Here is a 51,665-nt window from a genome sequence, read left to right on the forward strand (position 1 = left end):
CCCGTCGGCGCCGACGGCAAGGTCACCTTGTTCAACCGCTCCTCCGGCACCACCCATCTCATTGCCGACGTCTCCGGCTACTACCTCCCCGGGGCATCCAAAAACTCGGCTCTCACCTGGGGCGAAAACCGCTTCAGCCAGCTCGGCAACGGCACCACGCCCTACCGTTCCACCCCGGCTGCCGTGAGCGGACTGAGGGGAGTCAAAGCCCTGGCCGGCACCGGCGGTACGAGTTACGCGCTGTTATCCGACGGGACCCTGCGTGCGTGGGGCTCGAACGAGCAGGGCCAGCTTGGCAACGGCACCAGCATCAGCAGCAGCACAACGCCTGTCCAGGTCAGCGGCCTCACAGGTGTAACGTCCATTGCCGCCGACTGGTCCACGGCCTATGCGCTTCTGAAGGACGGGACCGTTCGATCCTGGGGTTCCAACACGAGTGGCCAGCTCGGCAACGGCTCGGTCTACGGGAGCAGCAGTCCCGTCCAGGTCAGGGGCCTCACCGGCGTTACCGCCCTCACTGCAGGCTCCGGCGCCGCCTACGCGCTGCTGAAAGACGGGACCGTCCGGTCGTGGGGCTACAACTGGGGCGGCCAGCTCGGCGACGGCACCACCAGGAACAGCAACGTGCCCGTCCAGGTCAAAGGGCTCACCGGTGCAAGGTCCATCGCGGTCGGGTCGTCCGCGGCCTACGCGCTGCTGAACGACGGAACCGTTCGCGCCTGGGGGTTCAGCATGGGGGGCCGGCTCGGCAACGGCGGAGGCGTCAGCGACGGCCTCACCCCGGTCCGGGTCCAGGGCCTCACCGGGGTCACGGCGCTCACGACTGGCGGAGGAGGCACTGCCTACGCGCTGCTGACGGACGGTACGGTCCGTGCCTGGGGCGGCAACTCGAATGGCGAGCTCGGCAACGGCACCACCGGCGACAGCAACATGCCCGTCCAGGTCAAAGGGCTCAGCGCGGTCTCTTCCATCACGGCCGGAGGAGGCACTGCCTACGCGCGGCTGTTGGACGGGACGGTCCGTGCCTGGGGCGGCAACTCGTACGGCGAGCTCGGCAACGGCACCACCGGCGACAGCAACGTGCCCGTCCAGGTCAACGGACTCACCGGCGTTACCGCCGTCACGGCTGCCTACGGCACGGCATACGCTCTGCTGAACGACGGGTCAATCCGTGCCTGGGGCGGTAACCGAGTCGGCCAGCTCGGCAACGGAACCAACGCTGACCGCAGCATTCCCGGCCCGGTCCGCGGGCTCTCCGACGCCACTTCCATCACCGCCACCGGGGCCTCGGCCTTTACCCTGCTTGCAGACGGGACAGTCCGTGCCTGGGGCGACAACTACGAGCAGCAGCTCGGCGTCAGTGGCACAGTGCCGTTTAGCAGCTTGCCTGTGGGCATCTCCGGGTTGTCGGGTGTTGCCATGGCCGCACAGGGCACCGCCACCAAATATGCACTGCTGGCTGACGGGACAGTCTGGGCGTGGGGCAACAACTTTATGGGCCAGCTCGGCAGCGGTATGCCCGTCCACGACTCGAGTGTTCCGGTCCGGGTCCGGGGCATCACCGGCGCCGTGTCGATCACGGCCGACGGCGACACTGCCTACGCGCTGTTGGCGGACGGGACGATCTTGGCGTGGGGAGACAACTACATGGGCCAGCTCGGCAACGGCAACAACGACAACAGCAGCACCCCCGTCCAGGTTCAGGGCCTTGCCGCGGTCAGCTCCATCACGGCGAGAAACGGCAGCGCCTTCGCCCTGCTGAAGGACGGAACCGTCCGCGCCTGGGGCGGCAATCAATTCGGCCAGCTCGGCGACGGCACTACGGAGCGCCGCAACATCCCGGTCCAGGCCAAGGGCCTCAGCGGTGTGACATCGTTGAAGCTCAGCCTGTCAGACTATGTGGTGATCTATGCGGTGCTGGGCGACGGCACCGTCCGTGCCTGGGGGAGCGGCGCTTCCGGCCTGCTCGGCATCGGCACGAGGACCGACAGCGCAGTGCCGGTCCAGGTCACCGGCCTCGCCGGCGTGTCCTCCATCGCGACGGGCAGAGGCACTGCCTACGCCCTGCTGAAGGACGGAACGGTCCGCGCCTGGGGCAACGGCGGGTACGGCCAGCTCGGCAACGGCACCAACGACGACGCCAGCACGCCTATCCCGGTTAAGGGCATCATTGGAGCCACCTCCATCGCGGCAGGAGAGTCAGCAGCCTACGCGCTGCTGCGCGACGGCACCGTCCGCGCCTGGGGCAACAATAAGCACGGCGAGCTCGGCAACGGCAGCACCAGCTACGCCGGTGCCCCCGTCCAGGTCACAGGACTTACGGGCGTCACATCCATCACGGTCAACGGGCGCGCAATATTCGCGCTGATGAGCGACAATTCCGTCCGCGCCTGGGGTGCCAGCCCCCATGGCCAGCTCGGCAACGGCACCACCGCCGACACGAGCACCCCCGCCGAAGTCCCCGGCCTCAGTGGCGTCACGAGCCTCTGGCCCTAGGTGAAGCCCCCCTCGGACGTCGAGAACAGCCGGGCGCCGCGGGCGGTCTGGTCGCCGATTCGCGCAGAGCCTAGAATCGGGCTGGGCGCACCGGCCAAGGCACCGCCGGACACGCCTACCCGCAGAACCAAGGCCATGTTCCAGCGGTGCCAGTAGAGGAGGCCCGCCATGACGGTCATCAACAGGCCCACGAGTTCGTTGCCGCGCGAACGCGCGTCCCGTGGGGAGTCCTGACCGCCATGGACACCCCGGGAAAACTTGAAACGGAACAAAAATACGACGCCGGGACCTCCGCGGCGCTGCCGGAGCTGCAGGAAATCGAGGGTGTGGACCACGTCGCCGAGCCTGTGACGGATCAGCTTGAGGCTGTGTACTTCGATACGCCGGCCCTGGCCCTCGCGGCACGGCGCATGACCCTGCGGCGCCGCACGGGCGGAGCCGATGAGGGCTGGCACCTCAAGCTTCCCGCCGGAACGGACCAGCGGGAGGAGATCCATGCGCCGCTGGGCCAGCCGGAGACCGTTCCGGAAGAACTGTCCGACCATCTGCAGGTCTTCATCCGCGGCGACGCACTCGTGCCCGTCGCCCGGCTGAGCACGCGGCGCACCACCTACCGGCTCTATGGGCATGGCGGTGAGCACCTGGCCGACTTCGCCGACGACCACGTTCATGCCGAGGCCCTGCGGCCGCCGGGACCCGCCGTCGATTGGCGTGAATGGGAGCTCGAACTCGTCCACGGCACAGCAGAGCTCTTCGAGGCTGCCGCCGCAACCCTGGCATCTACCGGAGCCAGCCACTCCGCGTATCCTTCCAAAGTCGCCCGCGCCCTGGGCGATGCCTGGCCGGCCGAGTTCAGTCCCCGGACTCCGACGCCCAGGAAGAAGGGGCCGGCAGTCGACGTCGTGACCGCCTACTTGGATGCGCGGATCGGCGACTTCATCGCCAACGATCCGGGCGTGCGGATGGGGACACCGGATTCCGTCCACAAGATGCGGTCCGCGACCCGCCGGGCGCGGTCCGCCCTGGCCACCTATCGCAAACTCTTCAACCGGTCAGCGGTGCGGGAACTCCAGGCCGAACTGAAGTGGCTGGGCCAGGTCCTGGGTCCGGCCCGCGATGCCGAAGTCATGCTGGAGCGGCTTCGCCAGCACACCCTGGAACTCCCCGAAGAACAGAGGTCCGGCCTGTTGACCCAGATGATCGAACAGGAGCTGGTCGCCGTCCATGACGCAGGCTACAGAAACGTCCTGAAGACCCTCCGGACCGGCCGCTATTTCCGTCTCCTGGGCGCCCTGGAGGACTTCCGGGACCACCCCCCTGCCAACCCACGCGCCTTCCGGCCCGCGCGGAAGGTGACGGCCAAGCTGGTGAACAAGACCGCGCAGCGGGTGGAGCGTGCCCGGAAGGCCGTCAAAGGCTCCGCCGACACGGCTGCACGCGACACGGCGCTGCATGAGGTCCGAAAAGACGCCAAACGCCTGCGCCACGCGGGCGAATCGGTCACGGAGATCCACGGCAAACGCGCCGCCAAACTCACCAAAGCGGCCGGACGGCTCCAGACAGTACTCGGCGACCATCAGGACAGCGTCATGGCGACCGACCTCCTGCACAGGCTCGCGGCCACCCCGGACCGGGCCGTCGATACTGACCTCGGCTTCGAGAGTTTGCTGGAGATGGAAGAACGCCTTGCCCGCAAGACGGAGACCAAAGCCCGCAAGGCAGGGAAAAAGCTTCGCGGCCTGCGGCTGCGGCCCTGATCCGGGACGCATCGAGTTACCGGACGGACAGCCCGCGGGCCATCGCGGACACTCTGCCGCGATCCCTGCGGTACATGGCGGAGTGATCGAGAAAATCCTCCCGTCCGGTAGCCGCAGCGCGGCCGTCCGTCAGTTCCGCCAGTTCGTCCAGCCTCGCCGCCAGGGTTTGGAACACTTGCCCGTGTCCGAAGCGGACACCGTACGCGTCAATGAGGGCATTCAGACGGGACAGCCGGTGCTGCTCGTCCGGGGCCCCGGGCCCGCCGTTCTCGCCCAGCGGCACGAGCCGGTAGGCCAGGTAGGCAAAGTCCCAGATCCGTGGCCCCGGCGAGGCCGTGTCGAAGTCGATGAGCCCGGTCAGCCGTCCGCCGGCAAACACCATGTTGTACGGCGCGGCGTCGTTGTGGCACACGACTTCTGCGGGCTGGTGCGTGGGCAGTTGCCACGTGAGATCCGTCCGGGCCAGTCCGACGCTGGCGTGATGGATGCGGCGGAGTAGGGCCCCGGCGTCACGCAGAATGCGAGGCTCCCAAATCCAGTCCGGCAACGGGTAATGTGCTGCATCGCCGTCGACGAAGCTGAGTACCTCCCGGCCATGTTCGTCCATGCCCAGTGCCTGGGGGACCTCAGTGATGCCAGCATGCCGAAGCGTTTCGAGGAGCGAATGGACTGCCGGCGTCCACGGTCCTGCGGTCCGGCGCACCGTGTCACCGACCCGCGTGACGAGCGTCGAATTGCCTCCGGCCAGAACCTCTTCTCCATCCATCCGCCCAATCTACCCGCGTCGACTGCGTCACTTTGTGCCCGTTCCGAAGATGGAACCGTGACGGTCCGCCGCCAGCGGGCGCATCCGTGTCAGGATCAGTCATGACCGACCGCCTGATGCTCCTCGACACCGCGTCGCTGTACTTTCGTGCGTTCTACGGTGTACCCGACACGATCCGCCGCGGCGACGGAACCCCGGTGAACGCCGTTCGCGGGCTGCTCGACATGATCGCACGGCTCACCACCGACTACGGGGCGACGCATCTCGTCGCGTGCTGGGATGATGATTGGCGCCCGCAGTGGCGGGTGGACCTCATCCCGAGCTACAAGTCGCATCGGGTCGCCGAGGCAGTGGCGGGCGCCCCCGATGTGGAGGTGGTGCCGGACGCGCTCGAGGCGCAGATTCCGATGATCCGCCGGGTGCTCGAGCTCGCCGGCATCGCCGTCGTCGGGGCTGCCGACCACGAGGCCGACGACGTCATCGGCACCTATGCCAGCCACGCCGAGCTTCCGGTCGATGTGGTGACAGGCGACCGCGACCTCTTCCAGATCGTCGACGACGCCCGTCAGGTGCGGGTGATCTACACCGCGCGCGGCATGAAGAACCTTGAAGTCCTGACCGACGCCGTCGTCGTCGGCAAGTACAGCGTGTTGCCCGCGCAGTATGCCGACTACGCGACCCTGCGCGGTGACACTTCCGACGGGTTGCCGGGCGTTGCCGGCATCGGCGAGAAGACCGCCGCGTCGCTGCTCGGCGAGTACGGCACGCTCGACGGGCTGCTCGCGGCTGCCGCTGATGCAGGGAGCGGGCTGTCCACCGCCGTGCGGTCGAAACTCGCCGCGGCGGCGGACTACCTCGCGGTTGCGCCGGCCGTCGTGAAGATTGTGCGGAACCTGGAACTGCCGACGCTCGAGGAGGCAGGCGCGCAGCTGCACCCTGTCCCCGGCGGTTCGCGCGCCGAGCTTGAGCGTCTCGCCACTGAGTGGAACCTCGGCGGTTCGGTCGCGCGGCTCTTTGAGGCCCTCGACCTGCGCCGTTAGGGGTTCCCTTGATTGTGGGGGCAAATGCCGGGGCGGAAGTGCGATCCGGACCGCACCTCCGCCCTCCGGCAGCCTGTTGTTAGTGTTTCTTGAAGGCGTCCTTGACCTTTTCGCCGGCCTGCTTCAGGTCTGCTTTGACTTGATGGCTTTTGCCCTCGGCCCTCATCTTGTCGTCGCCGGTGGCTTTGCCGGCGGCCTCTTTGCCTTTGCCGTGGAGTTTCTCGGCGGCATTGTGGATCTTGTCACCCAGGCCCATGATGAACCTCCTTATTGATGTCATTGATGTCGCCCCCGCGATGTGAATGCCATGGAGGCCACACTTAATTGTAGGGACTGAACCGTGGAAAGCGGGGGCCATTTGGGGCGGTCCGGGCCATCCTCGGTTCCGGGACAACAATCGAAATCAGGCGATCACGGGGCCGGAATGCAATTCCCGCCAGGCCGAGTTATTCGGGCGGGGACCATTGGCAGGGATGGCCGCGCGCCAGCTGAAGCGGCGGTGTTAGTCAGCAAGGATGCGGTAGAGCGCTCGGCGGGTGTCATCGATTACCGTCATTGCGGCATTGCGTTGTTCCTCGGTTGCCGAGAAGCGGAATTGGTGGATGACTCCCATGAGTTTTCCGACGCTTTGGTGGAACGCCGGTCCGGATCCCTCGGGGTCGGTGTTCCAGGCGTTCCCCAGCTCCTCGGCATGATCGGCCACGTAGGCCTTGCCCGCATCGGTGAGGGTGAATTCGGTGCGCCGGCCATCACCTACGGGCGCAATGAGCTCTTCATCAACGAGCTGCTGGAGCGTCGGGTAGACGGACCCGGGGCTCGGCCGCCAGGCTCCCGACGTCTTTTCCGCAATGGTCTTGATCAGCCCGTAGCCGTTGGACGGTGATTCGGCCAAGAGGGACAGAATCGCCGAACGAACGTCGCCCCTGCTGGCCCGCCGCGACCCGCCGGGGCCAAAGCCCGGTCCGAAACCTGGTCCGAAACCCGGTCCGAAGCCGGGCCCGAACCCGCGCCCCGGGCCGAAGCCGCCGTGTCCGTGGGGTCCGCGGCGGCTCCTGCCGCGCCCGAAGCGTCCGTGGGTGGGTCCGGCGTCCGTGAATTTGTCGTCATGCATGCTTTTCATAGCGGCATCGACCTTCCAAATCAGGTGAATCCTTTGATGGTCGCCGATCGTTCAGCGATAATTAACGATATATCGGTGAATATCATCGGTCAAGGGTCGATCCACGTCGGTGTCCGTTGACTCAGCGAGGTCGCCGGCCGCCGGCGGGCACGTCCCGGAGGCAGCAGGGCCCCCGGGGCGGCCGCCGCTATCCGTGGCCCGGGGGAGGCGGTGGTCCGGCCGGCGCTGCCCGGTCGAACGTGGGCACCGTTGTCACCGATCCCACGTTCGGGAGTGCGTGCCGGGTGGCGTGGTCGATTTCGCCGTGGATGGTTGCGAGTTCCCCCAAGGCGGTGATCGCGGCCAGGGGGATGGAGACCTCGACGTGAAGCCGGTGGCCGGACCAGCGCAGCCGGGATGTTGCGCCCGCGGGGGCGTGGGCGGTGACAACTGCTGCCAGGCGTTCCGTCAGGTTCGGGTCGACGCCGTCCATGAGCCTGCGCCCGATGTCTCGGATGGTTCCCCAGAGGAGCACGGCGATGGCTGCGGAGATGAGCAGGCCCACGATCGGATCCGCAAGCGGAAATCCGAGCCAGATGCCGATGACGCCGGCGACGACGGCCAGCGACGTGAAGCCGTCGGTGCGGGCATGAATGCCATCAGCCACGAGCGCGGCGGAACCGATCCGCCGCCCCACGCGGATCCTGTAGATCGCGACAAGTTCGTTGCCGGCAAAGCCCACGAGCCCGGCGGCGAGCACCCAGCCCAGGTTCTGGACGGGCTGGGGTTCAAAGAAGCGCCGAATGGATTCGACGGCGGCCACCACGGCGGAGAGCGCGATCATCGCCACGATGAACAGTCCGGCGAGGTCCTCGGCACGGCCGAAGCCGTAGGTGTACGTCCGGGTCGCGCGGCGGCGTCCGAGCAGAAAGGCGATCCACAGCGGAACGGCGGTCAGGGCATCGGAAAAATTGTGGACCGTGTCCGCCAGTAGCGCCACGGAGCCGCTGATGAGGACGATGACCAGCTGGAACAGCGACGTGGCCCCCAGTCCGAGCAGGGAGACCTTGACGGCGCGAATGCCCTGGGAGCTGGTCTCCAGGACGGAGTCGATCGAGTCGGCTGAGTCATGGGAGTGGGGCACGAAGAGCTCCTGCAGCCACCCTTTGAACCCGGTCGCGTGGACATGGCCGTGCGGGCCGTGGTCGTGGTGATGGCCGTCGTCGTGGGCGTGCTCGTGCGGGTGGACATCGTGGCCGGGATGCGCGGGCCGGTTCATGCGCCGGCCTCCCTTGTGGGGCTGTGCGCGGCTGTGTTGTGATGCGGGGCTGTGCCGAGCGTGTGTTCGGCCTGGTGAATGGCGTCGGCCACGAGCTGCCAGGCGTGCCCGTCCTGCAGGCGGTAGTAGACCTTGGTGCCTTCCTGGCGGGTGGCGACCATGCGCGCCAGCCGCATTTTGGCCAGATGCTGGGAAACCGCAGCCGCCGATTTCCCGGCCTTTTCGGCCAGCACGTTGACGGGCAGTTCGCCGTGGCGCAGGGCCAGGATGAGCCTGACCCGGGTGGCGTCGGCCAGCATGGCAAAAACCTCCACGGCCAGCTCGACGTACTGGCTGTCCGCGGTGAGGGTACAAGCCTTGTTATCTGCATTCATACGCAGATACTTACATATAAAGTGGCTTCGCTCAAGACGGCCGGATCAGCGTGATACCGATAATGGTCGTCAGGACGATTCCGGTGCGTCCGGTGGTGGAAGGCTCAGCTGCTTGGCGTGAAAGTCGAAATGCAGCGTGGGGTAGGCGTACACATCGTTGAGTGTCATCAGGGGCGTGAAGAAGGGGTCCCACCTGCCGGGGAACGGCATCGACCGGGCGAGCGACTGCGGGTTCTCGCGTTCGAGCCGGCGGGAGAGTGCTGCGATGGTCGTTTCCAGTTTCCTGCTCATCCTGCGCCTGTTGTAGACGCGGGAGGCGGCCCGGGATCCCCAGTAGTTCACAACATCAAACGGACCGGTGCCCGCGTTGAGGACGGCGGCGAATGCCCGGCCCACCGGGCGGGGGAGCCGGCTGACGACGTGGACGAGCGGAAGCAGGGCACGGACCACCATGTAGCCGAAGACCATGTGGAAGAGCAGCTCCTCATTGGTCCAGCGGGTCCCGTCGCTTCTGCGGTGGAGATCTGCGGGCGCGGCGTCCTGCAGCAAGGCCTTGAGGTGGCGGCGGGCGCGGCTGTACCCGGCGAGGATCTCGTCTCTCTTCGGCTCCACGAGGTGCGCTCCGCTGTCTCAGTTCCGTCAGTTTCCGGTGAGCTCCGCATACAGCTTCCGGACCCGGGCCTGGATGTCGTCCCGGATCAGGCCCATGCGTTCCATCCCTTCGATGCCGCGTTCGGAGGGCTCGTCCGTGTCCCAGAACTCGATCCTCGTGCCGTCGCGGGGTTCGAGCTTTGCTTCGTTGCCCAGCACGATGACGACGTCGGCCGTGTCCAGCGCTTCGGCGGTGACGGGTTTGGGGTGTTCGCCGCTGATGTCGATGCCGAGCTCTGCCAGGGAGTCCACGGACTGGGGGTTCAGCGCGTCGGCGGGCCTGGTCCCGGCGGAGTGCACCGTGACGGTCCCGTTGGCGAGCTGGTTCATCAGTCCGGCGGCGAGCTGGGATTTTCCGCCGTTCCGGCTGCAGACGAACAGGACGCTGGGCGTTTGCGTGGTCTCGGTCATGCGTTCGATTCTTCCCTATTGAGCCCGGAGGTGTTGAGCCGGGATGCCGTCAGTTTGTCTTCGCCGGAGCGGCCGTGGGACAGCCCCGTGGGAAATCCGATGAGCACCGGTTCGGGAGCAGCGCAGCACGAGGACCCGGACGAGGCGGCCGCGGCCGGAATCTCGCAGCTGGTGCCTGCGTCGGAGGAGCAGACGCCGGTTTCGGGGAGTTCGAGCTGGACAGTGTCCGCGGCTTCGCGGTCCCCGGCCAAGGCTGCGGCAACGGAGCGGACCTGTTCGTAGCCGGTGGCGAGCAGGAAGGTCGGCGCCCGGCCGTAGGACTTCATGCCGACGATGTAGAAGTCCTTGTCCGGGTGCGCAAGCAGCGCTGCGCCGTGCGGGGGAACGGTGCCGCACGAGTGGAATTCAGGGTCGATCAGCGGGCCGAGCCGCACGGGCGCTTCGACGGCCGGGTCCAGGTTCAGCCGGAGTTCACGGAGAATGTTCAGGTCCGGGCGGAAGCCGGTGCACGGCACGACGACGTCGGCCTCCAGCGTCCGCCCGTCAAGCGAAGCTGCGGTGACGGCGTCGCCGGTTGGCGTGAAGGAAGCGATGCCGAAGCCGGTGTGCAGCTCGATGGTGCCGGCCTCTACCAGGCGGCGGAGCCGTGCGCCGAGCTGGCCCCGGGCAGGCAGGCCGTCGAGATCCCCGCCGCCATAGACCTTCGCAGCCGAGGCGCCGCGGATGGCCCAGAGGATCCGGGTGTCGGGTGCGTCCTTGGCGAGGTCGGCCAGGTTGATCAGGGTGTTGGCGGCGGAATGGCCCGCGCCGACCACGAGGGCGCGGCGGCCGGCAAAGGATCGCCGGTCCCGGCCGGTGACGTCGGGCAGGGGCGAGGAAATCCTGGAGGCAACGGCGGCTTCACCGACGGCGGGCAGCCCGGACGTGCCCAGCGGGTTGCGGGTGGCCCAGGTGCCGGAGGCGTCAATGACACCGGCGGCCGGGTAGTCGCGGATGTCGCCGCCGTCGTGCTCGACGCGGACCACGAAGGGTGTGGTGTCGCGGTCGCGGGAGTGGGTCTTGTCCCCGCCCTGGCGCGTGACCGCGAGGACGCGGGCGCCGGTCTGCAGGCGCGAGGCGATCGCCGGAAGGGCTGCCAGCGGGGCGAGGTACAGGTCGACGAGTTCCCCGCCATAGGGCAGGGCCGTGGGGCGGGGTGATTCCCAGCCGGAGGCTTCGAGCAGGCGGACGGCGGCGGCGTCGAGGTTGAACCGCCACGGGGAGAACAGCCGAATGTGGCGCCACTGCTCGATCGCGGCTCCCGCGGACGGGCCCGCTTCGAAGATCAGCGGCTCCAGTCCGCGTTCGAGCAGATGGGCCGCGGCGGCCAGGCCCACAGGACCGGCACCGATCACTGCAACGGGAAGGTTCTTCATTGAATCCATGTTTGTCCTCTTTCTCTACAGTTTTCTCTACAGTGAGTCGGTTCGGGCAGGTCCGCCCCCGGCCAGACGAGTGGTGACTGTTAGTCCGCGGCTGGGGTCAGGGACGCGATCAGCGCCTCGATCCGGGCCTTGATCTCGTCGCGGATCGGGCGGACGGACTCGACGCCCTGGCCGGCCGGGTCCTCGAGTTCCCAGTCCTCGTAGCGCTTGCCCGGGAAGATCGGGCAGGTGTCGCCGCAGCCCATGGTGATCACGACGTCGGATTCCTTCACGGCCGCGGTGGTGAGGATCTTGGGGATCTCCGCGGACATGTCGATGCCGAGCTCGGCCATGGCCTCGACGGCGGCCGGGTTGACCTTGTCCGCCGGCGCGGAACCGGCCGACCGGACTTCGATGCGGCCTTCGCCGAGCGTGCTGAGGAAGGCTGCGGCCATCTGGGAGCGGCCGGCGTTGTGGACGCAGACGAACAGGACGGACGGCTTCTTGGCGGGTTCGGTGCTCATGGTTAAGTTTCTCCAGCGGGTGTGTGAGTGGTTAGAGGGAGGCAGCGGCGGCGGGGTCGAAGAACCGTTGCCGGGCCCAGAGGGCGGCGTAGACGAGAGCCACGAGTGCGGGGACCTCGATGAGGGGGCCGACGACGCCGGCCAGCGCCTGCCCGGAGGTCACCCCGAAGGCGCCGATCGCCACGGCGATGGCGAGCTCGAAGTTGTTGCCGGCGGCGGTGAACGCAAGCGTGGTGGTTTTGGCGTAGCCGAGGTCCAGCCGTTTTCCGATCAGCATGCCGGCGCCGAAGACCACGAGGAAGTAGACCAGCAGGGGCAGGGCGATCCGGGCAACATCCAGGGGGCGTGAGGTGATGGTGCCGCCCTGGAGGGCGAACAGCACCGTGATGGTGAAGAGCAGGCCGTAGAGCGCCCACGGCCCCAGTTTCGGCAGGAAGGTGGTTTCGTACCAGTTCCTGCCCCTGGCACGTTCACCCAGGGTGCGGGTGAGGAATCCGGCGAGCAGCGGCACCCCCAGGAAAACCAGGACGGACGCCGTGATGGCCCAGAAGGAGAACTCCGCGCCGGTGGTCGGCAGGCCAAGCCATGCGGGCAGGAGCTGGAGGTAGAACCAGCCCAGGGCGCCGAACGCGACAACCTGGAACACCGAATTGATGGCCACCAGCACGGCGGCGGCCTCCCGGTCGCCGCAGGCGAGCTCGTTCCAGATCATCACCATGGCGATGCAGCGGGCCAGCCCCACGATGATCAGGCCCGTGCGGTACTCGGGAAGGTCGGCGAGGAAGACCCAGGCGAGGGCGAACATGAAGGCCGGTGCCAGCACCCAGTTGATGACCAGGGAGGCGAACATCAGTTTGCGGTCGGCAATGACGCGGTGCGCCTGGTCGTAGCGGACCTTGGCCAGCACCGGGTACATCATCACCAGCAGGCCGACGGCGATGGGCAGGGACACGTCGCCGATCTTGACGGCTTCCAGGGCAGTGTTCAGGCCGGGGACCAAGCGGCCCAGCACCAGGCCCAGCAGCATGGCCGCCACGATCCAGGCCGGCAGGAACCGGTCCAGGACGGAAAGGCCGCCGATGACGGGGTCCCCTCCGGTGCGGTGCGGCGGCGATTGGATCTGGATGCTCACGGTGCTCCTGTGCTGCTCGGAAAGATTGATGGATGTCGATATGTGCAGTATCCCCACCTATATCGATGAATGTCAATCTATGTGCATAATGGGTTCATGAATTCTCTGCAAACTCTCGAACCCGCGGTCGATGCCACGTGCTGCGTGCCGTCGGCGGAGCCGGCGCTGAGCGCCGAGGAAGCCCAGCAGAGGGCTCAGGTTTTCAAGGCCCTGGCCGACCCCAGCCGGCTCCGGCTGCTCTCCATCGTCAAAGCCGGCGAGTCCGGGGAGGCGTGCGTCTGCGACCTCACCGAACCCCTGGGCCTGGGCCAGCCGACGGTTTCCCACCACCTGAAGATCCTCGTCGAGGCCGGACTGCTGCACCGCGAAAAGCGCGGCACCTGGGCCTACTACTCGCTGGTACCCGGTGCGCTCGAACAGGCGGCCGGGCTCCTGGCGACCCTGTGACCGCGCCAGAACGGTCTGCGGTCATGATCCGCTCCATTGCCGAGGACGACCTCCCGGCCGTCCAGCGGGGTTCGTCCGGAAACTATTCCGTGCCGGACTGCCGGGAGGTCTCGGTCCCGCCAAACCGCTGGAAGGATGCGCTTTGCTGGGCAAGCCGGCGCATGGCCAGGAGCACCGGTTCCATCAGGAGGGTCCCGAGGACCACGTGCCGCATCGCGGCCTCGGCCGAATCCGTGGGGACACTTTCGACGTCGGCCTCCGCGATGTCCTGCATTGCCGTGGCATAGCGGTCCAAGAGCGCCGCTGGCGCCTCGAATCCCGCCTCCGAGAGCCCGTGCAGGGCCTTTACCAGGGCCGCCTGGGTGTCGCGATCGCAAGCCCCAGCGCCCCAGCCCCAACGGTCCAGGAGCGTTTGTGCCGAGGAAAGGTCGACGTCGTCCGGTGCGGTCCGGGAGACCGCATGGTGCGCGATTCCGAGCAGGTCGTGGCCCGACTCCGGCGGGTTTTCCAGGCCAAGCAGTACCTCGCGGGTGGCGCTGACGCTGAGCCCGGCCGTGCCAATGAGTGCCCGGATCAGCTTCAGCCGCCGTACGTGCGAGTCGTCGTAGCGAGCCTGGGTCGCGGAGGTCAGCACGCCGTCGTGAAGCAGTTTCTCCCGGAGGTAGTACTTGATGGTGGCCACAGGAACCTCTGTGGCCGCGGCCAGCTGTGAGATGCGCAAAGTTTCTCCTTGACTTAGATAGTAGCACTCCCCAATATTGGAGAGTATCAGTATCTAGTTAGGGGAAAAGCATGGCACGCATCAATGCTGGACGTTTCACGCACCGCCATTCCGGTGACTTGGTGGTCTTCCTCATCGGCATGCGCATCAACAGTCCCTGGCGACCGGATCTGTGGCTGCCGGTCTTCTTTGCGATGCCCCGAATGCTGACCGAGCTCTTGAAGGAGCCGGGTTCCGGCCTTCTAGGCTTTCGATTTGCCCTCGGAGCCGGCGGGCCGGTCATCGTGCAGTACTGGGACTCGCTGGACAAGCTGTATGCCTACGCCAGTGCGCCCGAATCCGAGCACAGGCCGGCCTGGACTGCCTTTAACCGCCAGGCCAGGAAGGCCCCCAGGGCCGTCGGCATCTGGCATGAGACATTCCAGGTGAGCCGGGCAGAGAGCATGTACGTCTCGATGCCTACCGAAGGTCTCGCGCAAGCCACGGAGCTGGTGCCTGTCGGGCCCGGAAGCCATCACGCGAAGGATCGGCTCTCTAAGCCCCGCTGATGCGGCGCCTGCTTTCCTAACGCAGGAGCGTGTTTTTCTGCCGCGGCTTGACGATCGATTTCTGACCGCAGCTGGTGCAGGTGATGTCGTAGGCCCTGGAAGTCGTGAAGACGGGGATGAGAAACACGGTGAATTTGGTGGCGCGTTCCTGCAGTTGATGCTGCCCGAATTGGTGGCAGTGCTGGCACGTTGCCATCCGTTCGGGATGGCCATGCAGCACGGTCTTGAGGCCGAGGAGGACAAACATGGCGCATCCTTTCAAAGGGAGTTCCGGATCAGGGTTTGGCCGGGGCCTCCGGCAGCGGGAGGCGGGCCGCGAGCCCCGAGAGCAGGATGGTGATTCCCTCATCCAGCTCGGCCATCCCGTCGTAGTCGGCGAGAACCGGGGCGAGGGCGCGGAGGCGGGGGAATTCCTTCGGCGGCAGGCGGTGCAGGCCCAGGCGGAGAAGGGCCTCATTTTCCTCGGGGTCGACGACGAATTCCTGCAGTTCGTTGAGGATGTGCCCGTAGAGGTACCCGTAGTAGGCGCGGTAGACGTGCAGGGCGTCAACGGGGGCGAATCCGGCGTCGATCAGCAGCGACAGGATCTGCTCCAGCGGACGCAATGTTCCCAGCGGCCGCAGTCCCAGGGGCGTTGACAGGGGGCGGGTCACGAGGAGGGGCACGACGTTGGGGTGCCGGAGCGCCAGGAGCCGCAGGTCGTGGGCAATGCGCCGGAGCTGCGACTGCCAGTCGGGATCATCGGGAATGATGGCCAGTTCATTCAGCACGAGTTCTGAGACGCCGTCCAGCAGGGCCGCGCGGTTGGCGGCGTAGCGGTACAGGCTCATGGGGTCCCGCCCGAGTTCCTGCCCGAGCCTGCGCATGGTGAGGGCGTCGAGTCCTTCGGCGTCCACCAGTGTCAGTGCCGTCGACAGGACAATCTCCCGGCTGAGGCGAGCCTTCTTGCCGGGAGCCGCAGGGGGCGCCGGATGCTCTTCGGGCGACATGGTTATCCGTTCGGGTCAATACAGAGTGGTGGCATTTGCGGGATGAAAAGCCGGTTGCTTAATGTGTAGTCTACGCCTACAGTCTACATCGTAGAGAAGTTGCATTGGCTGGTTTCCGCAGGATGTGGACCCCAGCCCAGTAACGCTTTATCCCCGGATCTGCTGTGACGCAGCAGTGCGGGAACTTGCTTCATCGCCCCGTGCATGGCCTTGACGCTCAGCTGCTGTAGCCACACGGCGGCACACAATGCACCGCGAAGAAACGAGCCACTCATGGCAACTTCCCAGTACGACCAATTCCTGCAGGAAGCCACCACCCGGGACCCTGCATCCGACCACGCCCTGGGCAGGGACTGCCTTTACGGGCTCTACACCAGCTGGTGTTTCCTGAGCCAGACCACGCCCCGCTCCGAAGATGCCTTCTGGGCGGCCATGAAAGAGAAGCAGGTCCATCCCAAGCGCAACGGCCTCCGCATGAAAGGACCGGCCGCGGCGGACTACATCCTGGCCAGCTACCCGGGCCTGGTCTGACCCGGATGACCATCACGTCAAGCACGTACTTGCCCCGGGACGCCCACCAGCCCCGGGGGCGCCGGCCTTGGTGTGCGACCTGTGAGACCGACCGGCACCTCCTCCTGGACTCTGTCGCCACCATGAATCCGCAGCAGGAAACCCTTGCGGCCGCCATCAGCTGCACCAACTGCGGCAGCTCGCACGTGGTGGCTACGACTGCGGCGTTTCTCGCAACCATCCCGGCGCGGACCGGGAACAGCGGCGGCGCCGTGCACCGGGAGGACGCCTACCGCCACTGCCAGGAGCCGATGTCCGCAGTGGACCCCGAGCGGCGAAGTCCGCACCGGGCGGTTTCCACTCACGCCGGGAGTCCGGATTTTCTGGGCGAATATCTCCGGACGCGTGTTCTCCGGTGCCGGTGCGGGTTCCAGATGGAAATACCCCGCCCGTGACAGGCAGCACCCTCCAGGGTCTGTATCCAACAAAGTATTAGGGGCACACCGTTTCCAACCACAGCACTGCCACCACCGGACCCCCCGCGGCCCACAACCACCGACCCGGGCTTATGGACATGGATCTTTCCCCGCAGGGACTCGCGGACGCCCCGGCGAGCGAAGTCGACCCGGACAGCCTGGTCTACACCGGCAACAGCTAAGGGGCTGCACCCTGGGCCCCTCCGGCCGGTACCCCGGGCCGGGCCCGCATCGACGCACTTTTCACCGGCCGCAGCCAGTATCGCTGGGGCCCACGTAGGAGAAAAACATGAAGATCCCTGACGCGCGCGGACCCATCAGCGGTGGCTTATTCCGGCTTCTGGCCGACGGGACCGGAGATGATTCCGCAGCCCAGGGCGCGCTGCACCGTCTCATAGAAGGGCAGCTGGCACTCACCGATGACGTCATCGACGACGGCGATGTGCAATTGGCCCTGTTCTGCCTGTACGAGCTGCATTACGGCGGCCTGGATGGGGTGGACAACCGCTGGGAATGGAACCCCGGGCTGATCACGCTCCGGCAGCTGCTGGAGGAACCCTTCGAACTCGCGCTGCGGTCGGCGGCCCGCTCGTCCGCCGGATCAGTCCAGCCTGCCCCGGCCGCCGGCCTGGACAGCGATGCGGTGGCGGACCTTCTCTTCGGGCTCGCGGGCCAGGACGGTGGACCGGGCATGTCCCGCCATGTGGCGAAGAAGGCAACCCTCGGGCAGCTCCGTGAATTCCTGGTCCACAAATCGATCTATCAGCTCAAGGAAGCCGATCCGCACACCTGGGCGATCCCGAGGCTGACCGGGCGGGCCAAGGCTGCGCTGGTGGAGATCCAGGCTGACGAGTACGGCGGAGGCCGTCCGGACCGCATGCACAGCACACTGTTCGCCCGGACCATGCAGGGGCTGGGGCTGGACGATGTCTACGGCGGCTACGTGGACGCCGTCCCGGCCGTCGCTCTCGCCGCGGTCAACATGATGTCCCTCTTCGGCCTGAACCGCAGGCTACGGGGAGCCATCGCAGGGCATCTGGCGATTTATGAGATGACGTCCTCCCGGCCGAACCAGCTCTACGGCAACGGTTTCCGGCGTCTCGGGTTCGGGGCCGATGTGACCGCGTACTTCGATGAGCACGTCGAAGCGGACGCCGTCCACGAACAGATCGCGGGCCGGGACCTCGCCGGAGGGCTCGTGGAGGCAGAACCGGACCTTCTTCCGGACGTCCTGTTCGGCGCGACGGCGGCGCTTGCCATCGACGCCCGGCTCGCCGCGCACATCATGGGGGCATGGGAAACCGGCACGTCCTCGCTGCAGCCGCCTGTCCCCGCCGGGGTCTGACCCGGGCACTAACCCCAGACAGGGAGCACGAATGAACCAGAAACCGCAGGAATCCTCCAATGACGGCGCCATTGTTATTTGTCCCGACGGGCCGATCCTGGTCCGCGGCGAATTTGAGATCGTCACCCCCTCCGGGGGAGCAGTGCCGCGGACCCGCAAAACAGTCGCCCTGTGCCGCTGCGGCGCGTCCGCGATCAAACCCTACTGCGACGGTACCCACAAATTGATCGGGTTCCGAACCGAATTCCCCGCCACCCCGGGGACGAAAGAAGCGACGTGAGACACCGTGCGGGGCGTGCCCCTGAGGCGCCTTCCTCAAGGCACCGCCGTCGTCTGCCGCCGCCGTGACGTGCGGCCGCGGGGCAACGAACGGGTAAACAGCGGGCGACGTGAAAAAGAAAGCATATTTTTTTTGGAAATATTTGACTCGATCTTAGAGTCGTGGCACGCGCGCGGAGACTTTGTGCAAGCGCTTACATCTACCGGGATGTGAGCCGTTTGGTGCTTGAAATGTGGTTTTGAATCCTCGCCGGCACTGTCTACGGTGATGAACGTCCAGGAGGTCAGCACCCTCCCGGGCCACAGGCGGGGCCCTACCGAGGTCCCGTCCCCTCGACACGATGGCGTCCTCGATGACGCCTGCGGTGTCATTCGGGGCTGCCGGAGTTTCGGGGAATGAGGGCATAAGCCCGTCTTCCACGAATGGTCTCAACTCCGCGAGAAGAGCAAAAATGCACGAGCACCCCAATACACACCGGAAGCTGCGGTGGCGTTCTGTCGCCGCGGCACTGGCGGCGGCCGTGGCGGCCTCCGTCTTCCTTGCCGTTCCGTCAGCCCAGGCAAACACGCCCTCGGATCCGCCGAGCGGCGGGCAGATGCCGGCGCCGACACCCGGCTTCCCCCTGCCCACTAAGCACACGCAGCAGGCGTTTGATCCGGCGGCGGCCTTCACCTCCAAGTGGACGCGTGCCGACGCCAAACAGATCATGGCCCAAAGCAGCACAAGCGTGACCCCGGGCCAGAACTCCATGAGCCCGAATGTCACCATGCCGGAAATCCCCCAGGACTTCCCGGCCATGAACAACGACGTGTGGGTTTGGGACACCTGGTCCCTGACCGACGAGAACGCAAACCAGATCAGCTACAAGGGCTGGGACGTCATCTTTTCACTCGTTGCCGACCGCCACGCCGGCTACGGCTTTGACCAGCGGCACTGGAACGCCCGGATCGGCTATTTCTTCCGCAAGACCAACGCCGACCCGGCCAAGGACAAGTGGAACTACGGCGGACACCTGTTCCTGGACAACACCTCCGTCGGAAACACCGAATGGTCCGGTTCCACCCGCCTCATGCAGGGAAACCACGTCAACGTCTTCTACACGGCAACGACGTTCTACGACGTTGCTGAGCGCAACGCCGGCGGCGGCGGAATCGCCCCGGATGCCGTGATCGCCAAGGCGCTGGGCAACATCCACGCAGACAAGAACGGCGTGAGCTTCGACGGCTTCGAGCACACCAAGCTCCTGGAGCCGGACGGCGTCATGTACCAGAACAAGGCCCAGAACCCGGGCTTCGCCTTCCGGGACCCGTACACGTTCGCAGACCCGGCGCACCCGGGTAAGACCTTCATGGTCTTCGAAGGCAACACCGGCGGCCAGCGGGGCGACTACAAGTGCACGGACCAGGACCTGGGCTACCAGCCCGGCGATCCCCACGCCGAATCCACGAGCACCGTGAACTCCACCACCGGTGCATGGTTCCAGACCGCCAACGTGGGCCTGGCCGTGGCGGACAACAAGGACCTGACCAAGTGGCACTTCCTGCCGCCGATCCTGTCCGCCAACTGCGTCAACGACCAGACTGAGCGTCCGCAGATTTTCATCCAGAGCGAGGGCGGCAAGAACAAGTACTACCTGTTCACCATCAGCCACCAGTTCACCTACGCGGATGGAATGCGCGGCCCCGACGGCGTCTACGGCTTTGTGGGCGACGGCGTCCGTTCCGACTACCAGCCCATGAACAACAGCGGCCTGGCGCTGGCATCCCCCACGGACCTGAACATGCCAGCCAATGCGCCCGAAGGGCCGGATCCCCGCCAGAACGGCCGCCAGTTCCAGGCCTACTCGCACTACGTCCAGCCGGGCGGTCTCGTGCAGTCCTTCATCGACAACGTGGACGGTGTCCGCGGCGGTTCCCTCTCGCCCACCGTGAAGATCAACTTCCGCAACGGAGTGTCGGCAGTGGACCGCACCTTCGGCCAGAACGGCCTGGGCCCGTTCGGATACCTGCCCACAAACCTCAACGTCGGCGGTGCCGGCCTCTACAAGTAGTAGTGCAGTAGGGCAGTCCTGAGGCGGAAGCGCCCGGATTCTCCGGGCGCTTCCGTCTCGCGCACCTGCAGGCCCCAGCTGAGGCGGAATGGCTTTCACCAGAACCAGGAATGTTGAATCATGAAAAACCTCGTACGCCCGCCGGCGCTGAAACACGGAAGGCCGAGCCGCCGGACGATCTGGATAGTGGTGGCAGCAGCGGCCGCGGCCGTCCTGGTCGCGCTGGCGCTGGTCCCTTCGCCGGGATCCCGTCCGGACTCCCCGAGCCAGGCGGAGCAGACGCAGTCAGCTTTCGACCGGCCCGAGGGGGCATCCGGGTTCCGGCCGAGCTATCACATCACGCCCCGGACGAACTGGATGAATGATCCGCAGCGTCCCATCCTGCTCGACGGCGTGTGGCACTACTACTACCTCTACAACGCCGGGTACCCGAAGGAAAACGGTACCGAGTGGTACCACCTGACCAGCACGGATCTGGTGCACTGGAAGGACGAGGGGGTGGCGATCACCAAGTACAAGAACGGGCTGGGCGACATCGAGACCGGAAGCGCCGTGGTGGACCAGGACAATTCGGCCGGTTTTGGCGAGGGAGCCGTCATCGCGGTCATGACGCAGCAGGACCAGGGAATCCAGCGGCAGTCCCTGTTCTATTCCACCGACCACGGATACTCCTTCACCGCGTATGCGCAGAACCCGGTCATGGAAAACCCCGGCGAACCGGACTGGCGGGATCCTAAGATCATCCGCGATGACGCCCATGGCCAATGGGTGATGGCCCTGGCCGAAGGCGAAAAGATCGGGATGTATACCTCGCCGGACCTGAAGAACTGGCACTACGCCTCGGGCATCGAACGCAACGGCCTGGGCGTCCTCGAGTGCCCGGACCTTTTCCAGCTGGATCTCGACGGTGATCCATCCAAACGGACCTGGGTCCTGGCCGCCAGCGCCAACGGGAGCCAAGAGGGCTTCACCACGGGCGTTGCCTACTGGACTGGCGAATGGGACGGAACCCGATTCACCCCGTCTGACGGGCCGCACCAGTGGCTCGACGCCGGCTCCGACTTCTACGCCGCCGTGACGTGGGATGATCCCAGGCTCACCGAAAGCCAGCGGATGTCCTCCCGGCACGCCATCGGGTGGATGAACAACTGGGCGTACGCCCGGCAGCTGCCCACCGAGGACTGGCACGGCGGCGCCGACTCCCTTGTGCGCGACATACGGCTGGAAACTATCGCCGGAAGACCAACGCTGGTGTCGAGCCCCACGACTGCCATGAAGTCCATTGAAGGCCCGGCGGCAACCACCGGGGAACGTCGGCTGACACCGGAGGGCGCAGGACAACTGCCGGTCCCGGAAGGCGGGGCGTACCGGCTCGATGTGACTCTTGAGCGGACGGCGCAGGACGACGGTTCCGTTGCCAGGATCGAACTCGAAAGCGGCGGGGGCACGTTCGCTACCGTCGGATACGACTTCGCCACCGAGTCGGCCTTCATCTCCCGGGAGGCCGATGCTGCCGCCACCGGCAAGGCCGGGCTCAGCCCGGACTATCGGGCATCGCGCCGCGCAGCCAGCCCCGCGCGGAACGGGACCGTGGAGCTGTCGATTTTCGTCGACTATTGTTCGGTTGAAGTTTTCATCAACGGCGGCGAAAAGACCCTGACCTCACTCGTTTTCCCCACCGCGGGGACGCCGGGGGTCAAAGCCGTCACCGCGGGGGGCACGCTGACGCTGAAGTCCTTCAGCTACCGGCGGTTGGCCTCCACCCGGTAATCAGCTGTTGCCCGCGTCGGGGATCCGGACGGCCCTGCCGCTGACCACTATTCCGCCGGCAGCGGGAATGTCCACCGTGAGCAGGCCCGGCCGGCCGACGTGCCGTCCCTGGTGGATGAGGACCCTGGCCGGGGGAACGACCAGGCCCAGGATGCGCAGGTAGGCGCCGACCGCCGCCGCGGCAGCCCCCGTCGCGGGGTCCTCCGTGATGGCACCGACAGGGAACAGGTTCCGGGCCTCGAATTCGCCATCTGCGATCGGGTGCATGACGGCCACCGTCGCGGCCCAGCCCTGTATGTCCATGAGCCGGCGCACGGCCTCCGGATCGAAGCCAAAGGAGTCGAAGAGTTTGCGGTCCGCGACGACCAGCACCGGATGCCAGTTTCCCGAATACGCGATCCGCGGCGGATAGCCCGGATCGAGATCGTCCCGGCCGACGCCGAGCAGGCCAAGGAGGTCGGCCAGAACGTCGTCGTCGAAGGCGGCCAGCTGGGGTTCAACGCCCGTGAATGATGCGGTGATGTCGGCGCCGTCGCCCGCTGTTTCGATGCGGACGGGGCCGACGGGGGTCTCGAAGGTGAAGGCGCCTGCCCCGTCGCGTGCGCTTAGCGCCACGGCCAGCGCAATCGTCGCATGGCCGCAGAATGGCACCTCGGCGATCGGCGAGAAGTACCGAACCCGGCTCCGGCGCGGGTCCCCGCCGACGCCGGGCTCCGTCACGAAGGCCGTTTCCGCGTACCCGACGGCGGCCGCCACCGCCAGCATCCCGGCGTCGTCCAAGTGGCGGGCATCCAGCACCAGGCCGGCAGGATTGCCGCCGGTGGGCGTCGTGGAAAAGGCCGCGTAGCGCAGGACCTCCGGGGTGGTGTTTTCCATCCACCGATCTTCCCATGCCGGGTCACCACATCAGGGGCCCGATTGGGACAAGACATGTCAGACCGCTAGCAGTTGACCTCGGTCCTGAGGTCGCGGATCGCGGCCTCGACATTGGAGGCTTCGTCCCGGAGGGAATCAGCGGCCTGAGCCAACGTGGCGTCGTTCGGCACCGCGGCGACGGCGGCATTGAACTTGGCTTCGGCGGCCTTAACCGCCTCCGCCCGTTGTTGGGCGAGGTTCTCGCTGGCCTTCGCCAGATCCTCATAGGTCGCCGTGACCTGGTCTTGGGCGGAGTGGACCTGCTCGATGGTGGCGTCCGGCTTCAGCGTGGCCTTGAAATTCGCCAGGGCCGCGGCATGGGCATCGGCGGCAGCGCAGACTTCCGACACGCTCGCGGGCGGGCTCGAGATGGCCGCGGTGGGGCTTGGGGTGGCAGCCGGCGGACTGGTTGGGCTGCATCCGGTGAGCAGTACGACGGCGGTCGCAAGCGCGATGGATCCCACGACGATTGCGTGCGGTCTCGACATTTGGAGGCTCCTCTCCCAGCTGGGCTCGCCCCCGGGCATTGGGGCACCGAAGGGCATATCCATCGTCTGCCCGGACGCCGGCGCGGACCTCATCCGCCGGGGGTGAAATGGGAGGGAGTGCACGGCCAGCCGGCACGGGCCCAAAGGCCCTTTTGGGACCGGCGGAACACGGGTATTAATGGTTGAGCCACGGCGGGACGGGTCCTCCGCGACTGGTGTTGAAGCCGGGGCGGGCGGTCCAGGGCGGATGTCACAAACTTCCCTGGGCCGCCGCGGCGCTGATGCGGTTCGCCGCTGTTCCGGCAATAGCTTGCCGGAACAGCTGTCGGGAATGGCTCAGCGGAACAGCTCATCGAAACAGGTCGCCGGGACAGCCCGGAACCATTCCAATGCGACAGGGCCTTTGGCTTTGACAAGACAGGGCCTTTGGCTCTGACAAATGGGAGGCGCGGCGGTGTCCGCCCGGACGTATGCTGTTTTCATCGGTTCAGCAGTGAGCTGCGTGCTTTGATTTCGAGCGTGGAACATGACCCAAGGAACTGCAAGAGACGGCCGGCAGGATCGTTATGCCTCCTTCTGGGAGCTGCACTTCAACGACCCGGATGTCGGTGCCTTCCTTAGCGAAGCCGTGAGTGAGTTTGTCGACGACATCGGTGGTCCCGGCCGTGGGATCAGCTGGGCAGTCACACTGGTCTGGTCCGCGGAGGCCCTCACGCTGACCGCGGGCAGCGCACCGGCGCGGGCCGCCGACGAGGCGCAGCGTTCCTTCGACGACGGGCCCGCCCGCACGGCGGTCCGAAGCGGCGAATTTGTGTTCGTGGGCGACACTTCCCTGGAGCGGCGCTGGCCCGGGTACGCCAGCGCCGCCGCAGCCTTCGGGGTCCGGTCCCTCGTGTCCGTTCCACTGGTCCCGCAAGAGATCTTCCATGCCGCAGTGAACCTGTACGCCCCGTGGCCGCACGTCTTCACCAGCGCAGACATCATCGCAGCGGCTCGACTGGCCCGCTACATCTCACGTGCACTGCGTTTGGTCCAGGAACTGGCGCTGCGGTCCGGGGGCGGCGCAGATCTCTCCTCGGCGCAGCTCTCCCGGGCACTGGCCGGGCTGGCGCTGCGGACGCTGGTGCGGGAGTACGGGTTTAGCGAAGAGGGGGCCCTTGACTACCTTCGCAGCGTCGCGGGCGGAGCCGCGCGGGAATCGTCCGGCGGCACGGTCCACGTCCTGGTGCCCGATTCCGTTCCGGCCCAGAACGTGCCCCAGCCCAGTCCCTATACCCCGGTGCCACGCGGCGGAGACACGCCTCCCGTCCGTCGACGGCGGCGCAGGACGGGAACTCCGGCCTAGGCGGACATCGGCACGAACCCAGCGGCCCCGGCAAGCCGGGCTCAGCCAGGGCAGCGGTCAGGCCGCGCTCGCGTCTTCGGTCCCGTGGGCGTGGTCCGGCCGGAGGATCTTCAGTGCGCCGGCCCACGCGATCACTTGGTCAAACAGGGTCTGCAGGCTTCTTTCCGCGGCCGCCGTCGGGATGAAAGTGCGGTAATTCGCGAACTCCGTGGCCAAAGGAAGCGCTACCTGGGCCCGGACGTCGGCCATCTGCAGCTCCGCAGCCACTGCGCGGAAGTGTTCGACGGCGCGGATGCCGCCGCTGCTTCCATAGCTGACAAACCCGGCGGCCTTGTTGTTCCACTCCTTGTAGAGGTAGTCCACAGCGTTTTTCAGCGCTCCGGGGATCGAGTGGTTGTACTCGCCCATGACGAAGATGTAGCCGTCGAATCCGTCGACAGCTTCGGACCAGGCCTTAGTGTGCCCGAGACTGTAACGGCCCAACGAGGGCGGCATTGGCTCGTCCAGCAGCGGAAGATCAAAATCGGCGACGTCGAGGACGTCAAAGGTGGCATCGCCGCGTTCTGATGCCCGGGCATCTACCCAGTCGGCGACGGCCTTTCCGAGGCGTCCGGGCCGGGTGCTCCCGAGCACGATAGCGATGCGGATCATGGCGGGCTCCTTCCGGAAGTTGTGTTTGCCCACACTCAGAACAACAAAACGGAGGGCCCGAAACTTCCGCAACCGCCGCGGTCCCGGGGTTCAGGGCTTGCGCGCGGCGCGTCCATGGTCCGGCAGGATCCGTCCGCCACGCAGGACGGTCACGAGGTCGAAGCCCGGGTCAACGGCGATGATATCGGCGCGCATACCAGCCCGGAGGCCTCCGATCTCGGTCTCCAGGCCCAGGACCCGGGCCGGAACCAGGGTGGCCGCCGCGACGGCGTCCGCCGGACTCACTCCCGCCGCGATGGTGGTGCGGACAACCTCCAACAGGGTCGCTGTGCCCCCGGCAAGAGCACCGCCACTGCGCAGGGTAGCCACGCCGTCGTGCACCACAACATCCGCGGCGCCGAGTTCGTAGTTCCCGTCGGGCAGCCCGGTTGCCGCCATGGAGTCCGTCACCAGCGCGATGCCCCCGGCTCCGACCAGGTCAAACACCATCCGGACCGTTTCCGGGGCGAGGTGGACGCCGTCGCCGACGAGCTCGACCACGACTGTGCCGGCGGCCGCCAGCCGCAGGCACGCGGCCACCGGTCCGGGACTCCGGTGATGCAGGGGAGGCATGCCATTGAACAGGTGGGTCACCGTGGGCCGGGCATGCGGTCCGAAGGCCCCGGAAACCGCGCCCGAGCCGATAAGATCCGCGGCTTCCGCCAGCGATGCGGCCGCGACGGGGGCAGGCGCATCGGTATGGCCCAGCGAGGGGGTCACGCCGTGGTCCGTGAGGATCCGGAGGAGCTCACTCGCACCCGGCAGTTCGGGGGCGTACGTCATGGTCCGCAGGGCTCCGCCGGCCGCCGCCACCAGCCGCCGGAGCAGTGCAGGGTCGGGGTCACGGAGCCACCGCGGGTCCTGCGCGCCGCAGCGGGCGGCGGCGAGGAACGGGCCCTCGGAGTGGACGCCGGCGATCAGTCCCTCGGCTGCCAGGACCTTGAGTACGCCGAGCGACCGCACCAGCTCATCGTCCGGGGCGGCGACGAGGCTGGCCAAGAGCATGGTGGTCCCGTTGCGGTGCAGGAAGTCCACGGCCGCCCGGCAGGCCCGGTCATTGCCGGCCGGGAATCCGCCGCCCGCGGCGCCATGGCAGTGGAGGTCGACAAGCCCGGGAAGCAGGGAGCTGCCGGGCGGCAGCGGCAGCTCCTCCGCATCCGGGAAATGCGCGGCGTCAAAGCCGCCGCTGGGTCCCGCGTAGGCGATCCGGCCGCCTTCCACTGCCACCACGCAGTCCGGCGTGCAGGCGCCGTCCGTGATGAGGGCGCCCCGCAGGAGGTAGGCAGGAGCGGCGGCGGCGCGGTCCTCGAGGGGCAGGATCATGGTGCCTGGTTTCTGTGTGGCCGGGCGTTGGCGGGCAGGTAGGGCTAGTTGAAGACTAGCTTGGCAGGTTCCGGAGCCAACGCCGGGCCAAACCTAATGCAGCACCACTGTCCTGTTGCCCTGCAGGATGACGCGTCCCTCGCAGTGCCAGCGGACGGCGTTGGAGAGTGCCCTGCATTCGGTATCGCGTCCGGCGGCCACGAGATCGTCCGGGCTGAAGGTATGGTCCACCTCCACCACTTGCTGGGAGATGATGGGCCCTTCGTCCAGCTCCGCGTTGACGTAATGGGCGGTGGCGCCGACCGTCTTCACGCCCCGGGCATGCGCCTGGTGGTACGGCTTCGCACCCTTGAAGCTGGGCAGGAAGGAGTGGTGGATGTTGATGGCGCGGCCATCCAGCTGGCGGGTGAGGTTGTCGCTGAGGACCTGCATGTACCGGGCCAGGACCACCAGTTCCACGTCCATCCGGTCGATCAGTTCCAGGAGCCGCTGTTCGGCCGCAGGCTTGGTGTCCGGGGTGACCGGCACATGGAAGAAGGGGATGCCGTGCCATTCGACGGTCCGTCGGTGGTCGGGGTGGTTGGAGACGACGCCGACGATCTCGATGGGCAGCTCTCCGGTGCGTGCCCGGTACAGCAGATCGTTGAGGCAGTGCTCGAATTTCGAGACCATGATCAGCACCCGCCGTTTGGTCCCGTGCCGCCGCAGCTCCCAGCGCATGCCGAACTTTTCGGCGACCGGCACAAACGCGTCGCGGAGCAAATCCAGCGTGGTGTGGTCTCCGGCCGACGCGAAGTGGACCCGCATGAAGAAATGGCCGTCCAGTTGAGAGTCGAACTGTTTGCTCTCCAGGATGTCGCAGCCCTGGTCCAGCAGGAAGCCGGACACGGCGTGGACTATCCCGCGCGTTTCAGGGCAGTCCAGGGTCAGGACGTGCTCCACGGTGTCGGGTGTCTGGTCCGCGGCCATGGTCAGCACTCCACGACGTTCACGGCGAGGCCCCCGCGGGAGGTTTCCTTGTACTTGGTCTTCATGTCTGCTCCTGTTTCGCGCATGGTCTTGATTGCTTTGTCCAGCGAGACTTTGTGGCTGCCGTCGCCGTGGAGGCACAGGCGGGCGGCGTTGATGGCTTTGACACTGGCGATCGCGTTGCGTTCGATGCAGGGGATCTGCACGAGCCCGCCGACGGGGTCACAGGTCAGCCCGAGGTTGTGCTCGATCCCGACTTCGGCGGCGTTTTCCACCTGTTCCGGGGTGCCGCCCAGCACTTCGCAGAGTCCCGCCGCCGCCATGGAACACGCCGATCCGACTTCGCCCTGGCAGCCGACCTCCGCCCCGGAAATGGAGGCGTTGATCTTGAACAGGATCCCGACGGCGGCCGCCGCCAGCAGGAACCGGATGACGCCGTCGTCGTCGGCGCCCGGGACAAACTTGACGTAGTAGTGCAACACGGCCGGCACAATGCCGGCGGCGCCGTTGGTGGGAGCGGTGACGATCCTGCCGCCCGCGGCGTTTTCCTCGTTGACGGCCAGCGCGAAGAGGTTCACCCATTCCATGGCGAGCAGCGGGTCGGCAGGCACGTGGACGAGCGAAGGGTTCCGGGCATCCGCCTCGGCGCTGAGAGCGGATGCTGCCAGCGTCCGGAACAACGCCGGGGCGCGGCGTTTGACGTTCAGCCCGCCGGGCAGGATGCCCTCGGCAGCGCAGCCGTTGTCCACGCATTGGCGCATGACCGCCCACAGTGCCAGGAGTTTTTCCCGGAGGTCGGCCTCGCTGCGCCAGACGAGTTCGTTGGCGAGCATGACGTCGGAGACGGACATATTCTCACGGTGGCATATTTCGAGGAGTTCGTCAGCTGTTGTGAACGGGTAGGGCAGCACGGTCTCGTCTGCCACCACGTGGTCAGCGCCTTGTGCGTTGCCATCGACGACGAAGCCGCCCCCGATCGAGTAGTAGCTGCGCTCCCGGAGCAGTGTCCCGTTGTGGTCAAGCGCCCGGAAGGTCATGCCGTTCGGATGGGCCGGCAACGACTTGCGGCGGTGCAGGACCACGTCCTCATCCCAGTTGAAGTCGACCCGGTGATGGCCGGCGAGCTGCAGCTCCGCATCCAGGGCAGCGGCAGCCACCTGGTCATCAGCGGTGCCCGTATCCACGCTCTCGGGATCTTGGCCCTGAAGCCCCAGGACGACGGCCTTGTCCGAACCGTGGCCCCGGCCGGTGGCGCCGAGGGAACCAAACAGCTCGGCCTGCACCCTCGCCGTTGAGCTCAGCTGCCCATCGCTTTTGAGCCCGTCGGCGAACCGCTTGGCCGCCCGCATCGGACCGACCGTGTGGGAGGAGGACGGCCCGATGCCAACAGAAAACAGGTCCAGGACGCTGAGCGCCATCAGGGAACCTCGGTGGACGCATATTCGCGCATGGCGTCCAGGAGCCAGCGGCCCAGGAACTCCGCGAAGGATGCCCGCGGGAAGATCCGGTAGGTCTCGTCCCCGGTCTTCCACAGAATGGCGGGGATGCCGCCGATTTCCGTGGACAGCGCCGTCCCGGGCTTGAAGACCCGGGGGTGCAGGTCCAGGGCGCAGCCCTTCTCCAGCACGGCACTGGCCCGGGGCCCGGAGAGCTCAAGCGTGGTGCGGTTGGCGGAGAGATCCACCACCTGGCCCTCGCCGTCGCCCAGTGCTGCGATGAGCGCCCGGGGGAGTTCGCCGCCCAGGCTTTCGTGGGATTCGGCGGGGGCCACGAGCAGGAATTCTGCCGGGCCCAGCCACAGCACCGCGGTGTCGCCGCTGCCGCGGACTTCCCCCGAAGCGGAGGGCAGCCCTCCGGTCACCGTGCCCAGCCGCTTCCCGGCCTCGCCGGCCGGATCGACCCGGAGCCCTGCCATGGTCAGGAACGGCACCTCGCGCAGCTCCACGGTGCCCGCAACGGACCCCGCTTCAAAAGCTGTCCTCAGGACCGACGCCGGGCTCTTCCGGAGGGTCTGGATCTTCTTGGAATTTTCGAGTGCTGCTGTGTCAGCCATCTTTACGGGCCCCTTCAGAGTCAAAAAGTACTGTTTCTGCGACGACAACGTCAACCAACTGATCGCCGGCGGCGGCCACCAGGGTTTCGCCAATGCGGTTGCGCCCGTTCTTGATCAGGGCCAGCGCAAACGACCTGCCCAGCGCCGCGCTGTGGTAGCTCGAGGTCACGAACCCCTGCATCGGCACGGGGCCGAAGGCGGGGTTGACTGTGATGCCTTGTTCCACCAGCTGGGTGCCTTCGGGGAGCCGGATGCTGCCGTCCACGGGGAGGACGCTGACCAGGTGTTTCCGGTCGGCGCGGCCGGCGTCCTTGCGGGTGTAGGAGCGTTTGCCGATGAAGTCCTTGACCTTGGACACTACCCATTCCATGCCGGCGTCCTGTGGGGTGACGGTTCCGTCGGTGTCTTGGCCGACGATCGGGTAGCCCTTCTCCGCCCGCAGCACGTGCATGGTCTCAGTGCCGTACGGGGTGATGTTGAACTCCGCGCCGGCCGCCGCCACGGCTTCCCAGGTGCTCAGCCCGTACCAGGACGGAACATTGATTTCGTAGGCCAGTTCGCCGGAGAACGAGATCCGGCAGACCCGGGCCGCAACGCCGGATGCCAGGGTGGTCTCGCGGAACGTCATGAACGGGAAAGCCTCGGCGTCCAGGCCGCCGCCGGCTGCCAGTTCCGGCGCCACTTTGGCGAGCACGGCGCGGGATTTTGGTCCGACGACGGCGATCGTGGACCACTGCTCCGTGACGGAGGTGCAGTGCACATCCAGTCCAGGCCACTCGGTCTGCAGCCATTCCTCCAGCCAGTCCAGCACCTTGGCCGCGCCGCCGGTGGTGGTGGTCATGAAGTACCGGTCCTCGTCCAGGCGGAGCGTGACGCCGTCGTCGAAGATCATCCCGTCCGGGGTGCACATGACGCCGTAGCGGGCCGAACCCGGAGCGAGTTTCTTGAACGCGTTGGTGTAGATGCGGTTCAGGAACTCGCCCGCATCCTTGCCGCGGATCTCGATCTTGCCCAGGGTGGTGGCGTCCATGAAGCCCACGGATTCCCGGACGGCGGCGCATTCGCGAAGGACCGCGGTGTCCATGTCCTCGCCGTCCTGCGGGTAATACCAGGGCCGCTTCCATTGGCCGACGTCTTCGAAGAGGGCGCCCTGGGCGACGTGCCAGGGGTGGATGGAGGTGAGGCGGGCGGGGTCGAAGAGTTCGCCGCGCTGACGGCCGGCGAGGGCGGCGAACGCCACGGGCGTGAAGGGGGCACGGTAGGCCGTGGTCCCGATCTCGCCTACCCCAACCGTTTCACCGCCGCCGTGCTTCAGCGCGGCAGCGATCACGCCGATCGCATTCACCCCGGAAGTCTTGCCCTGGTCGTTCGCGGTGCTGATCGACGTGTACCGCTTGACGTGTTCCACCGAGCGCATGCCGGCCCCGGTGGAGCGGAGGACATCGGCCACGGACTGGTCGCGCTGGAAGTCGACGAAGTGGTTGTGCCAGTCCGCCGGACCGCCGTCCTCCCCGGGAACCAGCCACAGCTGGCGGGTCGGGGCGGAGGCGCGCGGCGCCGCCGGCGGTGAAGGCTCGACATCGGAGTCGAACCCCGCGGCCAGGACCGCCGCGGCGCCGGCGGAGACGCCTTCGGCCACGCAGTCGCCGAGGGCGAACGTGCCGCGGCCGGAGCCGGCCACCTGTTGGTTGGGAACCACGCTGTTGGGGACGAAGGCGGCGAGGTCCTCGTCCCAGCGGAGCCTGCCCTGGCGCTGGGAGTGCAGGTGAACCACGGGCGACCAGCCGCCGGAGACGGCCAGCAGGTTGCAGGGGAGCTGTTCGATGCCCGAGGTGAGTTCACCGGCGTCGTTGATGCTCCGGACGGTCACGCCGGCGAGCCGGCCGTCGCCGGACGCATCGGCCGTGGTGTTGGCGACGGCGCTGCCGATCAGCACCCGTGTGCCGGCCGCGGCGGTTGCCGCAGCGGTTTCGCTCAGCTGTGCGCGGGCGTCCACGACGGCCTCGACCTTGATGCCGGCGGCGCGGAGGTCGGCGGCCAGGGCGTAGGCGCTGTCGTTGGTGGTGCTGATGACCACGCGGGAACCGGCGGCGACGGCGTAGCGGTTGAGGTAGCTGCGCACCGCGGAGGCCAGCATGATGCCTGGGCGGTCGTTGTTTTCGAAAACGAGCGGGCGTTCGTGGGCACCCGGGGCCAGGATGACCTGGGCGGCACGGATGTGCCAGATCCGCTGGCGGGACACGCCGGGCGCGGCCGGGGTGAGGAGGTGGTCCGTCCGGTTCTGGGCCGCGATCATGTAGTTGGAGTCGTAGGAGCCGAAGGCCGTGGTGCGGTTCAGTACCGTGCACTCGGCCGCGGAGATCAGTTCGGCTTCAACATTGGCCACCCATTCCAGGGCTGGCTGCCCTTCGATGCTCTCCGCGAGGGCCGGATCCGTGGAGCCGGACAACAGCGAGCCGCCCAGTTCGGGCTGGTCGTCGATCAGGATGACCCGGGCGCCGGACCGGACGGCCTCGCGGGCCGCGGCCAGGCCTGCCGGGCCGCCACCGACCACAAGGACGTCGGTGTGGACATACTTCTTGTCGTATTCGGCGTGGTCCTCGGCCGGGTCCAGCTTGCCCAGTCCGCTGAGGTACTCGGCGCTGAGGCCGTCCACGAGGGACACCGTGGTGGCCGGGAGCATGGATTCGGCCACGTGGCCCGGGAACCGGGCCGCAACCTTGACCAGGGCGTTGGATTCCTCGACGCCGGCGGACATGATGCCGCGGGGCCGTCCCTCATACAGGGAGTCACCCGCGCGGAGCCGGCCGTTGGCCAGCAGCGCGGAGGCGAGGGTGTCGCCGGGGTGGCCAGTGTACTCACGGCCGTCCAGGGTGAAGCGCCAGGTGACGCTGCGGTCGATGCGTCCGCCGGTGCTAAGACGCGCGGGCTGCGGCTGAGCGGTCATTTGACTGCTCCTTCCGGGGAGACGGGGCTGGTGAGGGTGGGGGCTGTGGTCCCCGTGGCGGGACGGAGCTGACCCATTGGGTAGACGGCCTGGATGTCGTAGGTGACGGTGTCGCGGAGCATGTTGAACCATTGCCGGCAGCCGGTGCTGTGCAGCCAGCGTTCGGCGAAGGCGCCCTTGGTGTTGTCGCGGTAGAACAGGTACTCGGCCCATTCACGGTCCGTGAGCTCTGCCGGGTTTTCGGGGTAGACCACGTGGGCCTGTCCGCCGTAGTGGAATTCGGTCTCGTCGCGGGGACCGCAGTTGGGGCAGGGAATCAGGAGCATGTCCTTACCTCTTTCTAATGGGCCACGGCGGCGGCGCCGTGTTCGTCGATCAGGGCGCCGGTTTCGAAGCGCTCGAGTGCAAAGGGCTTGTTGAGTTTGTGCGGTTCCCCGGTGGCGATCGTGTGGGCGAACGTCAGCCCGGCCGCCGGTGTGCCCTTGAAACCGCCGGTGCCCCAGCCGCAGTTGACGAACATGTTCTCCACCGGGGTGGTGCCTACGATCGGGGAGGCATCCAGGGTGGTGTCCACGATCCCGCCCCAGGTCCGGAGCACATGGGCCCTGGCGAAGATCGGGAAGAGTTCGACGGCGGCTGCCATCTGGTGCTCGATCACGTGGAATGATCCGCGCTGGCCGTAGCCGTTGTAGGAGTCCACGCCGGCGCCCATGACCAGTTCGCCCTTGTGCGCCTGGGAGACGTAGACGTGGACGTGGTTGGACATGACGACGGTGGGGTGGACCGGCTCGTGGAGCTCGGACACCAGTGCCTGGAGCGGGTGGGACTGGATGGGGAGCCGGAATCCGGCCATTTCCGCCAGCACCGAGCTGTGCCCGGCGGCGCAAAGTCCGACCTTTTCCGTGTTGATCGTGCCGCGGGTGGTCTTGACCCCGGTGACGCGGTTGCCGTCCTTGATGAAGCCGGTGACCTCGCAGTTCTGGATGATGTCCACGCCCAGCTCATCGCATTTGCGGGCGAACGCCCAGGCGACATGGTCGTGCTTGGCGATGCCGGCGCGCGGCTGGTACGTGGCACCCATGACCGGGTAGCGGATGTTGTCGTTGATGTTAAGGATGGGGCAGAGTTCCTTGACCTGCTGCGGGTCCAGCCACTCGGCGTCGACGCCGTTGAGTTTATTGGCTCCGACGCGGCGGACGCTTTCGCGGACGTCGCCCAGGGTGTGGGCCAGGTTCATGACCCCGCGCTGGCTGAACAGGAAGTCGTATTCGAGTTCTTCGGGCAGGATCTCCCACAGCTTCAGGGCGTGCTCGTAGATCGCCGCGCTCTCGTCCCAGAGGTAGTTGGAGCGGATGATGGTGGTGTTCCGGGCCATGTTGCCGCCGGCGAGCCAGCCTTTTTCCAGGATGGCGATGTTGGTCATCCCGTGGTTCTTGGCCAGGTAGTACGCCGTCGCCAGGCCGTGTCCGCCGCCGCCGACAATCACGGCGTCGTAGGAGGACTTCGGGTCCGGGTTGCGCCAGAGGAAGTCCGGGTGCTCCGGCAGGTGTTCGGTGGTCATTGTGCTGCTCCAATCAGTTCTGCCTCAAGCCCGGTCGCCGCTGTGCTGGTGCCGAGATGCGGGTAAAGGGGGAATCGGTCCGCGAGGGCGCTGACGCGTCCGCGCAGTTCAGCGGCGGTTTGGTCGCTGAGTTCGTCCCCCGGCGCCTGCGAGATGAGGGCGGAGGCGATGATGTCCGCCACCTCGGTGAACTCCGCGGCACCGAAGCCGCGGGTGGCCAGGGCGGGGGTGCCGATCCGCAGCCCGGAGGAGACCATGGGCGGGCGGGGATCGAACGGGACGGCGTTGCGGTTGACGGTAATGCCGATCCGGTGGAGCCGGTCTTCGGCCTGCTGCCCGTCCAGTTCCGAGTCCCGCAGGTCCACCAGGACCAGGTGCACGTCGGTGCCGCCGTTGACCACGGAGATCCCGGCCGCCGCGACGTCGTCCTTCAGGAGCCGGGACGCGAGGATCCCGGCGCCTTCGAGGGTGCGCTCCTGGCGTTCCTTGAACTCGGGGGACGCCGCGATCTTGAAGGCCACGGCCTTGGCCGCGATCACGTGCTCCAGCGGGCCGCCCTGCTGGCCGGGGAACACGGAGCTGTTGATCTTGCGTGCGTACTGCTCCTTGGCCAGGATCACGCCGCCACGCGGTCCGCCGAGGGTCTTGTGCGTGGTGGTGGTGACGACGTCGGCGTAGGGGACAGGGTTCGGGTGAAGCCGGGCGGCCACGAGGCCGGCGAAGTGCGCCATGTCCACCATGAGGTAGGCGCCCACGAGGTCGGCGATGCGCCGGAACTCGGCGAAGTCCAGCTGCCGGGAGTAGGCGGACCAGCCGGCCACGATCATCTTGGGCCGGTGTTCAAGGGCCAGTGCCTCCACCTCGGCCATGTCCACCAGGTGGTTGTGCTCGCTCACGTGGTACGGGACCACGTTGTAGAGCTTGCCGGAGAAATTGATCTTCATCCCGTGGGTGAGGTGGCCGCCGTGGGCCAGGGCCAGCCCCATGATGGTGTCGCCCGGTTCCAGGAGGGCGAACATGGCGGCGGCGTTGGCCTGCGCGCCGGAGTGCGGCTGGACGTTGGCGTACTCGGCGCCGAACAGGGCCTTGACCCGGTCGATGGCGAGCTGTTCGATCACATCAACGTGCTCGCAGCCGCCGTAGTAGCGCTTGCCCGGGTAGCCCTCGGCGTACTTGTTGGTCAGCACCGAACCCTGCGCCTCCATGACCCCGGCCGGGGCGAAGTTCTCGGACGCAATCATTTCCAGGGTGGACTGCTGGCGCTTCAGTTCCCTCGCCACGGCCTGTTCGACCTCGGGATCGACTACGGAAAGTCGCTCGTTCAACTGCTCAACCACGGTTGCTCCTTTGAAATACCACTATTGCTATGACTGATATATCAGTGTGAGAACAATGGTATGATTGAGGTCACACCAGAGTCAATAGCCGGAAGCCAAGTGGAACCAGGCTTCCGGTTGAAATCCAGAAACGGAGCCGAGCCGTGAATGCACTCACCGTCCTGCCGCCCGCCGAGGACGAGGCCATCTCCCAGGCGGAGGCCGCGTACCGGCAGTTGCGCGACAAGCTGATCATGCTCGAGATCCGGCCCGGCGAACCCATCAATGACGGGCAGCTCGCCGCCGAGCTCGGGTTCGGCCGCACTCCCGTGCGCGAGGCGATCAAGCGGCTGGAAGTGGACCACCTGGTGGTTTCCTACCCGCGAAGGGGAACCTTTGCCACCACCGTGGACTTCACGGAACTGGCCGACGTCTCGGAAATCCGGGAACTGCTGGAACCGCTGGCGGCGCGCCGGGCGGCAACGCGGGCCAATGCCGCCATGCGCCGGGAACTGCTGGATGTCGCCAAGACCATTGCGGAACTGGCCCCGAGTCCCGCAGAGTCCCGGGAGCTGATGCGCTACGACCTGACGGTGCACCGGCTGATCTACCGGGCCGCGGCCAACCCGCACCTGGAAGACACGCTGATCCGCTACGACAACCTGGCTACGCGCATCTGGTGCCTGGTCCTGGACAAGGTCCCCTCGGTCAGCGGCCACATTAGCGAGCATGTGGAGCTGCTCAGGGCGGTGGCCGAGGGCGACGCGGACAGGGCCGGCGAACTCGCCCTGCACCACGTCACCAGCTTCGAGGAGACCATCCGCAAGATCCTCTAGCCGCCGCCGGCCCTGTTAGCGCCCGCGGTTGTGCATGACATGTTTGGTCCTGGAGTAGTCGTCCAGGGCGTAGATGGACAGATCACGTCCGTAACCTGAACCCTTGAATCCGCCCCAGGGCACCTCGTTGGCCAGCACCAGGTGCGAGTTCACCCAGACGGTGCCGGCGTCAATCCTGGATGCCACGTCATGGCTGCGCCGGGCGTCTTCGGTCCAGACTGAGGCGGCCAGGCCGAACGGGACGTCGTTGGCGCGGGCGATTGCTTCTTCTTCGGTCTCAAAGGTCTCGATGGTGATGACGGGTCCGAAGATTTCCTCGCGGGAGCATTCGGCGCCGTCGGGCACGCTGACCAATACGGTCGGCGCAACAAAGTAGCCCGGACCCTCGAGTGCAGCGCCGCCCGCGGCCGCGCGGATGCCGTCGCGCCGGGCACGCTCGAGGTAGCCGACGACGCGGTCGAAGTGTCCCTTGGACGTCAGGGGACCGATCTCGATCTCCGGCCCGGCACCGGGTTCGCCCACCTTGAGCGTGTTGACCTCCCGAACCAGCAGTTCCGTGAACCGGTCGGCAACGGAATTGTGGACCAGCACCCGGCAGGCCGCTCCGCATTCCTGACCTGAATTCCAGTAGCCGGCGGCACGCAGGGACTTCGCGGCTGCCGCCAGGTCGGCGTCGGGGAAGATCACCACCGGGGCTTTGCCGCCAAGCTCGAGGTGGACGCGCTTGAGTGATTCCGCGGCTCCGCGGGCAACGGCACGGCCGCTGTTGACGGACCCGGTGAGCGCGATCATGTCCACGTCCGGATGGTCGGAGAGCCGGGCCCCGACGATCGAGCCGCGGCCGGTGACCACGTTGAAGACCCCCGGCGGCAGGATGTCGGCCACGAGTTCCGCGAACTTCAAGGTGGTCAGCGGTGTCTGTTCGGACGGCTTCAACACCAGGGTGTTGCCTGCGGCCAGGATGGGGGCGATCTTCCACGCGCCCATGAGCAGGGGGTAGTTCCAGGGCGTCACCACTCCCACCACGCCCAACGGTTCCCGCAGGATCAGGGACAAATGCTCTGCCGCGTAAGTGCCGGCGGCCAGGGAGGTGGTGGCCCGCAGGGCGCCTGCCATGAACCTGAAGGTGTCGATGGTTCCGGCGACGTCGTCTTCGGAGACCATGAACGGCTTTCCGGTGTTCGCTGATTCAATCCGGGCCAGCAGCTCGGAGTGTTCGCTGAGGCGGTCGGCGATCCGGTGCAGGATTTCGGAGCGTTCTTTGGGCACCAGGGATCCCCACTGCCTCTTCGCGGCGACGGCGGCCGCCACACCGGCGTCGACTTCCTCGACCGTGCCGTCGGCGACTGACGTGATCGGCTCGCCATTGCAGGGATCCACGACGTCGGTCACGGCGCCGGAGTTGCCGGCCCGGAAGGCTCCGTCAATGAAGTGCCCGCCGGGTGCCAGATCCTCAGCGGTGATGAGCTTATCGAGTGTCCGGCTCCGGCGGATCTGTGCAGAGCTGCTGACCGAGGTGGACATCGCTCAGCCCACGTTCTGGTAAAGGGCAGACAGGGCGTCCTGAACCCGTGCGAGGTCCCCGGCACTGAGATCGGCCGTGGGGCGCCGGGGTGAGCCGGCCGGAAGTCCCTGCAAGGAAAGACCGGCTTTGACGGCCGGGATGAAGGGGACGGAGAGGAGCGCGTCGATGACCGGGTACAGCTGGTTCCACTGGTCACGGGCCCCCGTAAGGTCGCCGTCGGCGATCAGCCGGCTGACGGCAACGATTTCGTCGGGCACGACGTTGGCCGTGCCGGCCATCACGCCGGCCGCGCCCTCAGCAAGAGCGCTGTAGAGGTAGACATCCCACCCGATGAACGTGCCGATGACATCCCCGTGATGGTGGATCAGCTGCAGCGCCTGTTCCCAGTTCGCGCTCGAGTCCTTGATGTACCGGATGTTCTCCACCTCCTCGGCCAGCGCACGGACCGTTGCCGGATCCAGGTTGACCCCGGTGACGGCCGGGATGTTGTACAGCATGACCGGAAGCTTGACCGACCGGGCAACATCCTTGATGTACGTGACGGTTTCCGCGAGCGTGAGCGGCTCGTAGTACGGGGTGATCAGCATGAGCACGTCCGCACCTGCCTTCTCAGCCGCCTGCGAAAGCCGGATGGCTTCTGCGGTGGAGGTGGCGCCGGTGTTGGCGATGACCGAGACGCGCCCGTTAGCCTGCTTGATGACGGTGTCAATGAGGAGCAGCCGCTCCTCGGAGGACAGTGCACCGACCTCGCCCGTTGATCCGGCAGCCACGACGCCGTCGACGCCGGCGTCAATGGAGCGGTCGACAATACGCCGCAGGGTGTCGACGTCGATGGCGCCGTCCTGGTCAAACGGGGTGGCGAGTGCGGTGAGCACGCCCTTGAGTTGCTTTGACATGGTTGGTTGGTCTCCTTGCTTAAGATGTGGGGTCGTAGCGGGCCGGATCAGGATCCGGATGCCAGGCGAAGGTGCGTGGTGGAGCTTTGCCGTTCTGTGGCCAGCAGGCTGGCAGCTTCCTGGGCCGCCGAGAAGCCGGTGGTGATGGAGCTTTCGGTGTAGAGGGTTCCGAGGAAATCTCCGGCCAGGAACACGCGGTCCGTCCCGCGCATGAGGGTCGACTGGAGCTTGGCCCGGCCGGGGAAGCAGTAGGGAGACGCCATCTTCCACCGGTCCGTCTGGGCCTCCACCACGCTGTCGGCGAATCCGTGGCCGAGGACCTGGTCGAGATCGGCGAGGTGGGTGGCGATGACTTCCTCATCGCTCTTATCCAGCAACGCGCGCCCCAGATTGGCCGGGGAGAACGTCATGAAGCTGCCGCCGGGCTTCCGAACGGACTCGGAACCACGGACGATGCTCGCCTGGTTCAGGGCGATCGCGAACGAGCGCTTCGGCGCCGCGATGGCGTAGATGTCGTCCCAGGGCCTTGCCGATGTCTCATTGGTCAGGAAGGCCGTGCTGACGTGCGGGCCGTACTTGATCTGGCTGAGTGCGCCGCGCAGGTCTTCCGGCAGGTCGACGCCGATCTTGTGCGACACATCGGCGGTGGTGGCAAGGACGACGGCGCGGGCCTCCACCTCCCGGTCGGCACCACCCTGGCTGTACCGGACCAGAACGGAGTTCTTCTTGTGCACGATCTCCTGCACGGTGGCTCCGAGCTGGATGCGGTCGCCCAGCGAGGCCGCGATCGACTCGGTCAGGGTGGACGGGCCGCCGACTATGCCCTGGCTGAGACCTTGGCCGATGCCGAGTACCAGGCTGAAGTACCCGATGCCGGCGCCCGCAGAGATTTCGTTCATGTCGCCCGCGGAGCGTGTGACCGTGGTCTTGAACAGTGCGGCGGCGTCTTCTGAGAGGTTTCCGATGAAGTCCTGGAACGAGCTGTCGTTCTCGAAGTCATAGATGCGCTGCTGCCGCATGGCGCCGGATTCGCCCGCGCGCTTCTTCACGACGGCCGTGTACTTGGCTACTCCGCTGACCACCTTCATGCCGGCCCGCAGCGTGTCGATGCGCGATGTGAGGGACATGGGAATGCGGAACGGGTACGTCGCGATGTGTCCCTCGCGGATGAACTTCCCGTTCATCGACAGCGCCTGGAGGGACCCGGGTATCTGGACGGCCGTAACGCCGACTTCAGTGAGCAAGGCATCGGTGGAGGATCCGGCTCCGGCGAAGACGTGTCCTCCCCAGTTCAGCCAGTAGGCGCCGCGGCGCTCCGAGCGGATCCTGCCGCCGACGCGGTGCCCCGATTCGAGCAGCACCGTGTCCCAGTGCCGCAGCCGCCAGGCTGCCGAGAGCCCGGCGAGACCTCCTCCGACGATTACTACATCTTTCATGGTTCGCTTTCCTTCATAGCTGTTGTGTTGATGCGGGGCGGAGCCGCCGGTGATGGCGACTCCGCCGAAAACCTTTTTCGAGGACCTAGCTCGTGGCGTGCTTCCTGACCGGGCTGCCTGCCTTGGCGGTGCAGCCGGGGAGGGCAGCAGCCTCGCCCAGGGTCAGGCCCCGCGTTTCGGGGGCCCACGCAATGGATACGGCAAGGCCGACGAGGGTGACCACCGCGGCGATGATCATGGTGGTTCCGATGCCCAGCGTTGTCAGGGCCAGAGGCACAAGGTAGGTCCCGACGGCTGCGCCGATGCGGCTGAGGGATGAGGCCAGGCCCACTGCCGAGCCGCGGACTTCGGTGGGGAACAGCTCGTTGGGGTAGACCCACTGCATGATCTGGGTGCCGCCGATGAAGACGGCGTAGGCGGCGAAAAGGGCCAAGATGATCCATGGGTCGCTCTCCGGGAACAGTCCCAGGCCCAGAAGCGCCAGGCCGCTCCACAGGAAGCTGTTGATGATGAGGGGGCGGCGGCCCATCCTGTTGACGAGGGCCACGGCAATCAGGCACCCGACGAGGAACATGACGGTGATGGCCGCGGAACCGACGTGCGCCAGGTCGGCGCCGAGTTTGAGGGCCCCGAGGATGGCCGGGCCGAACGCGTACACCGCGAAGAGCGGAACGATCGAGCATGTCCAGAAGATGGTGATGAAGGCCATGCGCTTGCCGTAGCCGGACTTCAGGAGTTCGCCGACGCTGATGTTTTTACCGCTTTCCTCCGGCAGATCGGCCAACGAGACATTGGGACCGTACACCTTGGCGAGCACCTTGTTGGCCTCTTCATCGCGGCCGACTTTGGCCAGCCAGCGCGGCGATTCGGGGGTTCCAATGCGCAGCAGGACAATGATCAGTCCCGGAACGGCTGCGCTGGCGAGCATCCAGCGCCACCCGTCTTCAAACGTGAGCAGGAACTGGCCGACAATGTACGCGGCAGCGGCACCGACGAACCACATGGTGACAAAGGCGCCCAGCAGAGGACCGCGCCAGCGGCTCGGGGTGAATTCGGCGAGCAGCGAGGTGGCAATCGGATAGTCAGCACCGACGGCGAAGCCGATGAGCAGGCGCAGGACGATCAGCCAAAACGCGTCATTGACGAAGGCCTGCAGGACCGAACAGACCACCAGGGCGATGAGGTCCACCGTAAAGAGCAGGTGCCGGCCAAACTTGTCGGTCAACCAGCCGCCGAGGAACGCGCCAAAAAAGATGCCTCCCAGGGCGGCTGCTCCCACCAGCCCCTGTTCCGAGGCGGAGAGATTGAACTGCGGAGTGATCTGGATCATCGCAACGCCGATGATGCTCAGGATGTACCCGTCCAGGAACGGGCCCCCGGAAGAATACAGCGCCAGTTTCTTATGGAAGGACGAGAGGGGCGCGTCATCGAGTGGGTGGGACATTGCGTTTCCTTTCGGAACTTGGGTGGACCGGTTATCGCGGGCCCCGAGAAGAGAATTTTTTGCCGTTTCCCGGCCTGTGCGCAGTCGTCATTGGCAACGAACGACCGGTATGCATATAACTTGCGAGCCCGTCCCCGCCGAGTCTCAGGAGGGGCTGTCAGCGGGCTGTGTGACACAAACCACTGTAAGATGTGATCACAAATCACACAAGGGGGAATCTGAACTTTTCCGCGGTCCGGAATTCTCGCGGCATGTGCTGGAAGGGCCAGGGGGCGGCGGGAGGATATATTTGATCTGTGGTCATATCCAAGCGCGTAGTCCCAACCCTGCTGACCGATCAGGTCTACGCGATGATTCACGAGGCAATCCTCAACGGCGACCTCCCGGCCGGCGCCAGGTTGAGGGTCCGTGATCTTGCGGAGCAGGTCGGGACCAGTGTCATGCCTGTTCGCGAGGCGATCCGGCGTCTGGAAGAAGCGGGGCTGGCCGAGCGCGAACCGCACAAGGGCGCCGTCGTAAAAAGCCTCACGCTGGAGGAACTGATCCATGTCTACGACGTCCGCCGGCTTTTGGAGACGGAGGCGGCGCGGCTGGGAAGCCGGCGGATCACCGCTCAGGACTGCGACAAGATGCAGGCGGAGTATGAGCTGATGCGCGCAGCTATTGACGAGCGCAGGGTCATCGCACTCCTGGATCATGACGAGGCCCTGCTAACGATCCTCTACGAAGCTGCGGGGAACCCCGTGCTCGTCCAAACGATCCGCACGCTCTGGCAGCACTGCCGGGCGTACAAGATCGTCGGAGCCCAGGGCTCGCTGGATACTGCGGGCGATGACTCCCTGTGGCGGTATCAGCAGGGCCTGATTACCGCCGCACGCAGTAACGACGCCGACGCGGCCGCTTCCATCAATGCGGCATCACTTCTCGACGCCTCCGACCGAATCAGGGCCCGGCTTGCCGCGCAGGCCCAGGGCTAACCCGACGCACTTTGTGCCCGAAGATGCGGCACCTACCGAGTACCACCCGAATGCGGGTCGCGGCAGGTACTACCCGCGAGGCTCCCGAAATGCGCTTCAGGTTTGGCCGTTTCACTTCCAGCGTTTCGGCCACTTCACGTTCATCAGGAGCAGCCCCAGCAGGAGCGAATCCACGGTCATGATGCCGGCCATGAGATAGGCCCACCCGGCCATCATGGCTCGCCCGCCGTCCGGCGGCCGGAAATGCGCGTGCGTACCAGAATGCCCAAGACGATCTCCTGACCTGGCCCCCCAGTCGCTCGATAGTTCACCAAGTCTCGCACCGCGCCGCCCCGGAGGGAACCGCGAAACTGCGCAGCCCAAGCTTTTCACAAGGCAGCAGGTGAGGGGCGTATTTGTCGCAACCTCGTCTCGTTCAATGCAACTGCGCGGCGTAGCCTGGCCGCTCACCGGACCGACATGCCCGGGCATGTCCGCTGAACTAATTCACGGCCCCGGAGCAAAAAGGCATTGACTGTGTCATGCGTCACGCCTAATCTGGTGCAACAGCGTTGCACTGATTGCAACTCCAAAACACTTTGGTGGACACATGAGTAACGAAAATTCCTCCCCCGCCACTCTTGCGGGGCAGACCAGCCCGGAGTCGAATAACGGGCATGGCAGCACTTCCCCGGGACAAAGTACGTTGAGCGGCCATGCGGCCCCTGGCGGCCACGATCCCGCAGTCAGCAGGGAAACCCGACGGCGGGTGGTCGCCGCCAGCTTCATCGGGAACTTCGTCGAATGGTTCGACTACGCCGTCTACGGCTACCTGGCCGCAACAATCGCCGCGGTCTTCTTCCCCGAGTCCAATCCCCAGACCGCGCTTTTGCTGACCTTCGCCTTGTTCGCGATCTCATTCCTGGTGCGGCCGCTGGGCGGCTTTGTCTGGGGCCACATTGGCGATCGGGTGGGGCGCCGTACCGCGCTTTCCCTCTCAATCCTGATCATGTCCGGAGCGACCTTCTGCATCGCCCTGATCCCGGGATATAACGCCATCGGCATCTGGGCGCCGATCCTTCTCCTGGTGGTGCGCGTCGTCCAGGGCTTCTCGGCCTCGGGCGAATATGCCGGCGCGTCGGCCTTCCTGGTGGAATACGCCCCGGCCAACAAGCGCGGCCTCTACGCGGCCGTGGTTCCGGCCAGCACGGCCGCGGGCCTGCTGCTGGGCTCCCTGCTCGCGGGCCTGCTGACCGTCCTGCTCAGTGCAGAGGCGATGCAGAGCTGGGGATGGCGCCTGCCGTTCCTGCTCGCCGCCCCGATGGGCCTGATCGGACGCTATATCCGCACCAAGCTCGAAGACACGCCGGTGTTCCGCGAACTGGCAGAGGAGGACCAGGCCATCAAGGCCCCGGTATCCAGCCTCTTCCGGAACCACTGGCGGTTGCTGCTGAAGGCCGTCGGAGCCGTGCTGCTCAATGCCGTCGGGTTCTACGTGATCCTGAGCTACATGCCCACGTACCTGTCCTCGGAGCTCGGTCTCGGTGCGGCCGAATCCTTCCTGGCCACCACCATCGCCCTGGTGACATACATCGGATTCATCTTCCTGACCGGTATGCTCTCGGACCGCTACGGCCGCAAGAAAGTGCTGATCGCCGCATCCCTGAGCTTCATCCTGCTGACCGTGCCGGCTTTCGCCCTGCTGGGCACCGGGAACTTCCTGGTGATCGTCCTGGTCCAGATCCTGCTGGGCGGCATGCTGACGCTCAACGACGGCACGCTCCCGAGCTTCCTGGCGGAAATGTTCCCCACCCGCGTCCGCTACAGCGGCTTCGCCGTCAGCTTCAATCTCTCCAACGCGCTCTTCGGCGGCACTGCGCCGTTCATGGCCACCCTCCTGATCGCCGCGACGGCCAATGACCTGGCGCCGGCCTGGTACCTGGCCGGTGCCGCGGCCATCTCCCTGATCGCCGTGGCGCTCTCCCGGGAAACCAGCAAAGAACCGCTGCGCCACGAGTAGCCCCGGCCGACCCCCAAATTTTCCCCTCCAAAGAACAGCACTGCAGAAAGGCACCACCACCATGACCATCGCAACCTCCAACAACGCTTCGTCCATCGCCGAACTGGAGCGACTGAAAGTCCTGCACAACGGGCAGAAGGAAAAGCTGACCTTTTCCAACGCCGAATTTGAGCGCCGGCTCGGCGGACTGCGCCGCATCATGGCGGAGAAGGACCTGGACGCCGTCGTCCTGACCAGCTACCACTCCATCAAGTACTACTCGGACTTCCTCTTCACCTACTTCGGCCGGTCCTACGCCATGGTGGTCACCAAGGACGACACCGTGACGGTCACGGCCAACATCGACGCCGGCATGCCGTGGCGGCGCAGCTACGGCGACAACGTGGTGTACACGGACTGGCGCCGGGACAACTACATCTTCGCCATCCAGGAGGTGCTGCGCACCCGCGGCATCAACCCCCGCCGGCTCGGCGTCGAAGACGATTCGCTTCCGCTGGACAACCGGAACAAGATCCAGGCAGCCTTTGCCGGGGCCACCCTGGTGGACGTGGCCCAGGCCGCGATGCGCCAGCGGATGATCAAATCGGCCGAAGAGATCGAGGTGATCAAGCACGGGGCCCGCATCGGCGACCTGGGCGGCGAAGCCATCCGCAACGCCATCACCGCCGGCATCACCGAATATGAGGTCGCCCTGATCGGCACCGAGGCCATGGTCCACGAAATCGCCCGGACGTTCCCGGATTCGGAAATTCGTGACACCTGGGTATGGTTCCAGTCCGGCATCAACACCGACGGAGCCCATAACTGGGCCACCACGCGCAAGATCCAGGAACACGACATCCTGTCCCTGAACTGCTTCCCCATGACGTCCGGGTACTACACCGCACTGGAGCGTACTTTGTTCTACGGCGAACCCGACGCCCGCTCCCTGGAGCTGTGGAACATCAACGTGGAGGTCCACAAGCGCGGACTCGAGCTCATCAAGCCGGGAGCTGTCTGCAAGGACATTGCCGCCGAGCTGAACGAGATCTACGTGGGCCATGGACTCCTTGCCAACCGGACGTTCGGCTACGGACATTCGTTCGGCGTTCTGAGCCACTACTACGGCCGCGAGGCCGGGCTGGAACTCCGCGAGGACATCGACACCGTGCTCGAGCCCGGCATGGTGGTCTCCATGGAACCCATGATCACCGTTCTGGACGGCCAGCCAGGCGCCGGCGGCTACCGCGAGCACGACATCCTGGTGGTCGGCGAGGACGGAGCCGAGAACATCACGAAGTTCCCGTTCGGCCCGGAATACAACATCGTGGGCGCCTGAGCGGCCCACACCCCCTGAAAGGGAAGGACAGCAGAAGCGGCGCCACGTCCACCGTGGCGCCGCTTTTGGGCCCTCATGCGGAATGATGGTAGACACCATGACCCCAGCAGAATCTCCCGCAACCACCGGAAACGGCGACACCAAGGGCACCTCCGTCATCGTCAACGCCATCGCCGTGCTGCGAACCTTCACGGCGGACGAACCGTTGCTCGGGGTCACCGAGATCGCCAACCGGGTGGGCCTGCACAAGAGCACCGTTTCCCGGATCCTGGCCACCTTCGAACAGGAACACCTGGTGGAACGCGATCCGGAAACCCGCCGCTTCCGGCTGGGGCTGGGCCTGATCGCCGTCGCCGGACCGTTGCTCGCCGAACTGGAAGAACGGCGCGTGGCGTATCCGGTCCTGCGTGAACTCACCGAACGGACCGGCGAAACCAGTGCCCTCATGGTGTGGAACGGCGCCGAGGCGATGTGCGTGGAGCAGATCGCGAGCCACCACCAGATCAAGCACACCACCCCGCTGGGAGCCCGGTACACCGACGCCATGAGCGCCTCCGTGCAGGTCTTCCTGGCCGCAGCGCCCGTCGAACGCGTCCGAACCCTCCTGCGCAGCGGAGCGATCAGCTACCCGGGACTTGATGACGCGGGCCTGGATGGCTACCAGATCAAGCTCAAGGATGTGACGGCCCGCGGCTGGGCCATCAACTACGGCGAATCCTCCATCGACGAAGTGGGCGTGGCCGCTCCCGTCCACGACCACCGCGGCGACATCGTGGCGGCCGTCCTGATCTCGGCGCCCCGGTTCCGCGTCTCACGCGAAGGACTGCAGAGCCTGGGCGAAGCGTGCGCGGCTGCGGCGGACAAAATCACCAGCCGGCTGGGCGGCCGCGCGTCCCGCGGCAACGACTAACGCCGGGCCGGCAAGCAACACGCACCCGCCTCAGCTGAGCCGGGCCAGCCGCGCGGCCAAATGCAACGCCGCAAGCCGGCCCGTCCGCCGGGGGTCGCCGCCGCACAGCTCGAAGATCCGCTGCAGCCGTTGATGCATCGACTGCCGTTCCACGTGCAGCTCCCGGGCCGCCTGGGCGGTGTTGCATCCGGAATCAAGCCAGGTGGCCAGGGTGTCGAGCAGCCGCGAATTGCGTTGGGCGTCATGGTCCAGGAGTGCGCCCAGCTGCTGGCGCACGAAGTTGCGCCGTTGTTCGGTCTCCAGGCTTCCCACCGCAAGGCGTTCGACGGCGAATGCCTCGGAATCGATCACGGGACAGTGCGGGCCGGTTGCCCCCGCCGGTGAATGTCCCAGCGCATCTGCCAATTCCAGCGTGAGCCTGGCTTCCGACAGGGACCAGGGAGCTTCCGAGATCCCGGCGGCCAGCGGGCCAACGGCGACGAGCGTATCGGCCAGCGCGGGCAGCCCCCGCAGGCCGGCCAGGAGCGTATCCCGGCTTTCGCGCGGACTATCGCCCGGCTGTACGGCCACCGCCAGGAGCTCGGCGTTGTCGACGTAGGTGGCGCTCGGCTGCGCCCCGCGGGTCAGAAGGCGCTCCACCGGCGCCCGGAGCTGTTGGAGCATGTCGGAGCGGATCACGATGGCCACGAGCGCGGCGCCCGGCGGAATCCCGGCCGCGGAAGCCAGCTGCTGGAGCCGCCAGGTCTGGCTGCCCGAGTCTATCGCGCGGAGCAGGGCCGCCCCAGCGACTTCCTTGAGCCCGGGAGACATCCGCTGGAGCAATGCCAGGGCCAGAATGTCCACTGAGCGGTTCCCGGCTGTCCGGGCCAGGTTCTCGTCCTCGCCGGCCGGGACCCGGAGCAACAGCTGGGCAGCGAGGATGCCACGGATCGGCACGTCGATGTGGATCAGGCGTGCCTGCTCCTGCGGCCCAGGGGAGGAGGCATCGGCGTCGGAAGCCTCTGCCTGCCCCGGGGTTGCGCTGGCCAGGGTCGCGCCCGCTATGGACGTCAGGGTCACCTCGGCATTGATGATGCCGGCCAGCACGGCGAGGATCCGGTCCAGGCCGCCGCCGTGCGCCAGCTCGACTGCCATGGCGTGACTGGCCTCGTCCGCCCGCCGCAATTGGGACACCGAGTCGCTGACCAGCATCGAGTTTATGGCCTGCATGACGCCGACGAACGGCACCACCGCGCGAAGTTCGATCAGCGGAAGGCCGGCTGCTTCGGCGGCCGCCACCATTGAGGACGGCAGAGACGGAAGGGCCACCCCGGTTTCGATGGCTACGGCCGCCACACCCCGCTCCGCCAGTTGGCGAACGTAACTGACCTGCCGCTCCTCGGAGGCCTGGGCGAGAGCTTCTCCGCCGGTCAGCAGCAGCTCCCCTCCGGCAAGCAGCGGCGCGATGTCGATGATCTCGCTGGAGTGGATCCACCGCAGCTGGGTCCTGGCGGCAGTCCGGGCCGCTGCCCGGATGACGGGAGCGGCGGCCGCCAGCGTTGGATGGTTCAGGGCGTCTTCAAGACGAATGGACATTACACTCCGTCACGTCGCTCAACGTTTGTTTAGACACATTGTATATGGCTGAATGTGGCCTGCGACACATAATCTTGAGGAATCCCACACATCCTCGGAGGCTCCCCATGCGACAAAAATCCCCAGCGGCCCCAGCCGGCACCGCGCCGGAAGCCAGTGAAGACCACGAAGCGTGGCTCCACCCCATTCCCGAATCAGAGCGGACGCGCAAAGTGTCCGGCCAGTTCTGGATCTGGGCTGGCGCCAACCTCGCCCCGATCAACTGGGTGCTCGGAGCGCTCGGCATCCAGCTCGGCTTGGGGTTCGCGGACACGGTCACCGTCCTTGTCCTTGGCAACCTGATCGGGATGCTGCTCTTCGGATGCTTTGTCCTGCTGGGGCAAAAGACGGGGGCGACCGGCATGGTCCTGGCCCGCGCCGCCTTCGGCCGGCGCGGAAACTACCTCCCGGCGGCGATCCAGGCCCTTCTGGTGATCGGCTGGTGTGCAGTCAACACCTGGATCATCCTGGACCTGGTCATGGCGCTGTTCGGAACCCTGGGGTGGGTTGATCCGGAGGCCCACAACTATGCGTGGAAGATCGCCATTGCCACCTTCATCATGGCCGCCCAGGTAACCATTGCCTGGTTCGGCTACAAGGCCATCGCCGCCTTCGAAAAATGGACCGTCCCGCCGACCATCATCATCCTGACCGTGATGTCGGCAGTGGCCTGGTTCGGCATGAAAATCAACTGGACCTACGCCGGCCCGGCAGGACACATCCTGGAAGGCTCGGAACGCATCGCTGCGATGAGCGCTGTCATGACGGCGATCGGCATCGGCTGGGGCATCACCTGGTTCACCTACGCCGCAGACTACTCGCGCTTCGTCAGCACCACGGTGCCCAAGCGCAAGGTCTACCTCGCCTCGGTGCTGGGCCAGTTCATCCCGGTCGTCTGGCTGGGCATCCTGGGGGCCAGCCTGGCCACCAACACAGGGGAAATAGACCCCGGCAAGCTCATCGTCCTGAACTTCGGCGCGCTGGCCCTGCCCGTGCTGCTCATGGTGCTGCACGGCCCCATCGCGACCAACATCTTGAACATCTACACCTTTTCCGTAGCCACACAGGCGCTGGACATCTCCATCAGCAGGCGCAAGTTGAACCTGTTCGTCGGCGTCTTCTCCCTTGCGGTCGTGATCTTCTTCATCTTCCAGGAGGACTTCGCCTCCGTGCTGGACGCATGGCTGATTGGGCTGGTCGCCTGGGTGGCTGCCTGGGGCGGAGTCATGCTGGTCCACTACTTCTGGATCGAAAAGCGCTGGCCCGGTAACCCGGCCAGGCTGTTCGACGCCGTCGGCACCAAGCGGCTGCCAGGCGTGAACCCGGCCGGCATCGCCTCATTGATCATCGGCATCTTCGCCACCTGGCTGTTCATGTACGGGCTGGTGCCGGCAATGCAGGGACCCATAGCGGTCGCCCTGGGCGGGTGGGATTTGTCCTGGCTCGCCGGGGGACTGTCCAGCGCTGCCGCCTACGCCGTCCTCGGCCCGCGTTTCCACCGCAAGTTCCTTGATGTTCCCGACAGCGAACAGGCCGCAGATACGCCTCTTGCCAGCGACCTCGCGGTCCCGTCAACCACCCGCACCGCCCTCTAGCAGGAGACCAGCCCCGTGAACTTCCCCGCTTTCGCCGACACCGCCCATCCCATCACCTGGCCCGAAGGCCATCGGGCCGCAGCGTCCTTCACCTTCGACGTCGACGCCGAATCCTGCACCATCGCCCATGACCCGCAGAGCACCAGGCGCATGTCCCTCATGACGCACCAGTCCTACGGGCCCAAGGTCGCCGTCCCGCGGATCCTGCAGATCCTTGAGCGCCAGCAGATCCAGGCGACGTTCTTCGTCCCGGGATTCACCGCCGAATGCTACCCGGACGTGGTCCGGCGGATAGCCGACGGCGGCCACGAGATTGCGCACCACGGATACCTGCACGAACCCATGCAGGGCATCGACGCCGCCACGGAGGCGCGGTACATCGACCGGGGCCTGGATGCCCTGGCCAAGGCCGCCGGCGTCCGGCCGACCGGCTACCGTGCCCCGTGGTGGGAGCTCAACTGGCATTCCGCGACGCTCCTTGCCGACCGCGGGTTCCTTTATGACTCAAGCCTGCTCGACGGCGACGCGCCGTACCGCTTCAGCGTTGCCGAGGCAGACCCCCGCGATCTCGTGGAAATCCCTGTCGACTGGGCTCTGGACGACTGGGAGCAGTATGCCTTCTACCCGGGCGTCACCGGAAGTGGCGTCATCGAAAGCCCGGCCAAGGTCCTGGAAATGTGGACGCTGGAGGCCGAGGCCCACCACGCTGCCGGGAGCTGCTTCGTCCTGACCAACCACCCCTTCATTTCCGGCCGGCCGTCCAAGGCCGTGGCCCTGGAGCAGCTGATGGACCGGGTCAAGTCGATGGACGGCATGTGGGTCACCACCATGGAGAAGATCGCGCAGCACACGCGCGACTCCGTCGAGGAGATCCACACCCACGCGCGCATTGCGGTGCCCGGGTTCCCGGACACCGGCGCACAGTTCACGCCGGCCGCCGTGCGGCAGTCGCAAGGCGCCCCGGCGCGGCGCGGCGCCGGAATCTAAGGCACAATTCGGCCCTTGCAAGATCCCCGGCCCGGCCCCTCAACTGAAGGTGGCTGGGCCGGGGACTTTCCTGTGGGACGGTCCGGAGCCAGTGGCGAAGCGGGGTGTTTAGCCGGTCTTGGCCATCGCGTAGGCCAGGGTGCCGTAGGCCAGGGCCCCGGACATTTCGGTGAGTAGTTCCGGGTTGGTGTTGGCGATGGTGTCGCAGGCCTCGTGGTAGCAGGGGTCGAGGTCCTTGCCGGCCTCCCCGCCATAGGTCTGGGCCTGGGCCTGGGTCTTCCTCTTCTCGTCGCCGGTGAACAGCCCGCCGCCGGGAATGCCGGCCGAGAGGAAGGCGTCGTAGTCGGACCCGCCGTCAAAGGGCGTGGTCTCGGCCGGCAGCGCGTTCTCCTGGAAGTAGCGGAAGAAGATGTCCTCGATCGCCTTGGACCCGGCCGGGCCGGCGTCGCCGAA

48 protein-coding genes are annotated in these 51,665 nt (G+C 66.6%); 18 read left to right on the plus strand and 30 right to left on the minus strand.

Annotation, left to right across the window (positions count from 1 at the left end; translation table 11 throughout):
- A partial coding sequence (locus tag C560_RS22205) for an RCC1 domain-containing protein (RefSeq protein WP_051533249.1) occupies positions 1–2,496 on the plus strand: 2,496 nt, incomplete at its 5' end.
- A gap of 146 nt (positions 2,497–2,642) precedes the next feature.
- On the plus strand, positions 2,643–4,253 hold the full coding sequence (locus C560_RS0116555) for a CYTH and CHAD domain-containing protein (RefSeq protein ID WP_231494380.1): 1,611 nt from the start codon (positions 2,643–2,645) through the stop codon (positions 4,251–4,253).
- 16 nt (positions 4,254–4,269) lie between these two features.
- Here C560_RS0116555 and C560_RS0116560 read toward each other — a convergent pair whose 3' ends face one another.
- On the minus strand, positions 4,270–5,019 hold the full coding sequence (locus C560_RS0116560) for a phosphotransferase enzyme family protein (RefSeq protein WP_026539038.1): 750 nt from the start codon (positions 5,017–5,019) through the stop codon (positions 4,270–4,272).
- Between the two features lie 101 nt (positions 5,020–5,120).
- On the opposite strand from C560_RS0116560, the gene C560_RS0116565 reads away from it, so the two are divergent.
- Positions 5,121–6,059 carry a 5'-3' exonuclease gene (locus tag C560_RS0116565; RefSeq protein ID WP_197026180.1) on the plus strand — a complete coding sequence of 313 codons (939 nt, stop codon included), beginning with the start codon at positions 5,121–5,123 and terminating at the stop codon, positions 6,057–6,059.
- Positions 6,060–6,138: 79 nt separating this feature from the next.
- Here the strand turns inward: C560_RS0116565 and C560_RS22215 are convergent, their stop codons facing one another.
- The 9 genes from C560_RS22215 to arsB form a co-directional block, all read right to left on the minus strand.
- Positions 6,139–6,315: a CsbD family protein gene (locus tag C560_RS22215; protein WP_018775603.1), complete on the minus strand. Its 177-nt coding sequence runs from the start codon at positions 6,313–6,315 to the stop codon at positions 6,139–6,141.
- Positions 6,316–6,561: 246 nt separating this feature from the next.
- On the minus strand, positions 6,562–7,179 hold the full coding sequence (locus tag C560_RS0116575) for a PadR family transcriptional regulator (protein ID WP_026539040.1): 618 nt from the start codon (positions 7,177–7,179) through the stop codon (positions 6,562–6,564).
- Between the two features lie 187 nt (positions 7,180–7,366).
- Positions 7,367–8,437 carry a cation diffusion facilitator family transporter gene (locus C560_RS22220; protein WP_051533250.1) on the minus strand — a complete coding sequence of 357 codons (1,071 nt, stop codon included), beginning with the start codon at positions 8,435–8,437 and terminating at the stop codon, positions 7,367–7,369.
- A complete protein-coding gene (locus C560_RS0116585; RefSeq protein WP_026539041.1) occupies positions 8,434–8,811 on the minus strand; it encodes an ArsR/SmtB family transcription factor in 378 nt (125 codons plus the stop codon). The genes C560_RS22220 and C560_RS0116585 overlap by 4 nt, the downstream gene beginning before the upstream one ends.
- Before the next feature lie 69 nt (positions 8,812–8,880).
- Positions 8,881–9,423, minus strand: coding sequence for a DinB family protein (locus tag C560_RS0116590; protein WP_026539042.1), 543 nt, complete (start codon positions 9,421–9,423; stop codon positions 8,881–8,883).
- 27 nt (positions 9,424–9,450) lie between these two features.
- Entirely contained in the window at positions 9,451–9,873 is a 423-nt protein-coding gene (locus C560_RS0116595) for an arsenate-mycothiol transferase ArsC (RefSeq protein WP_026539043.1), read from the minus strand.
- Entirely contained in the window at positions 9,870–11,297 is a 1,428-nt protein-coding gene (locus C560_RS22225) for an FAD-dependent oxidoreductase (RefSeq protein WP_051533252.1), read from the minus strand. The genes C560_RS0116595 and C560_RS22225 overlap by 4 nt, the downstream gene beginning before the upstream one ends.
- A gap of 80 nt (positions 11,298–11,377) precedes the next feature.
- Positions 11,378–11,800, minus strand: coding sequence for an arsenate reductase ArsC (locus C560_RS0116605; protein WP_026539044.1), 423 nt, complete (start codon positions 11,798–11,800; stop codon positions 11,378–11,380).
- 31 nt (positions 11,801–11,831) lie between these two features.
- The gene (arsB, locus tag C560_RS0116610) at positions 11,832–12,926 is read right to left on the minus strand and encodes an ACR3 family arsenite efflux transporter (protein ID WP_442853170.1); all 1,095 of its coding nucleotides are present in this window, start codon (positions 12,924–12,926) and stop codon (positions 11,832–11,834) included.
- Positions 12,927–13,028: 102 nt separating this feature from the next.
- On the opposite strand from arsB, the gene C560_RS0116615 reads away from it, so the two are divergent.
- Positions 13,029–13,379, plus strand: a complete 351-nt coding sequence (locus C560_RS0116615) for an ArsR/SmtB family transcription factor (protein ID WP_026539046.1) — start codon at positions 13,029–13,031, stop codon at positions 13,377–13,379.
- A gap of 82 nt (positions 13,380–13,461) precedes the next feature.
- Here C560_RS0116615 and C560_RS0116620 read toward each other — a convergent pair whose 3' ends face one another.
- The gene (locus tag C560_RS0116620; protein WP_026539047.1) at positions 13,462–14,100 is read right to left on the minus strand and encodes a MerR family transcriptional regulator; all 639 of its coding nucleotides are present in this window, start codon (positions 14,098–14,100) and stop codon (positions 13,462–13,464) included.
- 71 nt (positions 14,101–14,171) lie between these two features.
- Between C560_RS0116620 and C560_RS0116625 the strand changes: the two genes are divergently transcribed.
- Positions 14,172–14,648 (plus strand): DUF4188 domain-containing protein, encoded by a 477-nt coding sequence (locus C560_RS0116625; protein ID WP_026539048.1) that lies wholly within the window; start codon positions 14,172–14,174, stop codon positions 14,646–14,648.
- A 16-nt stretch (positions 14,649–14,664) separates the two neighbouring features.
- On the opposite strand, the gene C560_RS0116630 is transcribed toward C560_RS0116625, so the two are convergent.
- Both C560_RS0116630 and C560_RS0116635 read right to left on the minus strand, forming a co-directional pair.
- On the minus strand, positions 14,665–14,895 hold the full coding sequence (locus C560_RS0116630; protein ID WP_026539049.1) for a zinc-ribbon domain-containing protein: 231 nt from the start codon (positions 14,893–14,895) through the stop codon (positions 14,665–14,667).
- A gap of 28 nt (positions 14,896–14,923) precedes the next feature.
- On the minus strand, positions 14,924–15,637 hold the full coding sequence (locus tag C560_RS0116635) for a TetR/AcrR family transcriptional regulator C-terminal domain-containing protein (protein WP_026539050.1): 714 nt from the start codon (positions 15,635–15,637) through the stop codon (positions 14,924–14,926).
- Between the two features lie 273 nt (positions 15,638–15,910).
- Between C560_RS0116635 and C560_RS0116640 the strand changes: the two genes are divergently transcribed.
- From C560_RS0116640 to C560_RS0116670, 5 genes are all read left to right on the plus strand, one after another.
- Entirely contained in the window at positions 15,911–16,168 is a 258-nt protein-coding gene (locus C560_RS0116640; protein ID WP_018775597.1) for a hypothetical protein, read from the plus strand.
- Positions 16,169–16,912: 744 nt separating this feature from the next.
- Positions 16,913–17,968, plus strand: a complete 1,056-nt coding sequence (locus C560_RS0116655) for an iron-containing redox enzyme family protein (RefSeq protein WP_026539052.1) — start codon at positions 16,913–16,915, stop codon at positions 17,966–17,968.
- Positions 17,969–17,999: 31 nt separating this feature from the next.
- On the plus strand, positions 18,000–18,248 hold the full coding sequence (locus C560_RS22230) for a CDGSH iron-sulfur domain-containing protein (RefSeq protein WP_043423324.1): 249 nt from the start codon (positions 18,000–18,002) through the stop codon (positions 18,246–18,248).
- A 451-nt stretch (positions 18,249–18,699) separates the two neighbouring features.
- Positions 18,700–20,298, plus strand: a complete 1,599-nt coding sequence (locus C560_RS0116665; protein WP_026539053.1) for a glycoside hydrolase family 68 protein — start codon at positions 18,700–18,702, stop codon at positions 20,296–20,298.
- A gap of 120 nt (positions 20,299–20,418) precedes the next feature.
- Positions 20,419–22,068 (plus strand): glycoside hydrolase family 32 protein, encoded by a 1,650-nt coding sequence (locus tag C560_RS0116670; protein WP_043423325.1) that lies wholly within the window; start codon positions 20,419–20,421, stop codon positions 22,066–22,068.
- On the opposite strand, the gene C560_RS0116675 is transcribed toward C560_RS0116670, so the two are convergent.
- Both C560_RS0116675 and C560_RS0116680 read right to left on the minus strand, forming a co-directional pair.
- Positions 22,069–22,944 (minus strand): PhzF family phenazine biosynthesis protein, encoded by an 876-nt coding sequence (locus tag C560_RS0116675; protein WP_026539055.1) that lies wholly within the window; start codon positions 22,942–22,944, stop codon positions 22,069–22,071.
- Between the two features lie 65 nt (positions 22,945–23,009).
- Positions 23,010–23,471 (minus strand): hypothetical protein, encoded by a 462-nt coding sequence (locus tag C560_RS0116680; protein ID WP_026539056.1) that lies wholly within the window; start codon positions 23,469–23,471, stop codon positions 23,010–23,012.
- 526 nt (positions 23,472–23,997) lie between these two features.
- On the opposite strand from C560_RS0116680, the gene C560_RS22235 reads away from it, so the two are divergent.
- Positions 23,998–24,816 (plus strand): GAF domain-containing protein, encoded by an 819-nt coding sequence (locus C560_RS22235; protein ID WP_051533253.1) that lies wholly within the window; start codon positions 23,998–24,000, stop codon positions 24,814–24,816.
- Positions 24,817–24,873: 57 nt separating this feature from the next.
- Here the strand turns inward: C560_RS22235 and C560_RS0116690 are convergent, their stop codons facing one another.
- The 9 genes from C560_RS0116690 to glyA all read right to left on the minus strand — a co-directional run bounded on the left by C560_RS0116690 (position 24,874) and on the right by glyA (position 35,696).
- Complete coding sequence (locus C560_RS0116690) at positions 24,874–25,467, minus strand: NADPH-dependent FMN reductase (protein ID WP_026539057.1); 594 nt, start codon at positions 25,465–25,467, stop codon at positions 24,874–24,876.
- A 90-nt stretch (positions 25,468–25,557) separates the two neighbouring features.
- Positions 25,558–26,829 carry an N-acetylglucosamine-6-phosphate deacetylase gene (locus C560_RS0116695; RefSeq protein WP_026539058.1) on the minus strand — a complete coding sequence of 424 codons (1,272 nt, stop codon included), beginning with the start codon at positions 26,827–26,829 and terminating at the stop codon, positions 25,558–25,560.
- A gap of 93 nt (positions 26,830–26,922) precedes the next feature.
- Entirely contained in the window at positions 26,923–27,798 is an 876-nt protein-coding gene (gene purU, locus C560_RS0116700) for a formyltetrahydrofolate deformylase (protein ID WP_026539059.1), read from the minus strand.
- 2 nt (positions 27,799–27,800) lie between these two features.
- Positions 27,801–29,216: an L-serine ammonia-lyase gene (locus tag C560_RS0116705; protein WP_026539060.1), complete on the minus strand. Its 1,416-nt coding sequence runs from the start codon at positions 29,214–29,216 to the stop codon at positions 27,801–27,803.
- Complete coding sequence (locus C560_RS0116710; RefSeq protein ID WP_026539061.1) at positions 29,216–29,851, minus strand: sarcosine oxidase subunit gamma; 636 nt, start codon at positions 29,849–29,851, stop codon at positions 29,216–29,218. The genes C560_RS0116705 and C560_RS0116710 overlap by 1 nt, the downstream gene beginning before the upstream one ends.
- A complete protein-coding gene (locus C560_RS0116715; protein ID WP_026539062.1) occupies positions 29,844–32,798 on the minus strand; it encodes a 2Fe-2S iron-sulfur cluster-binding protein in 2,955 nt (984 codons plus the stop codon). The genes C560_RS0116710 and C560_RS0116715 overlap by 8 nt, the downstream gene beginning before the upstream one ends.
- Positions 32,795–33,124: a sarcosine oxidase subunit delta gene (locus C560_RS0116720; protein WP_026539063.1), complete on the minus strand. Its 330-nt coding sequence runs from the start codon at positions 33,122–33,124 to the stop codon at positions 32,795–32,797. The genes C560_RS0116715 and C560_RS0116720 overlap by 4 nt, the downstream gene beginning before the upstream one ends.
- Positions 33,125–33,138: 14 nt before the next feature.
- A complete protein-coding gene (locus C560_RS0116725) occupies positions 33,139–34,359 on the minus strand; it encodes a sarcosine oxidase subunit beta family protein (protein WP_026539064.1) in 1,221 nt (406 codons plus the stop codon).
- Positions 34,356–35,696: a serine hydroxymethyltransferase gene (gene glyA, locus C560_RS0116730; RefSeq protein ID WP_026539065.1), complete on the minus strand. Its 1,341-nt coding sequence runs from the start codon at positions 35,694–35,696 to the stop codon at positions 34,356–34,358. The genes C560_RS0116725 and glyA overlap by 4 nt, the downstream gene beginning before the upstream one ends.
- 143 nt (positions 35,697–35,839) lie before the next feature.
- On the opposite strand from glyA, the gene C560_RS0116735 reads away from it, so the two are divergent.
- On the plus strand, positions 35,840–36,511 hold the full coding sequence (locus C560_RS0116735) for a GntR family transcriptional regulator (protein WP_026539066.1): 672 nt from the start codon (positions 35,840–35,842) through the stop codon (positions 36,509–36,511).
- Positions 36,512–36,526: 15 nt separating this feature from the next.
- On the opposite strand, the gene C560_RS0116740 is transcribed toward C560_RS0116735, so the two are convergent.
- From C560_RS0116740 to C560_RS0116755, 4 genes are all read right to left on the minus strand, one after another.
- Entirely contained in the window at positions 36,527–38,035 is a 1,509-nt protein-coding gene (locus C560_RS0116740; RefSeq protein ID WP_026539067.1) for an aldehyde dehydrogenase family protein, read from the minus strand.
- Positions 38,036–38,038: 3 nt separating this feature from the next.
- Positions 38,039–38,932: a 4-hydroxy-tetrahydrodipicolinate synthase gene (gene dapA / locus C560_RS0116745; RefSeq protein ID WP_026539068.1), complete on the minus strand. Its 894-nt coding sequence runs from the start codon at positions 38,930–38,932 to the stop codon at positions 38,039–38,041.
- Between the two features lie 47 nt (positions 38,933–38,979).
- On the minus strand, positions 38,980–40,368 hold the full coding sequence (locus C560_RS0116750; RefSeq protein WP_026539069.1) for a protoporphyrinogen/coproporphyrinogen oxidase: 1,389 nt from the start codon (positions 40,366–40,368) through the stop codon (positions 38,980–38,982).
- Between the two features lie 85 nt (positions 40,369–40,453).
- On the minus strand, positions 40,454–41,812 hold the full coding sequence (locus tag C560_RS0116755; RefSeq protein WP_026539070.1) for an MFS transporter: 1,359 nt from the start codon (positions 41,810–41,812) through the stop codon (positions 40,454–40,456).
- A 296-nt stretch (positions 41,813–42,108) separates the two neighbouring features.
- Here C560_RS0116755 and C560_RS0116760 point away from each other — a divergent pair, with 296 nt between their 5' ends.
- The 4 genes from C560_RS0116760 (at position 42,109) to C560_RS0116780 (ending at position 47,016) form a co-directional block, all read left to right on the plus strand.
- Positions 42,109–42,789: a GntR family transcriptional regulator gene (locus C560_RS0116760; RefSeq protein WP_197026181.1), complete on the plus strand. Its 681-nt coding sequence runs from the start codon at positions 42,109–42,111 to the stop codon at positions 42,787–42,789.
- A 589-nt stretch (positions 42,790–43,378) separates the two neighbouring features.
- Complete coding sequence (locus C560_RS0116770; RefSeq protein WP_026539072.1) at positions 43,379–44,788, plus strand: MFS transporter; 1,410 nt, start codon at positions 43,379–43,381, stop codon at positions 44,786–44,788.
- 61 nt (positions 44,789–44,849) lie between these two features.
- Positions 44,850–46,106, plus strand: coding sequence for an aminopeptidase P family protein (locus C560_RS0116775; protein WP_026539073.1), 1,257 nt, complete (start codon positions 44,850–44,852; stop codon positions 46,104–46,106).
- A 97-nt stretch (positions 46,107–46,203) separates the two neighbouring features.
- Positions 46,204–47,016 (plus strand): IclR family transcriptional regulator, encoded by an 813-nt coding sequence (locus C560_RS0116780; RefSeq protein ID WP_043423332.1) that lies wholly within the window; start codon positions 46,204–46,206, stop codon positions 47,014–47,016.
- Positions 47,017–47,046: 30 nt separating this feature from the next.
- Here the strand turns inward: C560_RS0116780 and C560_RS0116785 are convergent, their stop codons facing one another.
- The gene (locus C560_RS0116785; RefSeq protein WP_026539075.1) at positions 47,047–48,591 is read right to left on the minus strand and encodes a PucR family transcriptional regulator; all 1,545 of its coding nucleotides are present in this window, start codon (positions 48,589–48,591) and stop codon (positions 47,047–47,049) included.
- A gap of 107 nt (positions 48,592–48,698) precedes the next feature.
- Between C560_RS0116785 and C560_RS22240 the strand changes: the two genes are divergently transcribed.
- On the plus strand, positions 48,699–50,225 hold the full coding sequence (locus tag C560_RS22240; protein ID WP_043423333.1) for a purine-cytosine permease family protein: 1,527 nt from the start codon (positions 48,699–48,701) through the stop codon (positions 50,223–50,225).
- A gap of 15 nt (positions 50,226–50,240) precedes the next feature.
- Complete coding sequence (locus C560_RS0116795) at positions 50,241–51,212, plus strand: polysaccharide deacetylase family protein (protein WP_026539076.1); 972 nt, start codon at positions 50,241–50,243, stop codon at positions 51,210–51,212.
- A 108-nt stretch (positions 51,213–51,320) separates the two neighbouring features.
- On the opposite strand, the gene C560_RS0116800 is transcribed toward C560_RS0116795, so the two are convergent.
- The coding region (locus C560_RS0116800) for a M28 family peptidase (protein WP_026539077.1) at positions 51,321–51,665 on the minus strand (345 nt) is incomplete at its 5' end.

It is taken from the genome of Arthrobacter sp. 9MFCol3.1, from assembly GCF_000620385.1.
Classification (GTDB): domain Bacteria; phylum Actinomycetota; class Actinomycetes; order Actinomycetales; family Micrococcaceae; genus Arthrobacter.

What these genes read in the sequence shown, in the direction of transcription:
- C560_RS0116565 (WP_197026180.1), top strand. Translation starts at nt 5,121, where the DNA reads ATGACCGACCGCCTGATGCTCCTCGACACCGCGTCGCTGTACTTTCGT.
- C560_RS0116715 (WP_026539062.1), bottom strand. Translation starts at nt 32,798, where the DNA reads ATGACCGCTCAGCCGCAGCCCGCGCGTCTTAGCACCGGCGGACGCATC.
- C560_RS0116740 (WP_026539067.1), bottom strand. Translation starts at nt 38,035, where the DNA reads ATGTCCACCTCGGTCAGCAGCTCTGCACAGATCCGCCGGAGCCGGACA.
- C560_RS0116695 (WP_026539058.1), bottom strand. Translation starts at nt 26,829, where the DNA reads ATGATCCTGCCCCTCGAGGACCGCGCCGCCGCCGCTCCTGCCTACCTC.
- C560_RS0116635 (WP_026539050.1), bottom strand. Translation starts at nt 15,637, where the DNA reads ATGTCGCCCGAAGAGCATCCGGCGCCCCCTGCGGCTCCCGGCAAGAAG.
- C560_RS0116675 (WP_026539055.1), bottom strand. Translation starts at nt 22,944, where the DNA reads ATGGAAAACACCACCCCGGAGGTCCTGCGCTACGCGGCCTTTTCCACG.
- C560_RS22215 (WP_018775603.1), bottom strand. Translation starts at nt 6,315, where the DNA reads ATGGGCCTGGGTGACAAGATCCACAATGCCGCCGAGAAACTCCACGGC.
- C560_RS0116655 (WP_026539052.1), top strand. Translation starts at nt 16,913, where the DNA reads ATGAAGATCCCTGACGCGCGCGGACCCATCAGCGGTGGCTTATTCCGG.
- dapA (WP_026539068.1), bottom strand. Translation starts at nt 38,932, where the DNA reads ATGTCAAAGCAACTCAAGGGCGTGCTCACCGCACTCGCCACCCCGTTT.
- C560_RS0116665 (WP_026539053.1), top strand. Translation starts at nt 18,700, where the DNA reads ATGCACGAGCACCCCAATACACACCGGAAGCTGCGGTGGCGTTCTGTC.
- C560_RS0116725 (WP_026539064.1), bottom strand. Translation starts at nt 34,359, where the DNA reads ATGACCACCGAACACCTGCCGGAGCACCCGGACTTCCTCTGGCGCAAC.
- C560_RS0116775 (WP_026539073.1), top strand. Translation starts at nt 44,850, where the DNA reads ATGACCATCGCAACCTCCAACAACGCTTCGTCCATCGCCGAACTGGAG.
- C560_RS0116750 (WP_026539069.1), bottom strand. Translation starts at nt 40,368, where the DNA reads ATGAAAGATGTAGTAATCGTCGGAGGAGGTCTCGCCGGGCTCTCGGCA.
- C560_RS22220 (WP_051533250.1), bottom strand. Translation starts at nt 8,437, where the DNA reads ATGAACCGGCCCGCGCATCCCGGCCACGATGTCCACCCGCACGAGCAC.
- C560_RS0116690 (WP_026539057.1), bottom strand. Translation starts at nt 25,467, where the DNA reads ATGATCCGCATCGCTATCGTGCTCGGGAGCACCCGGCCCGGACGCCTC.
- C560_RS0116780 (WP_043423332.1), top strand. Translation starts at nt 46,204, where the DNA reads ATGACCCCAGCAGAATCTCCCGCAACCACCGGAAACGGCGACACCAAG.
- C560_RS0116640 (WP_018775597.1), top strand. Translation starts at nt 15,911, where the DNA reads ATGGCAACTTCCCAGTACGACCAATTCCTGCAGGAAGCCACCACCCGG.
- C560_RS0116670 (WP_043423325.1), top strand. Translation starts at nt 20,419, where the DNA reads ATGAAAAACCTCGTACGCCCGCCGGCGCTGAAACACGGAAGGCCGAGC.
- purU (WP_026539059.1), bottom strand. Translation starts at nt 27,798, where the DNA reads ATGGCCGCGGACCAGACACCCGACACCGTGGAGCACGTCCTGACCCTG.
- C560_RS0116770 (WP_026539072.1), top strand. Translation starts at nt 43,379, where the DNA reads ATGAGTAACGAAAATTCCTCCCCCGCCACTCTTGCGGGGCAGACCAGC.
- C560_RS0116605 (WP_026539044.1), bottom strand. Translation starts at nt 11,800, where the DNA reads ATGAGCACCGAACCCGCCAAGAAGCCGTCCGTCCTGTTCGTCTGCGTC.
- C560_RS0116575 (WP_026539040.1), bottom strand. Translation starts at nt 7,179, where the DNA reads ATGAAAAGCATGCATGACGACAAATTCACGGACGCCGGACCCACCCAC.
- C560_RS22230 (WP_043423324.1), top strand. Translation starts at nt 18,000, where the DNA reads ATGAACCAGAAACCGCAGGAATCCTCCAATGACGGCGCCATTGTTATT.
- C560_RS22240 (WP_043423333.1), top strand. Translation starts at nt 48,699, where the DNA reads ATGCGACAAAAATCCCCAGCGGCCCCAGCCGGCACCGCGCCGGAAGCC.
- C560_RS0116720 (WP_026539063.1), bottom strand. Translation starts at nt 33,124, where the DNA reads ATGCTCCTGATTCCCTGCCCCAACTGCGGTCCCCGCGACGAGACCGAA.
- C560_RS0116615 (WP_026539046.1), top strand. Translation starts at nt 13,029, where the DNA reads ATGAATTCTCTGCAAACTCTCGAACCCGCGGTCGATGCCACGTGCTGC.
- C560_RS22225 (WP_051533252.1), bottom strand. Translation starts at nt 11,297, where the DNA reads ATGGATTCAATGAAGAACCTTCCCGTTGCAGTGATCGGTGCCGGTCCT.
- C560_RS0116585 (WP_026539041.1), bottom strand. Translation starts at nt 8,811, where the DNA reads ATGAATGCAGATAACAAGGCTTGTACCCTCACCGCGGACAGCCAGTAC.
- C560_RS0116625 (WP_026539048.1), top strand. Translation starts at nt 14,172, where the DNA reads ATGGCACGCATCAATGCTGGACGTTTCACGCACCGCCATTCCGGTGAC.
- C560_RS0116710 (WP_026539061.1), bottom strand. Translation starts at nt 29,851, where the DNA reads ATGGCTGACACAGCAGCACTCGAAAATTCCAAGAAGATCCAGACCCTC.
- C560_RS0116560 (WP_026539038.1), bottom strand. Translation starts at nt 5,019, where the DNA reads ATGGATGGAGAAGAGGTTCTGGCCGGAGGCAATTCGACGCTCGTCACG.
- C560_RS0116630 (WP_026539049.1), bottom strand. Translation starts at nt 14,895, where the DNA reads ATGTTTGTCCTCCTCGGCCTCAAGACCGTGCTGCATGGCCATCCCGAA.
- C560_RS0116785 (WP_026539075.1), bottom strand. Translation starts at nt 48,591, where the DNA reads ATGTCCATTCGTCTTGAAGACGCCCTGAACCATCCAACGCTGGCGGCC.
- C560_RS0116680 (WP_026539056.1), bottom strand. Translation starts at nt 23,471, where the DNA reads ATGTCGAGACCGCACGCAATCGTCGTGGGATCCATCGCGCTTGCGACC.
- C560_RS0116755 (WP_026539070.1), bottom strand. Translation starts at nt 41,812, where the DNA reads ATGTCCCACCCACTCGATGACGCGCCCCTCTCGTCCTTCCATAAGAAA.
- C560_RS0116705 (WP_026539060.1), bottom strand. Translation starts at nt 29,216, where the DNA reads ATGGCGCTCAGCGTCCTGGACCTGTTTTCTGTTGGCATCGGGCCGTCC.
- C560_RS0116595 (WP_026539043.1), bottom strand. Translation starts at nt 9,873, where the DNA reads ATGACCGAGACCACGCAAACGCCCAGCGTCCTGTTCGTCTGCAGCCGG.
- C560_RS22235 (WP_051533253.1), top strand. Translation starts at nt 23,998, where the DNA reads ATGACCCAAGGAACTGCAAGAGACGGCCGGCAGGATCGTTATGCCTCC.